The sequence below is a fragment of the Shewanella marisflavi genome (genome assembly GCF_023283925.1).
GTDB lineage: Bacteria > Pseudomonadota > Gammaproteobacteria > Enterobacterales > Shewanellaceae > Shewanella > Shewanella marisflavi.
In genome coordinates, this window is sequence record NZ_JAKIKX010000004.1 from 288,357 (window position 1) to 346,027 (window position 57,671).

General features: G+C 49.2%; 43 protein-coding genes, 3 tRNA genes and 1 other RNA gene (2 of these 47 cut by a window edge). 23 read left to right on the top strand and 24 right to left on the bottom strand.

Annotated elements, in window-relative coordinates; genetic code table 11:
- Positions 1 to 1,146: the 3' portion of an RluA family pseudouridine synthase gene (locus tag L2712_RS10850; protein WP_248977799.1), read on the top strand. The gene continues 534 nt to the left of window position 1, outside the view; the window shows 1,146 of its 1,680 coding nt (coding positions 535–1,680); its start codon lies off the left edge, out of view; its stop codon occupies positions 1,144 to 1,146.
- Positions 1,147 to 1,152: 6 nt separating this feature from the next.
- Here the strand turns inward: L2712_RS10850 and L2712_RS10855 are convergent, their stop codons facing one another.
- The 10 genes from L2712_RS10855 to L2712_RS10900 all read right to left on the bottom strand — a co-directional run bounded on the left by L2712_RS10855 (position 1,153) and on the right by L2712_RS10900 (position 20,640).
- Positions 1,153 to 2,316 carry a sugar diacid recognition domain-containing protein gene (locus tag L2712_RS10855; protein WP_033537648.1) on the bottom strand — a complete coding sequence of 388 codons (1,164 nt, stop codon included), beginning with the start codon at positions 2,314 to 2,316 and terminating at the stop codon, positions 1,153 to 1,155.
- Positions 2,317 to 2,453: 137 nt separating this feature from the next.
- Positions 2,454 to 4,553 (bottom strand): MtrB/PioB family decaheme-associated outer membrane protein, encoded by a 2,100-nt coding sequence (locus tag L2712_RS10860; protein ID WP_248977800.1) that lies wholly within the window; start codon positions 4,551 to 4,553, stop codon positions 2,454 to 2,456.
- 12 nt (positions 4,554 to 4,565) lie between these two features.
- Positions 4,566 to 5,552: a DmsE family decaheme c-type cytochrome gene (locus tag L2712_RS10865; RefSeq protein WP_033537650.1), complete on the bottom strand. Its 987-nt coding sequence runs from the start codon at positions 5,550 to 5,552 to the stop codon at positions 4,566 to 4,568.
- 81 nt (positions 5,553 to 5,633) lie between these two features.
- Positions 5,634 to 7,634 (bottom strand): OmcA/MtrC family decaheme c-type cytochrome, encoded by a 2,001-nt coding sequence (locus L2712_RS10870; RefSeq protein ID WP_033537651.1) that lies wholly within the window; start codon positions 7,632 to 7,634, stop codon positions 5,634 to 5,636.
- Between the two features lie 373 nt (positions 7,635 to 8,007).
- On the bottom strand, positions 8,008 to 10,176 hold the full coding sequence (locus L2712_RS10875) for an OmcA/MtrC family decaheme c-type cytochrome (RefSeq protein WP_033537652.1): 2,169 nt from the start codon (positions 10,174 to 10,176) through the stop codon (positions 8,008 to 8,010).
- 461 nt (positions 10,177 to 10,637) lie between these two features.
- Positions 10,638 to 12,908 (bottom strand): multiheme c-type cytochrome, encoded by a 2,271-nt coding sequence (locus tag L2712_RS10880; protein ID WP_248977801.1) that lies wholly within the window; start codon positions 12,906 to 12,908, stop codon positions 10,638 to 10,640.
- Between the two features lie 468 nt (positions 12,909 to 13,376).
- Positions 13,377 to 15,524, bottom strand: a complete 2,148-nt coding sequence (locus L2712_RS10885) for an OmcA/MtrC family decaheme c-type cytochrome (RefSeq protein ID WP_052125458.1) — start codon at positions 15,522 to 15,524, stop codon at positions 13,377 to 13,379.
- 75 nt (positions 15,525 to 15,599) lie between these two features.
- On the bottom strand, positions 15,600 to 17,519 hold the full coding sequence (locus L2712_RS10890) for an OmcA/MtrC family decaheme c-type cytochrome (protein ID WP_248977802.1): 1,920 nt from the start codon (positions 17,517 to 17,519) through the stop codon (positions 15,600 to 15,602).
- Positions 17,520 to 17,550: 31 nt separating this feature from the next.
- Positions 17,551 to 19,662: an MtrB/PioB family decaheme-associated outer membrane protein gene (locus L2712_RS10895; protein WP_033537654.1), complete on the bottom strand. Its 2,112-nt coding sequence runs from the start codon at positions 19,660 to 19,662 to the stop codon at positions 17,551 to 17,553.
- A gap of 15 nt (positions 19,663 to 19,677) precedes the next feature.
- Positions 19,678 to 20,640, bottom strand: coding sequence for a DmsE family decaheme c-type cytochrome (locus tag L2712_RS10900; RefSeq protein ID WP_428848617.1), 963 nt, complete (start codon positions 20,638 to 20,640; stop codon positions 19,678 to 19,680).
- Positions 20,641 to 21,041: 401 nt separating this feature from the next.
- Here L2712_RS10900 and L2712_RS10905 point away from each other — a divergent pair, with 401 nt between their 5' ends.
- From L2712_RS10905 to glnS, 3 genes are all read left to right on the top strand, one after another.
- On the top strand, positions 21,042 to 21,281 hold the full coding sequence (locus L2712_RS10905; RefSeq protein ID WP_011866315.1) for a FeoA family protein: 240 nt from the start codon (positions 21,042 to 21,044) through the stop codon (positions 21,279 to 21,281).
- Positions 21,274 to 23,568 carry a Fe(2+) transporter permease subunit FeoB gene (gene feoB / locus L2712_RS10910; protein ID WP_033537655.1) on the top strand — a complete coding sequence of 765 codons (2,295 nt, stop codon included), beginning with the start codon at positions 21,274 to 21,276 and terminating at the stop codon, positions 23,566 to 23,568. The genes L2712_RS10905 and feoB overlap by 8 nt, the downstream gene beginning before the upstream one ends.
- A 204-nt stretch (positions 23,569 to 23,772) precedes the next feature.
- The gene (glnS, locus tag L2712_RS10915) at positions 23,773 to 25,443 is read left to right on the top strand and encodes a glutamine--tRNA ligase (protein ID WP_248977804.1); all 1,671 of its coding nucleotides are present in this window, start codon (positions 23,773 to 23,775) and stop codon (positions 25,441 to 25,443) included.
- Between the two features lie 120 nt (positions 25,444 to 25,563).
- Here glnS and L2712_RS10920 read toward each other — a convergent pair whose 3' ends face one another.
- Positions 25,564 to 26,160 carry a Yip1 family protein gene (locus tag L2712_RS10920; protein ID WP_248977805.1) on the bottom strand — a complete coding sequence of 199 codons (597 nt, stop codon included), beginning with the start codon at positions 26,158 to 26,160 and terminating at the stop codon, positions 25,564 to 25,566.
- A 253-nt stretch (positions 26,161 to 26,413) separates the two neighbouring features.
- On the opposite strand from L2712_RS10920, the gene miaE reads away from it, so the two are divergent.
- Positions 26,414 to 27,178 carry a tRNA isopentenyl-2-thiomethyl-A-37 hydroxylase MiaE gene (miaE, locus tag L2712_RS10925; RefSeq protein WP_248977806.1) on the top strand — a complete coding sequence of 255 codons (765 nt, stop codon included), beginning with the start codon at positions 26,414 to 26,416 and terminating at the stop codon, positions 27,176 to 27,178.
- 33 nt (positions 27,179 to 27,211) lie between these two features.
- Here miaE and L2712_RS10930 read toward each other — a convergent pair whose 3' ends face one another.
- Entirely contained in the window at positions 27,212 to 27,934 is a 723-nt protein-coding gene (locus L2712_RS10930; protein WP_248977807.1) for a UDP-2,3-diacylglucosamine diphosphatase, read from the bottom strand.
- Between the two features lie 18 nt (positions 27,935 to 27,952).
- Positions 27,953 to 28,447: a peptidylprolyl isomerase gene (locus tag L2712_RS10935; RefSeq protein ID WP_033537660.1), complete on the bottom strand. Its 495-nt coding sequence runs from the start codon at positions 28,445 to 28,447 to the stop codon at positions 27,953 to 27,955.
- A gap of 254 nt (positions 28,448 to 28,701) precedes the next feature.
- Between L2712_RS10935 and cysS the strand changes: the two genes are divergently transcribed.
- Positions 28,702 to 30,081, top strand: coding sequence for a cysteine--tRNA ligase (cysS, locus tag L2712_RS10940; RefSeq protein WP_033537661.1), 1,380 nt, complete (start codon positions 28,702 to 28,704; stop codon positions 30,079 to 30,081).
- Positions 30,082 to 30,226: 145 nt separating this feature from the next.
- Here the strand turns inward: cysS and folD are convergent, their stop codons facing one another.
- The gene (gene folD / locus L2712_RS10945) at positions 30,227 to 31,081 is read right to left on the bottom strand and encodes a bifunctional methylenetetrahydrofolate dehydrogenase/methenyltetrahydrofolate cyclohydrolase FolD (RefSeq protein WP_033537662.1); all 855 of its coding nucleotides are present in this window, start codon (positions 31,079 to 31,081) and stop codon (positions 30,227 to 30,229) included.
- Between the two features lie 347 nt (positions 31,082 to 31,428).
- Here folD and L2712_RS10950 point away from each other — a divergent pair.
- The 9 genes from L2712_RS10950 (at position 31,429) to ppiD (ending at position 40,462) form a co-directional block, all read left to right on the top strand.
- Positions 31,429 to 31,505: transfer RNA gene (locus L2712_RS10950), tRNA-Pro, on the top strand.
- Positions 31,506 to 31,569: 64 nt separating this feature from the next.
- A tRNA-Arg gene (locus tag L2712_RS10955) sits at positions 31,570 to 31,646 on the top strand.
- 8 nt (positions 31,647 to 31,654) lie between these two features.
- Positions 31,655 to 31,730: transfer RNA gene (locus tag L2712_RS10960), tRNA-His, on the top strand.
- A 252-nt stretch (positions 31,731 to 31,982) separates the two neighbouring features.
- Positions 31,983 to 33,287 carry a trigger factor gene (gene tig, locus L2712_RS10965; protein WP_033537663.1) on the top strand — a complete coding sequence of 435 codons (1,305 nt, stop codon included), beginning with the start codon at positions 31,983 to 31,985 and terminating at the stop codon, positions 33,285 to 33,287.
- A gap of 89 nt (positions 33,288 to 33,376) precedes the next feature.
- Positions 33,377 to 33,988 (top strand): ATP-dependent Clp endopeptidase proteolytic subunit ClpP, encoded by a 612-nt coding sequence (gene clpP, locus L2712_RS10970; RefSeq protein WP_033537664.1) that lies wholly within the window; start codon positions 33,377 to 33,379, stop codon positions 33,986 to 33,988.
- A gap of 84 nt (positions 33,989 to 34,072) precedes the next feature.
- Complete coding sequence (gene clpX / locus L2712_RS10975; protein ID WP_033537665.1) at positions 34,073 to 35,353, top strand: ATP-dependent protease ATP-binding subunit ClpX; 1,281 nt, start codon at positions 34,073 to 34,075, stop codon at positions 35,351 to 35,353.
- A 126-nt stretch (positions 35,354 to 35,479) separates the two neighbouring features.
- Positions 35,480 to 37,837, top strand: a complete 2,358-nt coding sequence (gene lon, locus L2712_RS10980) for an endopeptidase La (protein ID WP_033537666.1) — start codon at positions 35,480 to 35,482, stop codon at positions 37,835 to 37,837.
- A 259-nt stretch (positions 37,838 to 38,096) separates the two neighbouring features.
- On the top strand, positions 38,097 to 38,369 hold the full coding sequence (locus L2712_RS10985; RefSeq protein WP_011866302.1) for an HU family DNA-binding protein: 273 nt from the start codon (positions 38,097 to 38,099) through the stop codon (positions 38,367 to 38,369).
- A 227-nt stretch (positions 38,370 to 38,596) separates the two neighbouring features.
- On the top strand, positions 38,597 to 40,462 hold the full coding sequence (ppiD, locus tag L2712_RS10990; RefSeq protein WP_248977808.1) for a peptidylprolyl isomerase: 1,866 nt from the start codon (positions 38,597 to 38,599) through the stop codon (positions 40,460 to 40,462).
- Between the two features lie 314 nt (positions 40,463 to 40,776).
- Here the strand turns inward: ppiD and fabV are convergent, their stop codons facing one another.
- The 7 genes from fabV to pspF form a co-directional block, all read right to left on the bottom strand.
- Complete coding sequence (fabV, locus tag L2712_RS10995) at positions 40,777 to 41,979, bottom strand: enoyl-ACP reductase FabV (RefSeq protein ID WP_033537668.1); 1,203 nt, start codon at positions 41,977 to 41,979, stop codon at positions 40,777 to 40,779.
- 104 nt (positions 41,980 to 42,083) lie between these two features.
- Positions 42,084 to 42,869: a peptide ABC transporter ATP-binding protein gene (locus tag L2712_RS11000; protein ID WP_088904300.1), complete on the bottom strand. Its 786-nt coding sequence runs from the start codon at positions 42,867 to 42,869 to the stop codon at positions 42,084 to 42,086.
- Complete coding sequence (locus L2712_RS11005) at positions 42,844 to 43,857, bottom strand: peptide ABC transporter ATP-binding protein (protein WP_088904301.1); 1,014 nt, start codon at positions 43,855 to 43,857, stop codon at positions 42,844 to 42,846. Before L2712_RS11005 ends, L2712_RS11000 begins: the two co-directional genes overlap by 26 nt.
- 12 nt (positions 43,858 to 43,869) lie before the next feature.
- On the bottom strand, positions 43,870 to 44,760 hold the full coding sequence (locus tag L2712_RS11010; RefSeq protein WP_033537671.1) for an ABC transporter permease subunit: 891 nt from the start codon (positions 44,758 to 44,760) through the stop codon (positions 43,870 to 43,872).
- A complete protein-coding gene (locus tag L2712_RS11015) occupies positions 44,747 to 45,778 on the bottom strand; it encodes an ABC transporter permease subunit (protein ID WP_033537672.1) in 1,032 nt (343 codons plus the stop codon). The genes L2712_RS11010 and L2712_RS11015 overlap by 14 nt, the downstream gene beginning before the upstream one ends.
- Positions 45,778 to 47,412, bottom strand: a complete 1,635-nt coding sequence (locus L2712_RS11020) for an ABC transporter substrate-binding protein (RefSeq protein WP_248977809.1) — start codon at positions 47,410 to 47,412, stop codon at positions 45,778 to 45,780. The genes L2712_RS11015 and L2712_RS11020 overlap by 1 nt, the downstream gene beginning before the upstream one ends.
- Positions 47,413 to 47,499: 87 nt before the next feature.
- The gene (gene pspF, locus L2712_RS11025) at positions 47,500 to 48,576 is read right to left on the bottom strand and encodes a phage shock protein operon transcriptional activator (RefSeq protein WP_033537674.1); all 1,077 of its coding nucleotides are present in this window, start codon (positions 48,574 to 48,576) and stop codon (positions 47,500 to 47,502) included.
- Between the two features lie 177 nt (positions 48,577 to 48,753).
- Between pspF and pspA the strand changes: the two genes are divergently transcribed.
- From pspA to L2712_RS11055, 6 genes are all read left to right on the top strand, one after another.
- Positions 48,754 to 49,437, top strand: a complete 684-nt coding sequence (pspA, locus tag L2712_RS11030) for a phage shock protein PspA (protein WP_033537675.1) — start codon at positions 48,754 to 48,756, stop codon at positions 49,435 to 49,437.
- Between the two features lie 20 nt (positions 49,438 to 49,457).
- Complete coding sequence (gene pspB, locus L2712_RS11035; protein ID WP_011866292.1) at positions 49,458 to 49,697, top strand: envelope stress response membrane protein PspB; 240 nt, start codon at positions 49,458 to 49,460, stop codon at positions 49,695 to 49,697.
- Complete coding sequence (gene pspC / locus L2712_RS11040; protein WP_088904305.1) at positions 49,684 to 50,079, top strand: envelope stress response membrane protein PspC; 396 nt, start codon at positions 49,684 to 49,686, stop codon at positions 50,077 to 50,079. Before pspB ends, pspC begins: the two co-directional genes overlap by 14 nt.
- A 51-nt stretch (positions 50,080 to 50,130) precedes the next feature.
- Positions 50,131 to 51,573, top strand: a complete 1,443-nt coding sequence (locus tag L2712_RS11045) for a YcjX family GTP-binding protein (RefSeq protein WP_248977810.1) — start codon at positions 50,131 to 50,133, stop codon at positions 51,571 to 51,573.
- Between the two features lie 33 nt (positions 51,574 to 51,606).
- Positions 51,607 to 52,683: a TIGR01620 family protein gene (locus tag L2712_RS11050; protein WP_248977811.1), complete on the top strand. Its 1,077-nt coding sequence runs from the start codon at positions 51,607 to 51,609 to the stop codon at positions 52,681 to 52,683.
- Positions 52,684 to 52,794: 111 nt separating this feature from the next.
- Positions 52,795 to 53,964 (top strand): trans-sulfuration enzyme family protein, encoded by a 1,170-nt coding sequence (locus L2712_RS11055; RefSeq protein WP_248977812.1) that lies wholly within the window; start codon positions 52,795 to 52,797, stop codon positions 53,962 to 53,964.
- A gap of 99 nt (positions 53,965 to 54,063) precedes the next feature.
- Here L2712_RS11055 and L2712_RS11060 read toward each other — a convergent pair whose 3' ends face one another.
- Positions 54,064 to 55,455, bottom strand: a complete 1,392-nt coding sequence (locus tag L2712_RS11060; RefSeq protein ID WP_033537680.1) for an SLC13 family permease — start codon at positions 55,453 to 55,455, stop codon at positions 54,064 to 54,066.
- A 390-nt stretch (positions 55,456 to 55,845) separates the two neighbouring features.
- Here L2712_RS11060 and L2712_RS11065 point away from each other — a divergent pair, with 390 nt between their 5' ends.
- Together L2712_RS11065 and ffs are read left to right on the top strand one after the other, a co-directional pair.
- Complete coding sequence (locus L2712_RS11065) at positions 55,846 to 56,145, top strand: ComEA family DNA-binding protein (protein WP_088904310.1); 300 nt, start codon at positions 55,846 to 55,848, stop codon at positions 56,143 to 56,145.
- A 171-nt stretch (positions 56,146 to 56,316) separates the two neighbouring features.
- Positions 56,317 to 56,413: signal recognition particle sRNA small type (gene ffs, locus L2712_RS11070), an RNA gene on the top strand.
- Positions 56,414 to 56,550: 137 nt separating this feature from the next.
- Here ffs and L2712_RS11075 read toward each other — a convergent pair.
- Both L2712_RS11075 and L2712_RS11080 read right to left on the bottom strand, forming a co-directional pair.
- Positions 56,551 to 56,829 carry a late competence development ComFB family protein gene (locus tag L2712_RS11075; protein WP_033537682.1) on the bottom strand — a complete coding sequence of 93 codons (279 nt, stop codon included), beginning with the start codon at positions 56,827 to 56,829 and terminating at the stop codon, positions 56,551 to 56,553.
- 51 nt (positions 56,830 to 56,880) lie between these two features.
- Positions 56,881 to 57,671, bottom strand: the 3' portion of a protein-coding gene (locus L2712_RS11080) for a histone deacetylase family protein (protein ID WP_248977813.1). The gene runs 112 nt beyond the window's last position; the window shows 791 of its 903 coding nt (coding positions 113–903); its start codon lies off the right edge, out of view; it ends in the stop codon at positions 56,881 to 56,883.

The window sequence follows — 57,671 nt, forward strand, 5'->3', positions numbered from 1 at the left end:
GAGCAGCTTGATGCCGCGGCCTTTGAGGCATTACAGCAACAGCTTGGTCGCGAGAGCGTGGCCGAGAAGCACAGGCTCAGGCTGTTAAATGAGCAGTGGGACAGTCAGATTGAGGTGCGCGCCACCCAACTTGCCAGCTTGAATGCTGATCTTGACGCCTTAAAACAGCGACGCGCCATGCAGTCCAGTGCCTTGCAGCTAAAGTTGTTTGCCCAGTACCGCTTTTTAAATCAGGCGGGCGAGGTTAAGGATCTTAACAGCCTGTTTAGTCACCTGCCTAATGGATTACCGCCGGCCGGGGCGGGGGAGTGCGCCGCGCCTAAGTTGCTGCAATTTGCCTTTGAACATCACTTTAAACCTATTGCGATGGCAGAGTTCTGGTGGGGGGCATCGCCCAAGTCCGAGGTGAAGCAACATAGGCATTTCTATGGTGCCTGTCAGGGCAAGTGCGAACCCATTTTAGGTCATATGCTTGCCGGTATCGAGCTGGATGATAATCCGCTGCTGAGCAACCCTGCCGAGGGCAAAGCGCTCCCCATTCTCTATCAGGATGAGGCGATAGCCGTGATCAACAAGCCGGCAGAGTTTCTCTCAGTGCCAGGCAAGAACATCAGTGATAGCGTTTATAGTCGCATGAAGCTGGCCTTTCCGAGGGCCAGTGGACCGCTGATAGTGCACCGCCTGGATATGTCCACCTCGGGTTTGATGGTGATCGCACTGAGCAGCGAGGCCAATAAGGCGTTGGTACAACAGTTCATCGGCCGCACCGTGGAGAAGCGCTATCTTGCCAAGGTGGCTGGAGAAGTAAAGGGCGAGGAGGGGGAGATCAAGTTGCCTCTGAGAGTGGACCTTGATGACAGACCGCGCCAGCTGGTCTGTTTTGAACATGGTAAACATGCTCATACCTATTGGCAGGTAAAGGCCAGGGAAGCGGGCACGACCTTGTTGTCACTGTTTCCGAAAACAGGCCGAACCCATCAGCTCAGGGTGCACTGCGCTCATCAAGATGGCTTAGGGCTGCCGATTATCGGTGACGATCTCTATGGCGCTAAGGCCAACCGATTGCATCTACATGCCCAGTATCTGGCCTTTAACCATCCGCTAAGCGGCGAGCGGGTGAGTTTTAGCTGTGAGCCCGATTTCTAGACCTTTTTATTGCTCATCCTGGGTGCGGCTTAGTAACACCTGCCCCAGATAGAGCTGCAACAGGCCGTCGAGCTTATGAATATCTATCTTAGTGATTTGGGCTATCTTATCCAAGCGATACCTTAGGGTGTTACGGTGAATAAACAGCGACTTGGCACAGGCTTGCTGATCGCCAAAGTGTCCCAAATAACTTGCTAGCGTCTTGCGTAGCAGGGCGTTCTTGTCTTTGTCTATCAGGCGCTGAAATGGCGTCAATAACTGTTTGCCGCGCCAGTCATCCTTAAGGCCTGAGAGCATCACCAAGAGGGCATGGTCTTCATAGAGGTATTTGCTCTGCTCAGGTTGTAACTGTTGACCAAAATTGAGGGTTTCCAGCGCCGTCTGATAGGAGCGGTTGATCTCCATGGTATCGGGGAAGTAGTGGCCAAGAGCGATTTTGAGGCGTGTGTTTAACTCGTTTGGCAGACGTTTAAGTAGGCGGTCTATGCGCAGGCTCTCAGCTTCGGCGCTCCAAGACTTGCCATCGAGAAAAGCGGGTTTGAGGATCACCAACTCTGTCATCGAGGTCATGGCGATTAGGTTGCCCCTTGAAGGCGTTTCCAGCAGGTGCAACACAGTCTTGAGCAGAGAGTTAGCACGCTCGTCGCTGGTATCGTCATTGATTCGAATGACGGCGGCGACTCTGGGCATCTCAAGATCAATATCGAGTCGTTTAGCCCAGATCCTGAGATGATCGAGATCCCGTCCCTCAGGTTTTATCAGCTGCAGGATAAACTCCTCCTGCTGACGAGCACGCCATTGCGCCACATCCAGCGAGTTAGCCTGTTCAACAATCATCTCGGCGGTCATTTTCAGCAGCTGGCCAAAGGCCCTGAGGTGTTCAGGCTCGCCCGTGATACCGATAACGCCGATGATCTCGCCCTGATAGTGCAGCGGCAGGTTGATGCCCGCCTTGACCCCATGCAGGCTACCTGTGCTGGCGTTGTTGAGCTCAACGGTGCGATTCTGACTGATGGCCAGCAGGGCACCTTCGTGGGTGGAGCCGATTCGGTGTGGGTCGCCAGAGCCCAGGATCACGCCTTGGCTGTTCATCACATTGATATTGTGGCCGATGATCGCCATGGTGCGATCGACTATTTGTTGGGCAAGTTGTGTGTCGAGAAAGAACAAGTCGATGTTAACGGCTTAGGGATTGAACCTTGAGCTTAAGGCAAAAATTTACCAGACACTAGACTTGCTGGACGCTTTTGCGAGATGGCAATAAAAAACCCGCGACAGGCGCGGGTTTTTTTGTAGGCTTTAGCTTATTACAGCTTGTAGCTCATGCTAAGCATGATCAGGTGGGCATTGTAGTCGTGGTTGTTGTAACCAAATCCGACGACGTTCCAAATACCATCTGGCGCTATGCTGTTACCTGGGTCATTGTCCTGGTATTTTTCCATCTTGTAGTCAAGACGAACAGCCATCTTATCGGTGGCCTGGTATTGACCATAGAAATTGACGTTGTGGACTCTGGCATAGTAATCGCCATAGTCACCAGTGATACCCTGTTGTACCTGAGTGTTGCTGCTTGAATCTGAGAAGGTGTAGTCTACGCCAAGACGTAGTTTCTTCTCTAACAGATTGTTGTAGCTAAACCCAGCGCCAACCACATCGACCTGATCTTCAACTAAACCAAACCAGTTTGGCGCGCCAAAGTTGGTGCTGCCAGCCTGCTCTGAATCAATGTTTTGACGATTGTAGAAGGCGTTAACCATCATATCGTCGTTGAGCAGGTAGCTGAGGTTGATGTCATAGCTGACATCTTTTGACTCAGTGAGACCGATTTGGGTTTCGTTGTAGTCATCCAGTGCGTAACGACCACCAAAGTCAATGGTCAGCGCATCGATTGGCGTGTGGCTAACACGAGCCTCGACCATGGTGCGCTTGCGGTCGGCAAGGTTGTACTTGCGCAGCAGGCTGTTTGACTCATTCGAGGTCCACTCTGAGGCTTGGTATTGCGAACCATCACGCTCGCCATAGCTACCCTTGATCCACATATCCCACTTGTCAAATGCGCTTAGGTGGTACTTAGCCCACAGCGTGTTCTCATCAGTGGTTTCGCGATCTTGGTAGCTACGCTCGTCGCGACGGTAGTCGTAACCCACATCAAGCTTCATGCCACGGCTGATACGCAAATCAACACCCACTTTACCTCTTTGTGTCGTGAAGTCATAAGGGGTGTTGTAGGCCGCTTTGCCTGTGGTGGAGTCGATGCTGATCTGAGTCCATTCTTCCACATTGGTTTTGTTATCGCGGTCGCTATAGTCATAGCTGGCGTTAACACGAACCGTGCGGTTGATGCGAGACACGACCTTTAGGTTAGCGCCAGTCATATCGACCTTAGCATCCACGGCATCTACTGGCGTTTGATAACCATAACCAGAGGTTACCAGCGCCTGATCTTGGCTCATCTGACCGTAATGCACGCGGCCGCTCATGATGGTGCTACCGGCTGTGTATTGGCCCATTAGCGAGACGGTGTGCGCCTCGTTGTCTGGGTCTAACGCCATGGTGCCCTGAGTCTGCGCGCCGAAGGTCGGATTAAAGGCATTGTCAAAGGTCAGCTGGCTGTACTGGTTCTTAAAGCTTGAACCTGAGTAGGCCAGGGCGGTAAACCAGTTGTCGCCTTTGAACTTGACGCCTGCCTCCACGGTATCTGTGGTGTAATCCACAGGCTCAGCCAGCATCATAGACTGATTGAAGAAACTACCTGATGCCTGCTTAAGACCCGTTTTATCTTCACGCTCATAGGTGATGTAAGTGCTCCACAGCTCCTCACCCTGATACTCGAAGCCCAGGCCAGCGCGCTTGCGCTTGAGGGAGAGTTCAAGTGGGTTAAGGCTGTTGTATAGCTCACTCATATCCTGGCTTGAGCCCGCAGTTTGCCAGTTGTCTGGCAGAGTGAGGTGGTCGCCGCCTACGCCTTGATAAGGACTCATCGCCTTGTCAGTCTTGTAGGTGGCAATTTGACGGTAGTTGATGTTCAGCTTGTGCTGTCCTACCTTGCCAGTTTCGAGATCAAGAGAACCGTTTTCCATGCCGAGGTTTTGCGCCTCTACGCTGGCACGGTAACCAGATTCGCTGACGTAACTGACATCGGCATCGACCTTACCGGCAAATTCATTTTCGGCGGCAAATGCGTTGGCAGAGCGTATATCATCGCTGTCGTTGTAACCCACGCCAACACCTACAGTGCCGCTGACGCCAGTTTCAATTTTACAACGCTTACAGTCCCACTTATCGAACTTCACCTTCTCGGTATTGGCGTTTTGAATGCCATAGCCATCGGCCAGTGCCATGCCAGGCATGACGATACCGGCATTAGCGATAAGGGCGAGGGTGACTACATTGAGTTTGAATTTCATCTTCTCGTCTCCTTAGCGCTGGAATAGCTTGCCAGATGGATGGTTTGAACCATGGATCTGGTTGTGACAGTTCAGACAGCTACGACCACCGGTAAAGGCGTTACCACCCACGGTACCTTGGTCGGTGTTGCCCAGGTAAGCATTGCTGGCATGGCCATCGCTAGCGTGGCACTGCTGACAAAGTTGTGGCGCGCGAGTCTTCAACATGCCCTCGTTAACGCTACCGTGCGGGTTGTGGCAGCTAACACAGTTTTCAGTTACGGGAGCATGTTCCCATAGCTTTGGGCCGCGTTTTTCTGCGTGGCACGAGTAGCAGGTCTCGTTAACGCTGGGCTTAACCAGGTCCGAGTCTGACAGGGTACCGTGTGGGTTGTGACAATCGCTACAAACCATCTGCGCCCACTTCATTGGGTGAGCAGAGCGCTTGTTCATGTCAGCTTTTTGCTTAGTGTGGCAGCTGGTACAGATCTCCATCTCGGTGTTCTTAGAGAGCACGGGATCTTTATCTGTGTGAACTGAGTGACAAGAAGCACAGGCAACATCGGCATTATCGTGGTGACCGCCGTTCCAGGCCATACGCTTGTCATCTTTGTGACAGCTCATACAGACGCTGTTTTGCTTCTCAGCAGACAAGCTTGAGTCGGGACCGAAGGCGATCATCGGCTCGTTACCGCCGCGGTTATGCTTACCCATAGGGCCGTGGCAGGCTTCACACTGCAGACCGGCCATCGGGCTTTTGCTCGAGTCGGCGGCGCCGTGTACGCCTTTAAACAGATCCATGACCTTTTCTGATTTGCCGTGACACATAAGGCAAGAGTCGGCACCTTTAGGCGAGTATTGGCCTTCGGCAAACTTCTTGTCTAGCGTGGCTTCCACCTCGTCAGGGGTCATCTTAGCGTCCCACTTAGAGGCAACGGCGCCTTGGCTTATGCCAAGCGACAGCACAGCTGCTGCCATCACCGCCGGAATCAGGCTTTTGAATTGATTTATGATTTTCATAATAGGCATCCTAATTTGCACAAAATAGTCGTGAAAAGTGGGGGAGGTGACTCCCCCGGATTTCAATTTGAGATGTGCAAATTACATCTTCACCGCAGTGTGATCTTCGATAACAGGTGCGTGGCAGTAGAAACAAGTTTCCAGTTGCGCTGCCTCGGTAACCGCTTGCTTATCGGTGCCATTAACAATAGCGCCTTGACCTTCAGCATGTGCTGCAAATTTAGCTTCTGATTCAGGGCTATATACGTGGCAAGACATACAGGTTGCTGCGATAGGCGTTGTGTATGTTCCGCCTGCTGTCGCTAGCGCGCCCTTGTTCTTAAATGCATCAAGGTTGAAGTCGTTATGACATTGCTCACAGGTCATGCCAGCGATAACAGCGTAATCACCAGAGCTATGAACTTTATGAAGTTTCAGCTCAAGAGCGCCCATGTTTGCACCGCCGGCATAAGTGCCATCTGGCGTGTGACAAGCCACACAAGCATCGACACCTATGATAGGCATATCGTTGGCGTCTTTGGTGTGAGACAGCTGCTCAGACATCACGAAACCAGCATGGTGGCTACCCTTGTGCACTTCAAACTCTTTGGTGTGACAAGATGCACAGGCAGTGAAGTTAACTGAGTCGACATGACGCATGCTTGGTGCTTGACCCGATAGCGTGGCAAAGACCAAATCGGCTTTCATACCAGTGTACTTATCAGTATCACTACCGTCGAAAGCTGGATCGTCACAGGTAACGAACTCACCCTTGTCTGAACACATTGCCCAACCGACGAAGGTAAAGGCGGTTTCGTTGTCGGCACCTTCTTCACCTAGCTTAAGATCTTTGCTTGTGGTGTAAACCAGCTTGCCATCTTCGATCTTAGCAGCTGCATCCAGTACGCCATTTTTCACAGCATTGATTAAGTCTTTACCATAGTAGCCAAGAGTGACATTGTTTGGCCCTACGTTAGTGACGATCTCGAAGCGCTGTACCATAGGCAGAATAGTGTTGATATCAACGGCTGCGCCACTTGAATCGACAACCTCAATACTGATGGTTGCAGCTTTGGTTTCTGCGTTGATAACAGATTCAACATTTAGGCCGTATTGGTCGATAAGGGCTTTCTTGTCGTTGCCCGCTTGTGTATGGAGCTCGGCAGTCCAGCTCGCGTTATGACAGGCAACACAGTTGCTGTTGTCATTTTGCTGAGAGTGACCTTTACCCGCTTTGAAGTCTACGTTGACGTGGCAGCTAGTACAGGTTTCCATGGTTGGAACGCGTGACCAGTTACCCCACTCGGTTAGCTCTTCTGACTGCACGTGACAGGTTTGGCAGTTGTCTTGCACTATGTGATGAGCGGTTTCGGCGCTCTTATCCATGTTACGACCGTACATCTTAGCGTCGTTGTGCACGTTGTGGATCAGATGGCCGAAGGCAACTTGTTGCTTACCTTTGTCATCTGCCATCTCTTGAGTATGACAAGACACACAGCTCTCTACCTCAGTGTAGCTGTGATAGATCTTCTTACCTTCTGCGTGACAGCTGTTACAGCTAGCGGTATCAACCACATTTTTGGTGTAAAGGGCTTCATAGCCTTCACCTGAGAAATCTTCTGCGATCTCAGTACGTGGTACGGCAGTTACACCGTCAAGCAGTGTCGATGCACTGGCGATAACGTTGTAGCGTTGAGTTAGTTCTGAGTTGTAACCTTCCACGTCGATAGTAAAAGTGTAGTTACCATCTTTATGATCGGTAAAGGCTTTTTGTGAGCCAATGAATTGCCATTCGGCGGCATTACCGGCACCGGTTGCACCTTGTGGCAGCAGTTGAACCACTTTTTTCACTTCAAGATCTTTTAGACCGATAACTGGAAGATCTTCTTCGTTGGTCGCAAAGACTGTGATAGTTGGAATGCCGTTGTCATAGTCCACCTTGGTGACATCAAGGTGAAGCACTTCAATGGCGTCGGCTGCTGGGCCACCTGGGTTGCCCGGATTACCATCTTTACCATCGCTACCACCACAACCGGTAAGAGCCATGGAGACGGCACCTGCTGCGATAAGCAGCTTAAATTTATTGTGTTGTACGTTCATCATTTTTTTCCCTGCATAGGTTTGGCATCGTCTTAAGTGCATGGCCTGTTAACAGCGCCGATTCTCGTTTATAAGTTGTGCGACCTAAGTCAATGCTGGAAATAGAAATCCCCAAGGAAATGCTAACGTAACAGACGGCTAAAATCTGCCTGACTGAGTCTAATGTGTGACCCAGATCTTTCTATTTCTAAAGGGGTAGGTTTGAGGGCTGGTAAAGGCGAAGTTTGATGAAAAAAATGTTGCAAAATGAAACGGTTTTGCGATTTTTGTTTTTATTTTAGCATTAGCTGTTCTTTATTAAAAACAAAGGGAGGCAATGCCTCCCTTTGGGTATCAGAATTTCCCCAGATGAGCCATCAGGGGAAAGGCTAAGTCACTAGTGACTGCTGCCCCAGTTAGCGTGAGCTTCCAGGATCTGACTGTCTTTATGACAAGTAGAGCAAGTTTCAGCCGGGTTGAGGCTATCATAATCGCTAGCAGGTACACCTAAGGTGGTGAGTGGAGCACCGTCTTGCTTTAGCAAGCCACCATTGGTCTGAATGTGTGCTGCAGTGGCTTCACTTAGACCATAAGGCGCTTGGTGACAGCTGACACATGCTGCGGCTTGTGGTGATACCACTAGCTGCTCGTTAGCGTCACTTAAACGGTTACCATCAGTTGTACCAAAGGCAACAGGTGCGGCTTTCGGATCTATCTTAGAAAGTGAGAATCCGTTGTCACCGTGACATGCCTGACACTCAGTCTTCTTGAAGAACATGTCGCCTTCAGGGGTATAGACATAGTGCTTGCTGTGAACAATATAAGCTAGGTTAGAAGAACCTGCGCCTTTCTTGTCACGTGTGCCATTGTGGCAGCTTGCACAGCCATCCATATCGTTACTGAAACGATGCTTGATCGCAGTAGTGTGACACTGCTGACAAGCTGTCATGTCTGCATGTTGTACGCGTGGAGACTGGTCAACCTTGGTACCATCGGCAGCGAAGTAGGCTGTGTCAGAAGGCACATAAGGGCCAGCATTTGTTGCAACGCCTTCTGTGACTGTACAGTCGGCTAATGCGCCTTTGCCGTCAAAGCAGATGTGCAGTTGGCTGCTTAGCGCAACAGTCACTTCAGGGGTTTCCATCACCTGGGCAACCTTGTATGCACCATCAGCGATAGTGACATTGATAGACCCATCTTCGCCAGCAGTGAAGTAGCGGTAACCTATCTTTTGGTAGTTCACGAGGAAGTCATCATCGACTACACCGTTGAATACAATGGCACTGGTGTCACCACCATATTTGTATGGCGTAGGATCGATTTGTGCCAACGTCACCTTAGTATCACCTAAGCTCACAGTCATGTTAGCCGTTACTGTCTTAGTATCAGCATCATAGCTCATGCTGTTAAAGGTCACTTTTGCAGCTGCTGATTGTGCATTGTCATTTTTCAGGTAGTGGCCCGATTCTGCACCGCGTACACCACCGTTTGGATCGTTATGACAGCTCACACAGTTTTGCTTGCTTTCATCAATCTGGTTGTTGTCACTATCCCAGTGCCAGCTTGGTACTGCATATGGGCTGTTATGACAGTTCATACAGGTTGCAGTATCCAAGTCAGCCTTCCAGGCGTCAGCCATCATCAGGCTTTCATCTGCCTGGTGACAGGTTTGGCAGTTACCCGCGCTTTGTGGGTAGATACCGTTGTAGGTCGAGTGGCTATGGATAGCGTGTGCCATACCTTTGATTGAGCCATCAAACTCATAGCTACGTACCACGTTGCCAGCGTCATCTTTCTCGTCTTTCATGTACGTGTTGTAGTCGGTATGACAGAAGGTACAAGACTCAAGTGTGACATGTTTGCCGCCATGCATGGCAAGAGCGCCATCTTGACCAGGACGGTGACAGCTCTGACAAGTATCATTTGCAATCAAAGCTTTAGGCTTATCTTGAACTGTGTCAGAACTTGGTTGCCAATAGAAGAAGCTGTTATCAACCATTGACGAACCGGCAAAATTGCTCGCCTTAACGCCGAGGTAGATGCCGTTAGTGACGTCTGCCTTATAGTCGTACTTGCCTAAGGTGTCGATAGGTTTATCCAGCACTAGCGTATAGCTACCGTCACCATTATCGGTTAAGCAAGTTTCACACTCTGAACCTTTGAAGTAGGAAGAGCCAGTGTAGTGGTCATCGCCTTTATCTTTATTAAAGTAGCTTAACCAGATATCACGTGGGTTGCCTTCGAGATCTGTGCTGCCCACTTCATCTTCGTTGCCGACACGACCAAAAGAAACTGCACCAATATCTGCTGGTGTGAGACCGAATACCGCAACGCCGTTAGCGTCAGATAGATTGAAGTTGATGGTGAGGATACCTGCGTCATCTACGCTGGCCGATTGAATAGTCGATTTTAGGTGTGAAACCTCGCCAATGGGGTTAGCGATAGGACCTGGCTTGCCATCTTCGCCATCTTTACCGTCGCTGCCGCAACCAGATAAAGCGAGAGAGAGAAGTCCGGCACCTAATACAGCTTTTGTCGCTGCATTAACATTGAACTTTTTCATCATGATTATTCCCTGCAATAGTTTTAATCATCACTAATTGATTGTTCTTCAATAAAAACAAGTACTGAAACAGAGTGCTGTAATTGTTTTCTACGTTGAAAACACTCGCTTAGTGTGTGGAATTAATTTCCACCTCTAAGGCTATCGAAATGGCAGCTTTTTAGCAGGTGTTTCAGTCAGCTTATGTGATTGAGATCTGACTATTTCTTTAGAGGTAGGTAAAAAAATGCATTTTAAGTGAAATTTTCATTTTCACTTAAGAAAGTCAGCCAGTTAAAAGGACTTTTTGTTAAATTTTTGTGGCAAGGTGAGCCGGGTTTGTCACGGCGTGTTAGCCTGTTTAGGTATGTGTGGGAAGTTGTGGGAAAGTCACTCGCTGAAGTTAAAGGGATGTGTGGTAAACAAAAAAAGAGTGGAAAGCTTGGCTTTCCACTCTTGTCATGATTTAGAACAGACTTTGCTTTTTAGTCTTGCTTATGCAACTCGGCAACCTTTTCTGCACTATGGCAGGTTAGGCACGACTCGCTGTTGAGCATAGCTTCTTCGTAGCTACCCGCAACGACACCACCCATGCTTTCGATGTGTGATTTAGCCGCTTCTTTTCCTCCGCCGATCTCATAGCTTGATGAGACGTGGCATGAGGCACAAACACCCGCTTGTGGACTAGAGAAACTGGCATCGCCCTTGTTCCAACGCATTGGGGTTGAACGCGCATTTTCTAGACCGAAGTTCATATCACTATGACAAGCAGAACAGTTGGCACTGCTCACTAGAGACTGAACATCTTCGCGGCCGTGTGCCTTACCGAAAGTGCCGTGTACACGAACGATTAGGCTGTTGTAATCGCCAGCTTCGTGACACTGCGCACAAGTGTGCACGTCTGCATTGCGGTAGTGCGTATCGCCTTTGCGGGCAACCATGTCGTTGTTGTGACAGCTTGCACAGTTTTCATAGTCAACGGCGCTGGCGCGTTCAGGAGCTTGTTCACCACTTAGCGTCAAAAATGCGGTTTTTGCAGCATTAGTGCTGAGGGCACCTGAACAGTTACCTTCACTATCAAGAGCTGTCAATGTCGAGCTCTTGTTTGCAAAACAGGTGTTAAAGCTTGGAGTGATGGCAATGTTCGCCCCAGCCTTGATAGCATCAGCCAGAGATGGAAGGCCATAACCTGGGTTAGCAGCATTAACCGTTACACCGTAACTACCATCTATATTCGCGATGACTGAACCACTGGTGCGTCCGGCTAGGAAAGCATCAGGCTTTGTCGCGTCAACGGCGTTTACATAGAGACGCATGCCAGTGGTATAGTCAGCAGTTACTATCTCTTCACCCTTAGTTAAGTGCATGGTAAAGCTTAAGGTATTTGAAGCCTCATCCCAGTTGATTTGACTGTAGCTGGCATCAATTAGAGTACCCGCCTGTGATGCTGCTTCGCGGCTGTCTTGCTCATGGGCAGCGAAATGACGGAAGGCGCCGCCACGGGTGTTACCGTCGTGGCTACTGTGACAGGCGACACAGCCTACCAGCTGGGTTTCTTCTCCAACAAGCTCAGTGCGGTTACCGTAATGGTAATCACCGTGGCAAGTTTGACAGGCAACGGCATCCTTATCAGCAAACCATGCCATTGCATGAGGAGTAAGTCCTTCTGGCAGTGTCTCTTCAGTTGTGGTGTAGCTAATGTGACAGCTTTGGCAGTTGGCTGTTGAGGCTGGGAAGTTAAGCTCGGCTTTAGGCTGACCTTCGCTATCGAGCGCCGCACCATCAAACTTGTATGCAAATGCTGGGTTTTTGCTTGCGTTAGCAATAACAGTATTGAATTTTGCCAGTTCACGGCGATCACCTTCAGTGATACCTGTGTGAACCGCATGCACTAGGCCTTTGATTGAGCCATCAAAATTAAATTCAACCGTATTACCTTCTCCGTCAACACCAGAGCCGCTGTATTGGGTGTAATCGGTATGACAGAAGCCACAGCCATCGGCGGTGTTACCATAGTTGCCATGACGAATATGATCCTGGCCTACGTGACAGTTAGTACAGGTTTCCATCTCTAACACCTTCTTAGGTGAGGCGACAGACTGCTCTGTTAATGGATCCCAGTAGTAGGCTTCGACATTCTTAAGCTTGTTCTGACCCACGCCATAGGTGATCAGGTAGATACCATTGATGCGATTGGCGTCATAGCCATAATCCAGACCATTAGTGTCGATGATCTCCGGCGCAGTAACCTGATATCTTCCCTGGCCAAGATAAGCCAGACAGGTCACACCTTCCTGACAGTCACGGGTCGGGCGCCAGTTGTTAGAACCTGTCATAGGTACGCCATTTTTGCTGGCATTACGGTAAGAAAGCCAGATCTCCTCATCGCCATCGCCTCTGGCGGTGACTTCTGTACCGTCTTCTAAGCTGAAGGGAGTGAAGGCTTCGCTGCGTGTGCCCATACGACCAAAGGCGATACGTAGTGGATCGGTAAGTGTCTCTAATCCAGTAACGGCAACACCGTTAGGATTGGTTAGACTGAATTCGAAGGTTAAGGTTTTTGACGTCTCATCAAAGCTTGCCTTTTCTATTTGGGTCTGTACGGCGGTTGCACTGTTGATATCGATTGCGATTTCACCTGGTTTGCCGTCTTCACCATCTTTACCATCGCTGCCGCCACAACCGGCAAGCGCTAGGGACAAGGCCCCAACACTGAAAGCTGTTTTGACAGCGGTACTGATTGAATACCGTTTCATCATTTTTCCCCTGCATGAGAATGAGAGTGATCTCAATTTTATTTTTGGTATGAACAAGGTGAGCCAGAGTTATTGCTATTGCCTCAATGACTTGGCGACACCTTGGGCGCATATTACTCAAAAGGGGGTAGATGGAGAGCGTGCGTCTGCCCAAACGTGAAGCGGATCTATTAACAGTGTTACAAAATGATAGTTGTGTTAAAGTACAATAATTACAGTGGGTTATATTTTAGCTCGGTTTCAAAATTAAGCAATGCTGTGAAAAGTCGGCCGCTATCTTAAGTGAAGCTTAATAAGTGGGCGTTTTATTAGCTTATGTATTGATCTAAGACAAACTCATTGGTGGAGGCTGATGACCGATTGCGCTTCGTTTGGTCACAATCTGTATTTGTGGGGTTGTCTGAATGTTGTCTAAAGGTTGGTGGGGTGAAGAAAAGGAGGCTAAAGCCTCCTTTTCTGAGCTGAGGGTTAAGGGTTATGAATACCCAGTAGTTGAGTTGGTGTGTGGCAGGTTGAGCAGCTCTCTGCAGAGCGGCTGCGAACGTCATCAGCACTCATACCATCTAAGATACCGCCGTTAGTCTGGATATGGGCCGCTCCAGAGTCCTTAAGGTATTTCTGGTGACAGCTGAGGCAGGCACCAGCATCGGATGAGACCCAGATATCGACGCCTGTGGTGGTATCGCCATAGCGCCAGACGCGGTCTTTGGCTCGGCCAAGTTCAAAACCACCATCGGTATGACAGGTGAGACAGTCTGTTTTCAGTACTGTGCCCGACTGCACGCCTGCGTATTTCAGGTAATGGCCTTCGGCTTCGTGCGCCTTAAAGGCGAAGCTGGTTGGTTTACGACCGCCTGGGTAACCTTCATCTCCTCGTGTGGTTTTATCAGAGGTGTGACAAGTCTGACAGTTGTAGCCATTATTGTAGTGGTGGTTTTCCTGGTTGTGGCAAGTTTGACATTTTGCCGTATCGACAATGGCACGGCGCATGGCGGTTTGCCCGTTCTGGTCAACACCAGTACCAGACCAGACGAATTGGTAAGGTGCCTCTTTTACCGCTACCGAACGGGTGTTATCGCTACAGGCGGTCATCACCACCTCAGCTACACCATAGCCACCATTGTTGAAGCAGACCTCAATGGCCGACCAGAGTTCAAATGTCTTACCTGTGGCATCTAGTGGCATATCGAAGGTGTTAGCCACAATGGTAAAGGTCTTGCTGGTATCGTCATAGGTGCCTTGAGACAATCTGAAACGGCGGTTGCTATAGGAAGCGTCGCTATAGGCTGGATAGTCTTTATCGACATCCCAAGCGACGACCACTCGGGTTCCCAGTTCAATATAGTCTGCGCCAACTGCATTACCTGAAGCATCGGTAACTTGCACATCAAACTTCAGTTTACCATCGGCGTCTAAGCCTATGTTGCTAAAGTTAACGCCCATGGCCTGTGCTAGCGTATAAGCCTTGAGGACATCGCCATGACGCTTCTCGGCGTTACCTGTGCCTGAGTAGGTATCCGTCGCGTTATGACAGGCAACACAGTTGGTGCTGGAGTGATTTTGCGACGGTTTTTCGGTGTGACAGCCAATACAGGCAAGGTTTGACTTATCGGCCTTAAACAGCGCGGCATCGCTAGGGGCATCGTCGCCCTCGACATGGCAGGCTGCGCAATTGGCTGCCGGCTTTTGCGGGAACATCACCTTGCCATAGTCGTGCAGGCTGCCACCAAAACCCACTATCTTATAAGGCGCGGGTACATAGCCTTCAGGGGTGCTGGTGACTCTGTTCTGGCCCTTATGGATGGCATGTATCATGTGAGCAAATGCAACGCTGTTGCCACTTTCTGGATCGCCAGAGGTTGTGGTGTGGCAACTGGCGCAGTTTTCCAGATCGATACGACGACCGCCGTGGAGCGCCAGACTCTCCTCTTGGTGGCAGTTCATGCAGGTTTCTTTGCTGACCACATTGCGGGTTTGAATCCCGTCGGTAGCGCCTGTTGATGGTTGCCAGTCATGGTGAGCATTGGCGGTTGCCTGAGGCAGTTTCAGCTCCAGTGTCACCCTGTGAGTGTTGTCGCCGTTATAGGTGATCGCCAGTGGTTCGGCCACATTGGCGATATTTTGCTGAAATTTATAGGTGTAGCTACCGTCAAGATTATCCATGAAACAGTCTTCACAGCTGCTTGCGGCCTCAACGTTTGCTTGGTACTGAGGGGAGGGGTTAAGCCCTGAGGTATCCTCAGGTAAAGAGCCTGGCTGTCTTAGTCTATTGATGTAGGCTTGCCACTGGTAGCCGCGATCAAACTCCTGACCATCTATAGTTTCGACGACATTAGCGAGTTGGGCGACCCCAAAGCGTAAATCATAATCTTTGGTGAGGCCGAGTACGGCGACGCCATTGGCATTTTCCAGCTTAAAGGTCACGCTTACCTGTCCATCTTCGACCGAGGCCTCTGTAAATTCGGCCATTACGGTAGGCGTGTCATCGATATTGACACCGATAGGGCCGTCAGCGCCATCTTCACCATCCTTACCGTCACTGCCACAACCTAGCAGGAGCGCGCTGCAACTTAGGGCAATGAGGCTCCATCTATTCACCTTTCTCTTTATATCCATCATAGTGCGTTCCATTTTAATCTATCTATCAATGCTTGTTAGGATAGGCGCCAGCGATACTGGCGCCTCCACGGGTTATTTGATTGGGTGTACTTTCAGGACATCGGCTTCTGCGCCCAACCTGTGACAGGTCGCGCAGCTTTCAGTACCTGCGGTAGCATCTGACAGGGTGCCCATAAACACGGCGCCTTGCTGGATCATGTGATTCTTGTTGGTCTCGCTGCTATGACAGTCGCTACAGATTGCCGCAGTTGGGCTGGTGTAGCTACCGTCACTAATGGCCAGAGGTTTAACTCCTGGGTCGAGTGGCAGCGCTGGCGAGAGTACACCGTCATTATTGCTATGACACTGGGCACAATTGCCTATGTCACCAGGATAGTTGATGGCTTCATAACCGGCTCGCTGGCCGCTATGAATGGCGTGGATCAGGTGCTTAAAGTCGGCAGTGGTCGTCGAAGGATTCTCGCTGGCTTCGGCTACCATATTAGGGTTATGACACAGCTGACATTGGCCTTCGAGATCATTTCGCGAACCATGGAAGTTCAGTTGTTGATCCCCATGACAACTGCCACAGGTGTCATTAGTCACTACCACGCGACGTCCGCTATCACTGAGCGCCTCGCTGCTAAAGAAGCTGTGGCTGGATTTGATGACGATTTGGCTGTTGGCTTCGTTATCGCAGCTACCCAATACGCCATCGGCCGCGCAGATGCGTCCCTGTATCGCTAAGGTGCCCTTATCCATCTCGCTACCCGCTGGCACGCTAAGCCCAGTGACTTGATAGTCGAAGGCACCATTACTGCCGGCGAGAGGCGTTATTTCATGCAGACGAATCGAGCGTGCCGAACGAGTGGCATAGTCGAAGCTTGTGCCCCAGTTCGCGTAGACTCGGAGGTCTGATATAAAGTCGAGTTGGTCGGCACTGGAGGTATACCGCTCACCACTACTCGGGTTTTCAAGTGCAAGGGTAAAGGAGACGGTATCACCGCTTCGCATCGCCTTAGTGATCACTGGCTTAAATTGTGCCAGTGCCTGCTCGTTACCACCGTCATTGTGTACGCTGGCTGTCCAGTCGGCATTATGGCAGGCGACACAGTTGGCATTGTTAAGTTGAGCGGGGTGGCCTTCCCCAGCCTTAAAGTCGATATAGGTATGACAAGAGCCACAGGCCTCCATCGTTGGCACTCGAGCCCAGTTCATCTGTTCGCTCAGGCTTTCATCTTGGGCGTGACAGGTTTGGCAGTTAGCCAGCGAACCTGGGAAGCCGGTTAAATGTTTGCCGTGGATCATCTGGGTGAAGATGTTATCTGGATTGCTGACACGATCGGCATTATGACAGGTCACACAGGTCTCAATCTGGTTGTAGTTACCTCTGTGGAAGGCGAGATCGTTGTGACAGCTGTTACAGGTATCTATCTTAATCAGATTGCGGCTGTAAGCGGGATCGCTACTCGTTCCGTCTGTCTCCGCCTGCCAGTCAAAGTGCTGATTGGTAATGGGAAGGGAAGTCCCATCGGCAAGTGTATCGCCGCCCATCTTCACTACAATACGTTGAGTAGCGCCAGCCTGATAGCTTATGTCGTTCATGCCATCAAAGGCTGCACTGAAGGTGTAGCTGTAGTTACCATTTTTATGGTCGACATAGCTCCCTGGGCAGCTGGCATTGCAGTTCTCAGAGGTAAAATATTGCCACTGTGAGCTGTTACCCGCATTGGTATAGCCTTGAGGTAACAGCTGGGCGGCAATAAAGGTGGCAGTGGGCACCCCCACCACAGGCTCATCGTTTTGGTTGGTGACACGATAGTTGACCGTGGCGACGCCTCCCTCCATATCAACCTGATCGAAGGTGATATGGAGATCATCTATCACCATGGCTGGTGGGCCGCCGGGTTCACCTGGGTTGCCGGGTTTACCATCATCGCCACCACAGGCTGATAATAGGGTCATTAGCCCGAAGAGGGCTACATAACAAATGGGGTTGTTCATCTTCATCATCGCTTCCTTGGCATACGGGGTGGTACCTGAGTTACAGACGGTAACTCAGGGTCACTCCAAAGTAGTGGGCGCTGTAATCGTGGCTTAAGTCACCGAAACTCAACACGTTGGGGATGCTGTCTGGCATGAGCTGGTCATTGGCCCAGTCAGCATCTTGGTACTGCTCGAAGATCCAATCGAACCTCAGACCTAAGCCATTGCTCAGGCTAAAGTCTGCGAAGGCATTGATGTTATGTTTGGTGGCGTAATAGTCGCCATAGGGATTGTGTAGCCCTTGGCTCACTTCGGTGTCGCTCTGACCATCACTGAAGCTATAGTCAAGTCCTATCCTAAGGCGTTTTTCAAGCAGGTTGCTATAGTCAATGCCTGCCCCTATGAGGGTGGCCTCGTCCTCAGTGTTTGCAAACCAATTGGCTCCGGCGTAGTTATTGCTGCCAGCCTGATCGCTGTCGCGCCAGTCCTGGTTGACAAAGGCGTTGAAGTTTAGGTTTTCACTGATAGCGTATTGCGCTGACAGATCATAGCCTTGGCTGTCTACCTGTGTCAGGCCTATCTGGGTGTCAGTATAATCATCTTGGCGGGTATGCAAATTTAATGTGACATTATAGGCTCCGCCGTTGTAGCTGGCATAAAGTCCATAACCTTGGTGCTCGCGATCGGCGAGGTAGCTGCGTCTCAGCAGAGGGTTATTGGGCCTGTTGCTGGCGGTCATGCCATGATATTCACTGCCGTTGCGATCGCGATATTCGGCCTTTAACCAAGCTTGCCAATGGGGAGAAAGCCTGTAGTGGAGCTTGGCTTCAATATCGGACTCCTGCAGAGTGTCTCTATCAAGGCCGTTGTAATTGTTGTGTTCATATTGATATTGCAGGTCAAGATAGAGGCTGCGGGTGAATCTGTACTTGGCGCCTAGATTGGCCTGCTGACGTGTGCGGTCGTAGTCTGGATTGAGCCGATCGCCACTGTAGTAGCTGTCGGTGACAATTTGTGGATAGCTGAAGATTGGCGTCTTGTTGTCACGGTCTCGATAATCATACCCCGCTCTGAGGCTAAAGGCTGGTGTCAGCCTGCCGTGATACTTTAGTTTCATCTCTATCAGATCTACTTGGCCTGCTAGGTCCGTCGCTGGTAACGTAGGCGAGGGGCCATTGATGGTGGCAGGTAAGAACGCCTGATCTTGTGTCATACGAGTAAAGCCCAGATGCATAATGACCTGTTGGCCCTCAGCGGAAAATTGGCTATGACCAGCGACGCGATAAGCTTTGTTGTCAGGAGCCACGGCATTTTGGCCATAATAGGCGGCACCGAAGGTGGGGCTGAAGGCCGATTGCCAGTGCAGAGCACTCAAGTCGTTTTGATATTGGCTGACTTCGGCGTCTATGCCCGTGAGCCAGTGATCGCCACGAAAGTAGAGTTTGGCATTGACGCGATCGTTTTTATCTTCGATACGCTCGGCCAATAAGGTGCTATTGGTAAGCAGATTAACACTGGCGCGGCGATTGCCCTGACGCTCTTCATGTTGATAGCCAAGAGCAACTTCATAGAAGTCACCTGTATAGTTAGCATCGATACGATAGCGGTCCCGGGTGATCTTAAGCTCTGCAGGGCTGAGGCTGGATGACAGGCTTGTCATCTGATCTGTGGTTGCAGCGCTTTGCCACTCACTAGGCAATTGCCATGTCTGGCCATCGCGGCGGTAAGGGGTTAGGGCGCTATTATTGTCGTAACGGGCAAAGCCTCGATAGGCTGCTTGTATTTCATATTGGCCTTTGCGCCCCGTGGTTAAAGAGGCTGAGCCGGCATCATAGCCTAAACGATTGGCTTCGAAGCGAGTTTGATAGCTCGAATCTGTCTTGTGAGCAAGATCCGCTTCAAGGCTTGCTACGGCGCCATCTTGGTCTGTCCCTGTTGTATTGCCGAAACGGCTATCACCGCCATCATTGTAGGCAATTCCTGCCCCTATCATTCCCGTTGTACCCTTAGGGACTTCACAACGTTTACATTCCCAGGCATCAAGTTTGACTTTGTCACGGTTGGCCGAGGCAAGCCCATATCCTTGTGCGCCGGCATAGCTGCTGATCACAGCTAAGGCCAACAGGCTTAAACGCCATGGGAGTCTTTGAGATCCATCTTGTTTAATCATCGCTATGCTCCCTCATTAACGTTGCAGAAGTTTGCCAGACGGGTGGTTAGAACCATGTACCTGGCCATGACAGTTCATGCAGCTTTGTCCCGCATTAAAGGCGTTTGGACTGTTGGCAAATACGGGATTAGCCGCATGGCCATCGCTGGCATGACACTGTTGACAAAGTTGCGGCGGCTTGGCGATTAACATCGCCTCGTTGACTGCGCCGTGGGGGTTATGACAGTTAGCGCAGTTATCGCTCACCGGTGCGTGCTCCCATAGCTTAGGACCACGTTTTTCGGTGTGGCAGGCATAACAGTTCTCGTTAACGCTCATCTGTTTTAAGCCTGCATCACCCAATCCACCATGGGGATTGTGGCAGTCGCTACAGACCATCTGCTGCCATTTGAGTGGGTGGCTGCTGCGCTTGTGTAAGTCGGCCTTCTGTTGGGTATGACAGCTGGTGCAGACGGCAACTTCCTGGGCCTTATCGCTAATAGGGTCATGACCTATATGTACCTGATGACAATCACTACAGGCCACATCGGCGTTATCATGATGGTTACCGTTCCAAGCCATACGCTTGTCGTCGTTATGGCAACTCATACAGACGCTATTTTGTTTTGCAGCGGGCACAGGAGATTGGGTACCAAAGGTAATCATGGGCTCTTTGCCGCCACGGTTATGTTTGCCCATAGGGCCGTGACAGGCTTCACATTGGAGATCTGCCATGGGAGAGCCTTTTACTTGAGGATCGCCATGTACGCCATCGAAAAGGGCCATTACCTCTTGGCTTTTTCTGTGGCACATAAGGCAGCTATCGGCGCCTTTGGGAGAGTATTGTCCCTCGGCAAACTTAGTGTCGAGGATTTGCTCAACCTCTTCGGCGGGCATTTTGTCCCAAGGGGTTGCCTGAATCGACACACTGAGGAGTGGGTATAGTACGATTAGAGCCGCTAGCTTGAACGCAAGCAGCCAGTTAGATTCCTTTTTCATCATCATCCATCCAAGCACAGAAAAGTTTTTAGTTGTTATCTTTAAAGATTGCTAATTTACCAATTCTAAATAATAGGTGTGATTTGTGACGAATGTGTAACTTTTGTATCGATAATTGTTCTGTAAAAGTGATGTTTTAGAACGAATTGGCATTATATGTGATCTTGATCACGTTGTTGGAGTGAGGTAGGGACGTAGAATGCCCTTGTTGGTGAAAATGATTCTCATTTAATTATCTCGTTTTCTCATTGAGATATCTGTCACATAATATAAAATACAATTGAAAATTATTATCGTTTCCAATCATAAATATTGATCTAGATAAAGTTATTGGAAGCCTTGCTCCGTTAGAATCTGGTGTAGTTCAGATTTATCGAGACCTGAAAAGGTAGAGTTGCAATATGAAATTAAGCGAATTAAAGCCTGGCGACAGTGCAGTGATCTCCGAGGTTGGCCAAATTAGCCTGCCTGCGGTGGTGAAACGCAAGCTTTTATCTATGGGGATCACCCCCAACACCTCTTTGACATTATTACGACGTGCCCCACTTGGCTCGGGATTAGAGTTGGCCATTCGTGGCAGTAAGTTATGCATGCGTAAGGACTTGGCAGAGGTAATAGAGGTGGAGCTGGCTCATGGCTAAACAATTTCATTGTGTGACTGTTGGCAACCCAAATGCGGGTAAATCAACACTATTTAATGCCCTAACCGGAGCTAACCAACAGGTGGGTAACTGGTCAGGGGTGACGGTTGAGAAAAAGACTGGCCAATTTACGTTAAATGACACTGAGGTGTTGTTGACGGATCTTCCCGGTATTTACGATCTCTTGCCAGCAGGCAGCAGCTGCGATTGCTCTCTCGATGAGCAAATTGCCCAGCAGTATCTGGCTGAGGCGCAGATGGATGGCATCATCAACTTAGTGGATGCGACCAACATTGAGCGTCACCTATACCTGACGGTGCAGCTGCGTGAACTTGGTATCCCTATGGTGGTGGTGATCAACAAGATAGATGCAGCTAAGGCTCAGGGGATCGAGGTCGATGTTACCAAGATGACCAAAGAGTTAGGCTGTCCGGTGATCGCCGTCTGTTCTCGTGATGTCAATGATATTAAGCAGGTTCAGGCCCAGGTGGTGGATCTGCTAGACGGCAAGGTCTCAGAGGCGCCATTGGTACTGGATTACGATGTTGAGATTGAGGCGGGAATTAAAGCGCTGTTTGAGCGAGACAGCCAACTGAGTCGTGGCCGAGCCTTGGCAATGATGGGCAATGGCTTAGGCTGTGGTCAGTGTAAAAATGGCCAGATGCTTTCAGAGGTTTCTCAGTGCTCTGAGAAACTTGCGGCTCAGGGCAAAGATATCGAGATCATGGTAGCGACTACTCGTTTTGATTTCGTGCAGAAAGTATTTAACGAGTCGGTAAAAGCCGCCGATGTACAAACCATCAGTGATCGCTTAGACAAGCTGGTATTGCATCCGATAGCCGGGGTCCCAGTATTTCTGTTCGTGATGTATCTGATGTTCATGTTCAGTATTAATGTGGGCAGTGCTTTCATCGACTTCTTCGATATCACGGCCGGTGCCTTGTTTGTTGACCATCTCGGCGCCTTTATGAGTAACGTGGGCGTGCCTGCTTGGTTAGTCACTATTGTTGCTGGTGGCGTGGGACAAGGTATTCAAACCGTTGCGACCTTTATTCCGGTGATCGCCGCGCTCTTTTTGGCACTGTCTGTCTTAGAAGGCTCGGGTTATATGGCTCGCGCAGCTTTTGTGGTGGACGGATTGATGCGTCGCATCGGTTTGCCGGGTAAGGCGTTTGTGCCTATGATTGTCGGCTTTGGTTGTTCAGTGCCTGCAATTATGGCGACCCGTACCTTAGGCAGTGAGCGTGAGCGTATCGTGACGGGTATGATGGCACCCTTTATGTCTTGTGGTGCACGTCTGCCTGTTTACGCCCTATTTGCAGCGGCCTTCTTCCCTGAATCGGGCCAGAACCTAGTGTTTTTGCTTTATATCATAGGTGTATTCGCGGCTATCGGTACAGGCTTACTGCTAAGGTCGACCTTACTACCCGGCAGCAGCAGCGCCGTAGTGATGGAACTGCCTAACTATGAAAAGCCTAAGTTTAAGGCGGTGATGGCCAGAACCGGTAAGCGCACCAAGAGCTTTATTCTAGGAGCGGGTAAAACCATTGTGATTGTGGTTACTCTGCTTCACTTTGTTAACTCTATCGGTGTCGATGGCAGCTTCGGACATGAAGACAGCTCTGAATCTGTGCTGAGTGTGGCGAGTCAAAAGGTGACTCCTTTCTTCTCACCAATGGGGATAGAGAAAGACAACTGGCCAGCCACAGTCGGTATCATCACTGGTATCTTTGCTAAAGAGGCGGTAGTTGGCACCTTAAATAGTCTCTATTCCACTTCGGGTGGTGACGAGGAGGCTTTAGCACCATTTTCTGAAAGCTTTAGTGAAGCCTTAGCAACGATTCCTGAGAACTTGTTTGGTATCGCGCCAGAAGATCCGCTATCTATGTCAGTAGGGGATATCGAGAGTATTGAAACTGCCTCAAGCGAGCTGGATGTAGATACCTCGACCTTCAGTGCGCTGCAGAGTGGCTTTACAGGTATTACAGCGGCATTTGCGTACTTGCTCTTCATCTTGCTTTATACGCCATGTGTGGCCGCAATGGGGGCGTTAGTGGGCGAATTTGGCTCTCGCTGGGCGACCTTTGCAGCGACTTGGACATTCGCACTGGCCTATGGCACAGCAACCGTCTTCTATCAGGTGATGACCTTTGCGGCTCACCCATTGCAATCGGGTCTCTGGATAGCCTTCTTTGTGGTGGCCTTGGTGGTCTTTTACCTCTGGCTTAAGCGCAAAGGGCAGCGCGCCCAGACGATCATTCCTGTTATCAATGTGGTAACTGAATAGACAATCGACCCGCGTTAAGTCAGTCGTTAAAAACAGAAAAGCAGCGATTTATCGCTGCTTTTCTGTTTTTGCGCTAAATGATGTCAGTTTTTGCTATTTGGCCGTTGTAACGAAGCGAGATCTGTAGGAATATGCAGGTTTTCCCCAATTAATGTCGAGCGGCGATTGTGCGGCCGATGATTAGAGTTCGCAAAGAGGATTTCCATGAGTCATGTGGACACCGAAGTACGTCCTAGTAACTTCATTCGTAACATCATAGATGAAGATTTAGAAAGCGGTAAGCACACGAGTGTACACACGCGTTTTCCGCCTGAACCAAACGGTTATCTTCATATTGGTCATGCTAAGTCGATCTGCTTGAATTTCGGTTTAGCTAAGGACTATAAGGGGCTATGTAACTTACGTTTTGATGATACCAACCCTGAGAAAGAGGATATCGATTACGTTAACTCTATTCAGGCCGACGTCAAGTGGTTAGGTTTCCAGTGGGATGGTGAAATCCGTTACTCGTCAAACTACTTTGATCAGTTACATCAGTACGCGATTGAGTTGATCAATAAGGGCTTGGCTTATGTATGCTTCCTTAACGGTGAGCAGACCCGTGAATATCGCGGTACCTTAAAAGAGCCGGGTAAGAACAGCCCTTATCGTGACACCTCGGTGGAAGAAAACCTTGAGCTGTTTGCGAAGATGCGTAAGGGCGAATTCAAAGAGGGTGAGTGCGCCCTGCGAGCCAAAATCGATATGGCATCGCCTTTTATGTGCATGCGCGATCCTGTGATCTATCGTATCCGTTTTGCTCACCATCATCAGACAGGTGACAAGTGGTGTATCTACCCTATGTACGATTTCACTCACTGCATCTCTGACGCGATTGAAAATATTACCCATTCGCTCTGTACTCTGGAGTTCCAAGATAACCGTCGCCTATATGACTGGGTATTGGATAACCTGGATGATTTCCAGGCGCCAAACCGCACTCGTCAGTATGAGTTTTCGCGCCTGAATCTGGAATACACCTTGATGTCTAAGCGTAAGCTTAACGATCTTGTGGTTCGCGGTTTAGTGTCAGGTTGGGACGACCCGCGTATGCCGACCATTGCAGGTCTACGCCGCCGTGGTTATACGCCAGCGTCTATTCGCGAGTTTTGTCGTCGTATCGGCGTGACCAAGCAAGACAACATGGTCGAAGTGGGTATGCTAGATGCGTGTATCCGTGAGGAGCTTAACGAGCACGCGCCGCGTGCCATGGCTGTGATCAATCCGGTAAAGGTGATCATCGAAAACTATCCTGAAGGCCAGGTTGAAAAGCTATCTGCACCAGCGCACCCAACTATAGAGACTATGGGGCAGCGTGAGCTGGTCTTTGGTCGTGAGCTTTATATCGATGCCGACGATTTCCGTGAAGAGGCCAACAAGAAATACAAGCGTCTTATTCAGGGCAAGGAAGTGCGTCTGCGTAATGCCTACGTGATTAAGGCTGAGCGCTGCGACAAAGATGAAGCGGGCAATGTGACCACCATCTATTGTACCTATGATGATCAAACCCTAGGTAAGAACCCGGCTGATGGTCGTAAGGTGAAAGGGGTGATCCATTGGGTTGAGGCTTCTAGCTGTGTTCCTGCTGAGTTCCGTCTGTATGACCGACTGTTTAATCAGGCAAATCCAGCTGCGGCCGAGACGGTTGATGAGGTGCTTAACCCTGAATCTCTCGTGGTCAGACATGGCTTTGTAGAGCCTGGTTTGGTGAAGGCCGAAGCCGAAAAGGCTTACCAGTTCGAACGAGAAGGCTACTTCTGCGCCGACAACAAAGACTCATCACCTGAGCATCTGGTCTTTAACCTGACAGTTGCGCTGCGAGACTCTTCTAACTAAGTCTTAGGCTCAGTTTTAGTTGGGTGCTAGCTTGATGTTAACTTAGCACCCACTCGATATTAAAAAAGGCTTTAGGATCACCCTAAAGCCTTTTTTGTATTTAGCGTTAGCCTATCGTTGCTATTGATATATAGGGCCTAATCCGTAGCTCCAAAGGATCACACTCGAGGCCATTAAGGCAACCAGCAATACTAAACCGGCCGTAACGACCGAGCTGGCGTAGATAAAGCCTTTCTCTTCAGGGATGTTCATGATGATGGGAACCCCCGTGTAGAGCAGATAGACAGAGTAACTTAGGCCAACTAACCCAACAATCATCACAAACCACAGAGCGGGGTAGAGTGCTGCCAGACCCACCATAAATAGCGGAGTGGCTGTATAGGCGGCTAGCTCAATGGCTTGGGTATAGGTTGGGTGTGCATCAAAGGTCTTTGCCATCCAAAAGGCTAGGTAGGCTAAGGCAAATACCCCAGCGATTAGACCGAAATACATACTGACTGACATCATCAAGGCGCTTTGCTTGGTGAGGAAGAGTGGATCGGATACCCCGAGGTTCCAGCCTATCATTGTCGATGCAACATAGGTGCAAACAGCCGGTATAAGGGCAATTAACAGGACATGACTGAGACTGCTTTTGAGCGCTTCGTGATTTTGTTCAATTGTGTGCCACTCTTCTTTTGGATGAGTGTATAACCCCATTAAGTGATTCAATATCATTATAGTTATCCTTGTTCAGCTTTCATTACTGTGCTCGCCAAACTTCAGACGAACCCTAAATGCCTGTCGGTCTGCTACCAATAGACCTTAGGCTCCCAAACAGCCGCTTCAATGTGGCTGACATAGTTTATTTATTGAACATAAACTTAGACTAGTCAAGCTAACTTTCATCTGTTAGGCAGATAGGCGTGCCCAAGGATTGATTTTATGAGTAAAATAGGCGCCGTTTGTTTGTTAACCTTCAGAGTGTGTAATGCAAGCCTTATTAGCGCCGATCAAGCAGTTTTTACAATGTGAAACCCCGGATGAGTGGATCGCCGTCGCCAGCCGACCGGAGCAGTTGTCGGCGTTATTAATCGATCATTGTAATTGCGAGCTAAAGGCGGCGCAGACCGCGATGTTTCTTATTCGCAAATATGCGGTAGATAAAGATAGCGGTGAGCAGTTGCTGCAGTGGGCTAAACCCTATGAAGACTTTGTCTATAACAAACAGCGAGATATCGATGTTTTTCTTGCTCGCGACGTTAAGAAGAATGAATTAGTTGGTGAGCTTAGGCCAAAGGACGGTGTCGCCTACGGCGCGGATCTCATTGCCAAGATGGTACGCCTGATTAAAGAGGAGTTTCATCATTTTGAGCAGGTGCTTGAGATCATGCAGGCTAGAGGCATTCCTTATCAAAACCTTACAGCCGGTCGCTATGCTAAAGGTATGATGCGTGCGGTGCGCACCCATGAGCCGGCGACGCTGGTGGATAAGTTGATCGTGGGCGCCTTTATCGAGGCGCGCTCCTGTGAGCGTTTTGCTAAGTTAGCGCCTTATCTTGACGAAGGGCTGCGCAAGTTTTATGTCTCGCTGCTACGCTCTGAAGCCCGTCATTATCAAGATTATCTGGTGTTAGCCCAGGCGATATCATCTGATAATATTGAGCAGCGTGTCGCCGAGTTTGCAGCTCTTGAGGCGGAGCTTATCAGCGCCCCAGACAGCGAGTTTAAGTTTCACTCTGGCAGGCCTTGTTAATCGCTAGCTGTTTAACCGGTTGAGCAACAAAGGTTAGTTGTCGGCGAATGGCAGACGTTGCAGCACCAGCTGCTCGGCACTGACCTTTAGCACACTTCCTTGCTCGTACCAGTCACCGACGACTATGCGTTGGCGATTATTGGTGAGCTGGTGGATGTTGGGTCTGTGGGTGTGACCGTGGATCATTCGCTTAGTGTCAGTCTGCTGCATTAACTGCTCGACCGCACTCTGCTCGACATCCATGATGCTGTAGCTTTTTAATTGATTACTCTGCTTACTCTTATGGCGCAGCTTATGGGCAATGGCTGTACGCTGGGATTTGGGCAGATGATTGTAAATAAACTTGGCCCAGCCGAAATTTCTAAATCGACGAAATCGTTGGTAGGCTTTATCTAAGGTGCATAGGCTGTCACCATGGAGAATAACACTGGGTATGCCGTAAAGGTCTATACAATAGACTTCGGGTAACAGGGTCATTCCAGCGAGTTTTGCATAACGTTTACCGAGCAAGAAATCGCGATTGCCATGGACGAAATAGATAGGTGTGTGCGCCGAGAAGGCTTTTAAACGCTCGGCGAGCTCGAGAGCGAAAGGCTCTGCAATGTCGTCTCCCACCCAGACCTCAAATAGATCGCCCAGAATATAGAGGGCATCACAATGGCTGGCGTCTTGACTGAGAAAACGGTTGAATGCGGCGAGAATATCGGGGCGATCGGCACTAAGATGCAGATCGCCCACAAACAGGGTGTAATTCAAGAATTGTCTGCCCTGTGCTTACTCAGCAACGGTCACGCTTTCGATAACAACAGCTTCTAGCGGTACATCTTGATGCATGCCGCGATTGCCCGTAGCCACTGCCTTGATCTGGTTAACCACATCCATGCCTTCAACCACTTTACCGAACACACAGTAACCCCAGCCTTGTACTGACTCAGATTTAAAGTCGAGGAAGGTGTTGTCGTTGATGTTGATGAAGAACTGTGCCGTGGCCGAGTGAGGATCTGAAGTACGTGCCATGGCAATGGTGCCTACAACATTAGATAGACCATTGTTGGCTTCGTTTTCAATGGCTTCGTTACAACGCTTTTGCGACATATCTTCGGTAAATCCGCCGCCTTGGATCATGAAACCATCGATTACGCGGTGAAAAATGGTGCCGTCATAGAAACCGTCTTTAGCGTACTTAATGAAGTTAGCTGCGGTTACAGGGGCTTTTTCGGCATCAAGTTCAATTTTGATAACACCGTGGTTGGTTTGCATTGTGATCATATGACTGTATCTCATCATGGTTACTTATTCAGATAGCGCCCGATTCTAGCCTATTAACCATGATGCATAAAGGGATGGCACGACTTTTATCATCTTTCCCTGATCCCAGCGCCTGAATATTTACCTCTTGTTAGCTGTAGAATGTGCGGCGTAACAAAAAACGCTTTAGATTCACGCTATCACGCTGGAAGACCCTGTTTTCAGGTGGTAGACTGAGCGACCCAATTGTAGTCAATAATTTGTAGAGAAAATCGATGTTGAAGCTATACAACAGTCTTACCCGCCAAAAAGAGGAATTTAAGCCATTACAGCCAGGTAAAGTCGGCATGTATGTCTGCGGGGTCACCATATATGATTTGTGTCATATTGGTCATGGACGTACGTTTGTTGCTTTCGACATGATCGTCAGATACCTGAGGTATAAAGGTTACGATGTGAACTTTCAGCGTAACATTACCGATGTCGACGATAAGATCATTAAGCGCGCCGCAGAGAATAACGAGAGCTGCGATGCACTGACTGAGCGATTAACCCAAGAGATGTATCGTGATTTCGATGCGCTCAACATGAAGCGTCCTGACTTCGAGCCGCGTGCGACTCAGCATATGCCTGAGATCATTGAGATGGTTGAACGTCTAATTGAGCGCGATCATGCCTATATTGCCGACAATGGCGATGTGCTTTTCAGTGTGGCTTCATTCCCTGAGTATGGTCGTCTATCAGGGCAGAACCTAGATCAGCTGCAGGCGGGTGCCCGCGTTGAAGTCGATGAAAACAAACGTGATCCTATGGATTTCGTGCTTTGGAAGATGTCTAAACCAGGTGAGCCAACATGGGATTCACCTTGGGGACCGGGTCGCCCTGGTTGGCATATCGAATGTTCAGCAATGAACAGTAAGCATTTGGGTGAGCATTTTGATATCCATGGCGGCGGTTCGGATCTGCAGTTTCCGCACCATGAAAATGAGATAGCACAGTCATGCTGCGCCCATGATACGCCTTATGTGAATTATTGGATGCACACCGGCATGGTGATGGTGGATAAGGAGAAGATGTCGAAGTCACTGAACAACTTCTTCACCATTCGTGATGTGCTTGCGCATTATGATGCCTCGACTGTGCGTTACTTTTTGCTGTCGGGTCACTATCGCAGTCAATTGAACTATTCAGAAGATAACCTTAAGCAGGCTAAGGCGGCGCTTGAGCGACTCTATACGGCGTTAAAAGGCTTGGAACTTAGCGTCGAGGCGGCGCCAGCGACCGAGTATGTGGCTAAGTTCACTGCGGCCATGGACGATGACTTTAATACTCCTGAGGCCTACTCTGTGCTGTTTGATATGGCGCGCGAGATCAACCGCCTTAAGGTGGACGATTTGGCTGCAGCTTCTGCTCTGGGTGTAAGCCTTAAGCAGCTAGGTGATGTGCTAGGCATTTTAGATCAAGATGTGGATGCCTTCTTTAAAGGTCAGGGCAGTGACGATGAGGTTGCTCAAATTGAAGCCCTAATCGCCGAGCGTAACCGTGCCCGCGCTGAAAAAGATTGGCCTGCGGCAGATGTGGCCCGTGATGGTCTGAATGCTCTTGGGGTGATCTTAGAAGATGGCCCAGAAGGCACAACATGGCGTAAAAAATAAGCTATCGGTTAGCCAGTGAGATTGCTTTAGCTGTCTTGTTGTAAAAACCACTTAATAAAAAAGCCTGCATTAACTGTGCAGGCTTTTTTGTGGGCATTGATTGCTGGAGGTGTTACCACCCGGACCACAATCAGATTTACTGCGCTTAGTCGTGATAGTTCTCGGCCGCAAACAGGGTATTTTCCAGTAGGCTGGCAATTGTCATAGGACCTACGCCACCAGGTACTGGTGTGATATGACTAGCGTGCTCAGCGGCCACATCATATTGCACATCACCAACCAGTTGGCCGTTTTCCAAACGGTTGATCCCGACATCGATAACGATGGCACCGGGTTTAATCCACTCACCTGGAATAAAGTGTGGTTTACCCACAGCAACCACGACCAGATCGGCGCGGCGGACTTTATCTTCAAGGTCACGGGTAAAACGGTGACAGGTCGTCGTGGTGCAGCCGGCCAATAGCAGCTCTAATGTCATTGGGCGACCAACAATATTCGATGCGCCAACGACAACTGCATCTAGGCCGTAGGTGTCTACGCCTGTTGATTTAATTAAGGTCATGATCCCCATAGGTGTGCATGAGCGCAGCACAGGAATGCGCTGCGCCAGACGACCGACATTATAAGGATGGAAACCGTCGACATCTTTATCGGGCTGAATGCGCTCGATCACCTTCGATTCTTCGATATGATCAGGTAACGGCAGTTGCACCAAGATGCCGTCAATCGCAGGATCTTGGTTGCACTTGTCGATCAGGGCCAATAGATCGGCCTCAGATGTTTCGATTGGCAGGTCAAAAGATTGTGATAGGAAGCCAACTTCTTCACAGGCGCGGCGCTTGCTGCCGACATAAACCTGAGAAGCCGGATCGGCGCCGACTAAAATAACGGCTAGTCCCGGTACACGCTTTCCAGCCTCTTTGCGGGCGGTTACTTTGGCACTTAGTTGCTTTCGAATGGATTGAGCAATCGCTTTGCCATCGATTATTTGTGCTGTCATGGGGGGTGGATTTCCTTAATATGGCGCGATAATAAAAAATCGGCGACATTTTAACAGGGGGGGCGGAAACTGTCATTGACTTAGGACGATAATAGACAGTTCTAATATATGGATAATGCCAGCTAAGGCGCCTATTATCATTGCATTGTTAAAAAGGCCAAGCTGAAGTGTGGAAACGGGTTATTCGCGCAGATATTTGCCCGGATTGTTTAATAAAGTTTCGGATAGCTGTTTAAATAGTCATGTGCGTCGTCATTGCAAAAAAATCGTTGACGCTAACCATGTGAGGGGATAATATGCGCTCCGTTCTCAGCGACACCCAGTGAGTGTTGAGAGTGTTAGACTTTCGGTGATTAGCGCAGCCCGGTAGCGCATCTGGTTTGGGACCAGAGGGTCAGAGGTTCGAATCCTCTATCACCGACCAAATTTTTAAATAGTGTGGATACGCTATTTTGCCCTGTTAGGATATGAACCAAGTTCATAACGACGCGCCCGTAGCTCAGTTGGATAGAGCATCCGCCTTCTAAGCGGATGGCCGCAGGTTCGAATCCTGCCGGGCGTACCAAATCAGTGGTGATTGTAGCTCAGTTGGTAGAGCCCCGGATTGTGATTCCGGTTGTCGTGGGTTCAAGTCCCATCAGTCACCCCACTTCTTTTGAAGAAAATAAAAAAAGCGACCTAAGGTCGCTTTTTTTACGTCTGTAATTCGAGCTTTGAGGCTCGACTATGCAGAAAACCGTGGCTATAATGTCGCGTCTTGATAAATTTCAACTATGTGCGACGACTGCCAAACCCAGTTACCAAGGCATTTTAGTCGTTTTTTTAGATCAAGAAACGAATACCTTAATAGTTGATGATTCGGCTATTACAAAAGACGTTTGACATATTTCGAGGTAAAACAATGCAAGTTTCTGTAGAAACAACACAAGGTTTAGAGCGCCGCCTAACTATCTCTGTTCCAGCTGAGCAGATTGAAAAAGCCGTTTCTGATAGTTTGAAAAATGAAGCTAAGCGTGCACGTATTCCTGGTTTCCGTCCAGGCAAGGTACCTGTAAGCGTGATCAACAAGCGTTACGGTAAAGCGATTCGTCAAGAGATCACTGGTGAAGTGATGCAACGTAATTTCGTTGAAGCCATCATCGCAGAAAAATTGAACCCAGCGGGTGCACCAACTTTTGTTCCTGGTGAGACCGATGCCGAAAACTTCCAGTTTGTTGCAACCTTCGAAATCTACCCAGAAGTAGAACTAAAAGGTCTAGATGCAATTGAAGTTGAACAACCAACTGCTGAAGTAACCGATGCTGATGTAGATGCGATGATCGAAACTCTGCGTAAGCAACACGCAACGTTCGAAGTGGTTGAGCGTGAAGCGGCTGAAGGCGATAAAGCGAAGATCGATTTCGTGGGTTCTATCGACGGTGAAGAGTTTGAAGGCGGCAAGGCTGAAGATTTCGAACTACAACTGGGTAGTGGCCGCATGATTCCAGGCTTCGAGTCTGGCGTTGAAGGTCATAAAGCGGGTGAAACATTCGATATCGAAGTGACTTTCCCAGAAGATTACCACGCAGAAAACCTGAAGGGTAAAGTGGCTAAGTTCGCTATCACTTTGAAAGAAGTACAAGCGGCTAACCTGCCTGAAGTTAACGACGAGTTCGCTAAGTTGTTCGGTGTCGCTGAAGGTGGCCTAGAAGCCCTTAAAGTTGAGATCAGCAAGAACATGAGCCGTGAGCTTGAGCAAGCGCTTAAGGCTAACGTTAAAGATCAAGTACTAAACGGTCTGCTAGCGCAAAACGAGATCGATCTGCCTAAGGCACTGATCGACGGTGAAGTTAACGTACTTCGTCAACAAGCAATGCAGCGTTTTGGTAACCAAGCCGCTAACATGCCTGAGCTACCAGCTGATCTGTTCACAGAGCAAGCTGAGCGCCGCGTAAAAGTCGGTCTGCTACTTGGTGAAGTGATCAAGACTAACGAGCTGAAAGCGGATGATGAGCGTGTACAAGCACTGATCGCTTCTATGGCGTCTGCCTACGAAGATCCAAAGGAAGTTATTGAATATTACAATAACAACCAAGAGATGATGCAGAACATGCGCAACGTTGCGCTAGAAGAGCAAGCGGTTGAAGCTCTGCTGAAAACGGCTAAAGTGACAGAGAAAGCAGTTCAATTCGAAGAATTTATGAACAAGGCTACTGGTCGCGCGTAACCTATGCTTGACTTAAATGGCTGTTAGCCATTTATAATGGCTCGTATGAGGCTCCTCATGCGAGCCGTTTTTATTTAGGGAAGTTAATAATGCAAAATGCGCCAGAATCAGTACTGAATGCACTTGTGCCTATGGTTGTTGAACAAACGGCCAAAGGAGAACGTTCATATGATATTTATTCTCGTCTGCTAAAAGAGCGAGTGATCTTCCTCGTCGGTCAGGTCGAGGAGCATATGGCAAACCTAATCGTTGCTCAGCTACTGTTCCTTGAGTCTGAGAGCCCAGATAAAGATATCTATCTTTATATTAATTCTCCGGGTGGTTCGGTGACGGCAGGTATGGCGATTTATGATACGATGCAGTTTATTAAGCCTAACGTCAGCACAGTTTGTATTGGCCAGGCTGCCAGCATGGGCGCGTTTCTGTTAGCCGGTGGTGCTAAGGGTAAGCGTCATTGTCTACCTAACTCGCGTGTGATGATCCATCAGCCTTTGGGCGGTTTCCAAGGCCAAGCCTCTGACATTGCGATTCATGCGCAAGAGATCTTAGGTATCAAGAATAAGTTGAATCAGATGCTTGCCGATCATACTGGCCAGCCGCTGGAGGTTATCGAGCGCGATACCGATCGTGATAACTTTATGAGTGCAACCGAGGCCGAGGCCTATGGTTTAGTGGACTCAGTGCTCGATAAACGAAGCTGATATTTGTCGCTTGCTGAGCTATGATCAGTAAAAGGCTATAGAGATGAATTGTGCAGTGAGTGAAACTGCAAAAGAGGTAAACTAATGGGCGACAACAAAAGCAACGGTGATAGCGGGAAACTGCTGTACTGCTCTTTTTGTGGAAAGAGTCAGCATGAGGTTCGTAAGCTCATCGCCGGCCCTTCTGTGTATGTATGTGACGAGTGTGTAGAGCTTTGTAATGATATCATCCGTGAAGAAATTCGTGAGATATCGCCTAAGCAAGATCAAGACAGATTACCTACGCCACATGAGCTCAGAGCACATCTTGACGACTATGTGATTGGTCAGGAGAAGGCTAAGAAAGTCTTATCTGTTGCTGTATATAATCACTATAAGCGTTTAAAGAATTCCACGCCTAAAGATGGTGTCGAGTTGGGTAAGAGTAATATCTTGCTGATCGGCCCAACAGGTAGTGGTAAAACATTGCTGGCCGAGACTTTGGCTCGCTTCTTAAACGTGCCTTTTACTATGGCCGATGCCACCACCTTAACCGAAGCCGGTTATGTGGGTGAAGATGTTGAGAACATCATTCAGAAGCTATTACAAAAGTGTGATTACGATGTCGAGAAGGCACAGCGCGGTATCGTCTATATCGATGAGATCGATAAGATCAGTCGTAAGTCAGATAATCCGTCTATCACCCGTGACGTGTCCGGTGAAGGTGTACAGCAGGCATTGCTTAAACTGATTGAAGGTACTGTAGCAGCTGTGCCACCTCAAGGCGGACGTAAGCATCCTCAGCAGGAGTTCTTGCAGGTTGATACCTCTAAGATTCTGTTCATCTGTGGCGGTGCGTTCGCAGGGCTGGAGAAGGTGATTGAGCAGCGTTCTCATGTGGGAACCGGTATTGGCTTTGGCGCCGAGGTGAAGGGGGAGGCCGATAAGGCAACCATTTCCGATGTACTGATGCAGGTTGAGCCTGAAGATCTGGTTAAATACGGTCTGATCCCTGAGTTTATCGGTCGTCTGCCTGTTTTGGCGACACTGGCAGAGTTAGATGATGCGGCCCTAATTCAGATTCTGTCTGAGCCGAAGAACGCGTTGACTAAGCAGTTTGCAGCCTTGTTCGAAATGGAAGGGGTAGAGCTCGAGTTTAGAGAAGATGCCCTTAAGGCGATCGCTTTGAAGGCGATGGACCGCAAAACCGGTGCTCGTGGCCTGCGTTCAATTGTTGAAGGTATACTGCTTGATATCATGTATGACTTACCTTCGTCAGAAAATGTGGCCAAGGTGGTTATCGATGAATCCGTGGTCAAGGGGGAGTCAGATCCTATCTTGATTTACGAAACCAACGAGTCGCAAGCTGCCGTTGCTGAACAATAATTCGGCTAACACTCAGCTAAGCTATCATTAAGGAGTCCACTGGACTCCTTTTTTTATTTTTGCCATTGAAACCCACTAAAACACCCCAATATACTGATTAATATTGTTACCAAACGGAATCGAGCTATGACCTTAGAGCGTGAAGCGCGAATCGAACTCCCGGTACTGCCATTGAGAGATGTGGTGGTCTACCCGCACATGGTTATCCCCCTGTTTGTTGGGCGGGAGAAATCTATCCGCTGCCTGGAAGCGGCGATGGAGCAAGACAAGCAGATTATATTAGTGGCTCAGCGCGATGCTGAATTAGATGAACCGACCAGCGATGATATTTTTGACGTCGGTACCGTCGCCTCTATCCTGCAACTGCTGAAACTGCCTGATGGCACGGTGAAGGTGCTGGTAGAAGGCGGCCAACGTGCGCGCATCGACAAGTACACTCAAGAAACCGAGTATTTTATTGCCACGGCGCAATACCTTGAATCGGAAGAGCTTGCCGACAAGGAAGAGGAAGTGCTGGTGCGCTCGGCCATCGGCCAGTTCGAAGGTTATATTAAGCTGAACAAGAAGATCCCGCCTGAGGTATTGACCTCGCTCTCGGGTATCGATGAGGCCGCACGTTTAGCAGATACCATGGCGGCACATATGCCGCTCAAGCTGGAAGATAAACAGGCTGTGCTTGAGATGGTCAACGTCTCTGAGCGCCTCGAATATCTGATGGCCATGATGGAATCTGAAATCGATCTGCTGCAGGTGGAGAAGCGCATTCGCTCTCGCGTCAAGAAGCAGATGGAGAAGAGCCAGCGTGAGTACTATCTGAATGAGCAGATGAAGGCGATTCAGAAAGAGCTTGGTGATATAGACGAGTCTCATGACGAGTTCGAGACCCTGACACGTAAGATTGAAGAAGCGGGTATGCCGAGCGAGGCCAAAGAGAAGGCTACCGCTGAGCTGAATAAGCTGAAGATGATGTCACCCATGTCAGCTGAAGCTACCGTGGTTCGCAGTTATGTGGACTGGATGATCTCTGTGCCTTGGAAGCAGCGCTCTAAGATCAAGCGTGATCTGGCAAAAGCTCAAGATGTTCTGGATACAGACCATTATGGTCTGGAGAAAGTCAAAGAGCGCATCTTAGAATATCTTGCAGTGCAGAGCCGTGTTAAGCAGCTAAAAGGGCCTATCTTATGCCTTGTGGGTCCACCAGGGGTAGGTAAAACCTCTCTGGGTCAATCTATCGCTAAGGCAACGGGCCGTAAGTACGTCCGTGTTGCGCTCGGCGGCGTGCGTGATGAAGCGGAGATCCGTGGTCACCGTCGTACCTATATCGGCTCAATGCCAGGTAAGGTGATTCAGAAGATGTCTAAAGTGGGTGTCAAGAACCCGCTGTTCCTGCTCGATGAGATAGACAAGATGAGCAGTGATATGCGTGGTGATCCAGCGTCAGCGCTGCTTGAGGTGTTAGATCCTGAGCAGAACGCGACCTTTAGCGATCACTACCTTGAGGTGGACTACGATCTCTCTGATGTGATGTTTGTCGCCACTTCCAACTCGATGAATATTCCTGGTCCATTGCTTGATCGTATGGAAGTGATTCGTCTGTCGGGTTACACCGAAGATGAGAAGCTTAACATTGCCAAACAACACCTGCTGCCAAAGCAGATTGAGCGCAATGGTCTGAAAGCCAACGAGGTGACTGTTGATGAGAGTGCCATCATAGGCATTATTCGTTATTACACCCGTGAAGCCGGTGTGCGTGCACTTGAGCGTGAGCTGTCTAAGATTTGCCGCAAGGTTGTGAAGCAAATCCTGCTTGATAAGTCGGTTAAGCATGTGGACGTCAATCAAGACAATCTCAAGTCTTACCTGGGTGTTCAGCGCTATGACTATGGCAAGGCGGAATCGAACAACCAGATTGGCCAAGTCACAGGCCTTGCCTGGACTGAAGTGGGTGGCGACCTGCTCACCATCGAAGCCACCTCTGTGCCGGGTAAGGGCAAGCTGACTTATACCGGTTCTCTGGGTGATGTGATGCAGGAATCGATTCAGGCGGCGATGACAGTGGTGCGAGCCCGTGCAGAGCAGCTTGGCATTAACCCAGACTTCTACGAGAAGCGTGATATCCATGTGCACGTGCCAGAAGGGGCGACGCCTAAGGATGGCCCATCAGCCGGCGCGGCGATGTGTACGGCTTTAGTTTCGAGCCTCACGGGTAACCCGGTACGTGCCGATGTCGCCATGACCGGCGAGATCACCTTGCGCGGCGAAGTATTGCCCATTGGTGGCCTAAAAGAGAAACTGCTCGCGGCCCACCGCGGCGGTACTAAGCTGGTGTTAATCCCTAAAGAAAACGAGCGAGATCTTGAGGAAATTCCGGCTAATGTGGTGGCCGATCTGGAGATTAGACCGGTACGTTGGGTCGATGAAGTTCTTAAGTTGGCGTTAGAACGACCAATCGAAGGCTTTGAAGTTGTTAAAAATTTGGTCTAACGCAAGAAAATGCCTATTTGCATTAAAAAAAATGCAAAAAGGGGCTTTTTAAAATCTAAACCTGTGGTAGCCTAGGTCTGTGGATAGCTTTCTAGCTGCAGCCCTTGGCGCTGCTGGTTTTTAGGCTTATTCCGATTTTATTTCTTAGGTTTTCCTATTTGGCTTGAACTTTAGTTTCAAGCTTGTTATAAAAAGCCTCCGCAGACCGCTCTAGAGAAGGATTTGGTTGCGGCGCAAAAATTAAATTCAAGGGGATGACATGAACAAATCTGAACTAATCGAGAAAATCGCTTCTGGTGCTGATATCTCTAAAGCGGCCGCTGGTCGTGCTCTAGATTCTTTTATTTCTGCTGTGACTGATGGCTTAAAAGATGGCGATAAAATCTCTCTAGTTGGTTTTGGTACTTTTGAAGTGCGTCAGCGTGCAGAGCGTACTGGTCGCAACCCACAGACGGGTAAAGAGATCAAGATTGCAGCAGCAAACATTCCAGCATTCAAGGCCGGTAAAGCACTTAAAGACGCTGTAAACTAAGAGATTCTTAGTTAAGGTGGCCTTTGTAAACCTTACGAGTAGTTTGATAAGCACTGTTTAGACAGTGCTTTTTACGAGTAAGGGTTTTGATAATGTCAATTCACATTATCAAGCCGTTGGCCTAACATTACGCACTGTGTAAACTAGGTCTACAAATTACAAAAATGGCGCATCCTCCATATAGGTGATGCGCCATTTTATTTTCAATGCAACGAGCGAGAAATCTGATGTTAGAAAAGATTCGCGAAGGCTCACAAGGCGTGATTGCTAAAGGCATTCTCGTTCTTGTGATATTGTCCTTTGCATTTACTGGTGTAAGTAGTTACCTCGGGTCATCCTCGGAGCCGTCAGCGGCTACGGTTAATGGTGAAGAGATCAGTAAATCTGCACTGGAGCAAGCCTATCAAAGCGAGCGTGCTCGATTAGAGCAGCAACTGGGTGAGATGTACGATGCATTGGCCAGTAACGAGAGTTACCTGGCTAGCGTGAAGCAGAGTGTTTTAGATCGTTTGATCGCCGATAAACTGGTTGATCAAGCTGCTGCCGAACTGGGACTGACTGTGTCAGATCAGCAGATCAAGACAGCCATCATGAACGAACCTGCGTTTCAAACCGATGGTCAATTCGACAACGATCGTTACCTGGCACTTATTCGTCAACTGGGTTATCAAGCCAACAGTTTTCGCGACATGATGCGCGCCGACATGACTCGCCGTCAGTTGGTGGTTTCTGTGGTAGGGTCTGAGTTTGTGTTACCTGGCGAGGCCGAGTATCTGGCTAAGCTGCAAGGGCAGACTCGCGATATCCGTTATCAGGTTGTCGATGCTGAGCCCCTGTTAGCGGGTGTGACGGTTAGCGATGAAGAAGCTAATACCTACTATCAGCAAAATCAGATGCAATTTGTGCGTCCTGAGACGATTTCGTTAGATTATATCGAGCTAAGTGCCGATATGTTGGCATCGTCTGTTCAGATCACGGATGAAGAAGCTAAGACTTACTACGATGAAAACAAGGCGCAGTATCTGCAGCCAGAGAAGCGTTTAGCTGGTCATATTTTAATTAGCCTTGGCGATGATGATGACGCGGCCGAAGCGAAGGCTGAGGCGGTATTAGCCAAACTTAAGGCTGGTGAAGACTTTGCAGAACTGGCTAAGAGCGATTCAGACGACAGCTTTAGCGGTGAGCAAGGTGGACAGCTGGATTGGTTCGAGCAGGGTGTGATGGAAGCACCATTTGATGAGACGCTGTTTGGTCTAGAAAAAGGTCAGTATTCAGATGTGGTTAAAACCAGCTTTGGTTACCATATCATTAAGCTGTTAGACCTACAGCCAGCATCGACCTCTGCTTATGAGGATGTGAAAGATAAGATCATCGCTCAACTTCAGCAAGATAAGGCGGTTAACGAGTACTATTCGCTGCAGCAGCGCTTGTCTGATGTGAGCTATGAAGTGCCTGATACCCTATCTGAGGCGGCTAAAGAAGTTGGCGTTGCGGTGAAGACAAGCCCTGTGTTCACTCGTGACAATGCACCAGAGCCTCTTAACTCCCCTGATGTGCTCAAAGCGGCGTTCTCTAACACTGTATTGCTAGATGGCATGAACAGTGACGTAATTGAGCTGGGTAATAACCATGTGGTTGTGGTACGTGTTAAAACACATACCGAGGCCGGTACCATGGAGTTTGCCGATGTTAAAGCAAACATCCTTGAGCGTCTGAAACAGGATAAGGCGAACGATCTTGCTCGTGATAAAGCTCAAGAGATCATGGCGGCCATTAAAGGCGGCGATATCTCAGAAGAGATGATCACTCGTACCCAGTTAAGTCGTGGTGAGCAAGGTATAGATACTTCGATTGTCAGTAAGGCATTTGAAATGGCTCAACCTTCAGGTGACCTAGTGGTTGATACTGCTGCACTGGCTGATGGTTATGCCGTGGTGATTCTAGACAAGGTTAATCAGCCTGAGCAAGTCGATGCAAATCTGGTGACAGCGTTGAAACAAAGATTGAATTCGCAGTACAGTGAAAACGATTACCGCTCGCTTATTGCCGCACTGAAGTCAGAAGCTGAAGTGGTTTACTCGCCAGCTGAATAAAGCTATCGGGTATCCTTAAAAAGCCAGTCCAAGTGACTGGCTTTTTTATTATCTGTCATTTAACGAGCTAAGTTGGCTTGCTGGCTATGGGTTTTAAGATCACAGTTTGAGGGTGCAATCAGAGTATCAGATTGTCAGAGTTCAGCTAAGAGCGGATAACTCATTAAACCAGTGTATTGGGTAGTCGATAAGGAGATTAGGCTATAGAGGCGGGCAGAGGCGTTTTGATAAACATTATCAGGCGCAAGGGGAGACAAATATAAAAAAGCCACGGATAGACCCGTGGCTTTCTTCATGACACAGCCAGGTAAAGTTTAGAGCTGCTCTACGTCAAAATTCACTTCAGGGTTAACATCGGCTTCATAGTCAACTGAGGCGATGCCGAAACCAAACAGCTTAAGGAACTCCTCTTTGTACTCTCGATAATCGGTGAGTTCACTGAGGTTTTCTGTGGTGACGCTAGGCCACAGATCGCGGCAATGCTGCTGAATATCTTCACGTAGCTCCCAATCATCTAAGCGCAGACGGTTGGCCTCATCGACCTCTGGTGCTGCACCATCGGCGCGGTAGAGGCGCTCGTGGAACATACGGTTGATCTGCTCCTGACAGCCTTCGTGAAGGCCCTCTTCGCGCATCTTCTTAAACACCATAGCAATGTATAGCGGCATTACAGGGATCGCCGAGCTGGCCTGAGTTACCACGCTTTTTAGTACAGCGACATTCGCGCTACCGCCAGTGGCTGACAGCTTATCGTTCAGTGCGTGTGCCGCGCGGTCTAGATCCATCTTGGCTTTGCCCAGCGCACCGTGCCAGTAGATAGGCCAGGTCAACTCTGTACCTATGTAGCTGTAGGCAACGGTTTTGCATTGTGGGGCTAAGACACCGGCTTCAGAGAGGGCGTTCATCCACAATTCCCAATCTTGGCCGCCCATGACGGTAATTGTGTCTTGGATCTCTTGCTCAGTAGCAGGCTCGACACTTGTCTCTATGATAAGGTCTTTGTTGGTGTCCACAGCCGTTGCCGTGTACGTTTCACCAATGGGCTTAAGTGATGAACGTACCAGCTCTCCGGAGTCTGGCAGCTTTCTTACTGGTGAGGCCAGGGAATAAACCACCATGTCTACTTGACCCAGATCTTGTTTGATCAGCTCGATTGCCTTTTGCTTAGCTTCATGGCTGAAGGCATCGCAGTTTAGGCTTTTCGAGTATAGGCCATCTTGCTTTGCAAACTTGTCGAAGGCGGCAGAGTTATACCAGCCAGCCGTACCAGGTTTAGTTTCGGTACCTGGTTTTTCAAAAAAGACGCCGAGGGTTGCTGCGCCGCTGCCGAAGGCCGCTGCGATGCGTGAAGATAGACCATAGCCACTTGAAGAGCCGATCACCAATACTTTTTTGGGGCCGTTTGCGACCGGACCTTTTGCCTTAGTGATGTTAATTTGCTCTAGTACATTTGCTTCACAGCCAACCGGATGAGTGGTGGTACAAATAAAGCCACGTGTTTTTGGTTTGATTATCATGTTTCTGCTTCTCTTGAAAAAGTGCCATAAGGATAAATAAACCAAGAAGAAATGGCACATGTTTTTTAGTAATAAGACGTTAATGCTCCAGTGGTTGGAGCAGTTTAACGCTTGTAGGAAAACATCGTCTGTTCTTGGATCAGTCGCTGGGTGTATTCGTGTTGTGGCGCACTAAACAGTTTTTCAGTCGTGGCCTTTTCTACCATTTTGCCCTGATGCAATACCATGATCTTGTCGCTAAAGTGGCGGATGATATTCATGTTGTGGGAGACGAAAATATAGGAGAGCCCCATCTCCTGCTGCAGCTTGAGTAGCAGGTTAAGGATCTGTGAGCGTACCGAGAGATCCAATGCCGTTAATGCCTCATCGGCTATGATGATTTTGGGGTTTAGCATTAAGGCTCTGGCCACGGCTACCCGTTGTTTCATCCCCTCTGAGATCATATGGGGGTAAAAGTCGGCGTGCTCGGGCAGTAAGCCGACCTTTCTTAAGGTGTCGACCACTTGGGCAAAACGCGCTTGTTTGTCCAGATCCGTATTAAACCTCAGGGGTTCATCCAAGAGCTCACCTACAGTAAGACGCGGGTTGAGTGAGGTGTTTGGGTCTTGGAAGATCATGCGGATTAGGCGGCAGCGTTGTTTGAGGTTACGGCTCTCTAATGCTTCGCCCTCAAATAAAATTTCACCATCTGTGCGTTGCTCCGCGCCGACCAAAATGCGCGCCAAGGTACTCTTGCCTGAGCCGGTTTCACCAACAATCGCCAGGGTCTCGCCACGATTGAGCTCGAAAGAGATAGGTTCGAGCGCGTGATGATACTGACGCTTAAAGCCTTTATAGCCAGCGAAAAAGGTTTTACTCAGTCGATCAACTTTTAGTAAGGGGCTCTTCATGGCATGGCTCATTGTGATAAGGAAAATGACAGGCAAAATAACGGTCTTTCTGATGACACAGGCTAGGCTGATTGACACATAGTTTCTGTGCCTGGGGACAACGCGGACCGAGTCGGCAACCTATTGGAAGATGTTGCAGCGCAGGCGCGGAGCCAGGTAGTGTCTGCATCATGGTCTTGTGATGTTCAGGATTTGAATAGTCAGGAATATTGTCCAATAGCGCCTTAGTGTAGGGGTGATAGGGATTAGCGATCACATCGCTTGTCGCTCCCGACTCCATCACTTGACCGCTATACATTACTGTTAGGCGGTCGCTCCATTGGGATAAGGTTTCTAACTCGTGACTAATTAATAGGATAGAGACGTTTTGCAGCTGGTTTAGCTTACTCAATAGACGAAATATTTGCGCCTGGGTGCGCACTTCCATCGAGTTGGTTGGCTCATCGGCGATCAACAATCTGGGTTGGTTGGCCACGGCGATGGCGATCATCACCTTTTGGCATTCGCCGTCTGATAACTCCCAGGCATAGCTGGACATGATCTTCTGTGTCTCTTTGATGCCGACCTTGTGTAACCATTGCTGTGCTTTTTTACGTTTGTCACTGCCACGTTTCCACCAAGGGAGATCTTTGTTTTCCGGCATCGCCTCAATGATCTGAGTGCCGACAGCGATGGCCGGATCCAGGCTACTGATAGGGTCTTGAAAAATCATTGCCATTTCGCTGCCCATGAGCGCGCGGCGCTCGCTGGGTGACATATCCATCAGATTTTGGCCATCCCACATCATGCGGTCGGCTTGTATGGTCCAGTTGTGACCTGGAATGCCTAAGATAGCTTTGGCAAGCAGTGTACGACCCGAGCCTGATTCTCCCACCAAGCCGTGCACTTCTCCTGGATTAAGGGTCAGACTCACCCGCTCCAGCGCCTTCACTCGGCCATGAGGCGTATCCAGTTCTATGGTGAGGTTTCTAATGTCCAGTAGTGGCATAGGTTTGTCTCATTAGGAGCGAATAGGGGAGAGGGCAGATCGCAGCCCGTCGCCCACAAGGTTAATGGCCAGTACGCTGCACAAGATAGCCACGCCGGGGATGGTCACAGTCCAAGGGGCGGTGAGTAGGTTGTCCATGCCTTGAGATACCATGGCGCCCCATTCCGGGCTAGGTGCCTGCGCCCCGAGATTGAGAAAACCCAGTGCGGCAATATCCAAGATAGCCGCGGAGATCCCTAGAGTGGTTTGAATAATCATGGTATCCATTACGTTTGGCAAAATCACATACCAGAAGATCTGTAGGCTGTTGGCACCATCGAGTCTGGCGGCGGTAACATATTCTTTTTGCCGTTCTTCATGTACCGCCTGGTGAATGGCGCGCACAAATTGTGGCGTTAAGGCGATGCCCACCGCCCAGAATACGTTACCAAGCCCAGGGCCTGTCACGGCAACCACTAAGATCGCCATCAAGAGCGAAGGAATAGAGAGCAGGGCATCTAATAGATGGCTGAGAATGCTGGATTTAAGCCCTGTCATCATGCCTGAGATAGAGCCGATAACAAAGCCTACCAAGAGGGCGGTAATTACGATGGCAAGGGCCATGCCAAAGGTCAGGTGAGCGCCATGAAGTAATCGACTGAAGATATCCCGGCCCAGATCGTCAGTACCGAGAAAATGTTCTACTGTGCCAGAGGGTTCCCATGAAGGCGCTAGCAAGAGCGCCAGGGGATCTTGATGCTCCGGGCTATAAGGTGCGATCAGTGGACCAAATAGTGCCAAGAGCAACAGACAACAGACGGCCCAGAGTCCCGCGAAGGCAAAGGGGTTGTCGGTAAAGGCTGACCAGATCCGGCTCAGGGGAGAGGGAATATGATCTTCCTGATAGATTTTAATTTGCGGCATAAAGCTCTTTCCTGCTGAGGGGATTCATTGCCGTATGGATCACTTCGATAAGAATGCTCAAGAAGATGATAATTAGGGCAACGGCTAAAATCCCACCCTGAATCACAGTATAATCACGTTGATAAATCCCCGAGACTAACCAAGCGCCTACGCCCGGCCAGCTAAAGATCACTTCTACCACCATAGCATAGCTGGCAAAGGCGCCTAACATCAGGCCAAGGTTTTTCAATACAGGGACAAAGGCGTTCGGTAGGGCATGGCGCAGCACTATGGTACTGGTGCGCAATCCGCGTGCCTCGGCCGCCTTGATATAGGTCTGATCCATGATGGTTATCATGGCTGAGCGTGTGATACGCACCACTACGGTAAAAGGCAGTACCGCAAGTGTTACTGCTGGTAAGATGATATGCAGCAGGGCGTCAATAAAGGCCGATGTCGCGTATTGTGAATCGGACAGCAGGGTATCGATAAGCAAAAAGCCGCTAACAGGTTTGATGTCGTACAGCAGGTTGATCTGGCCCGAAATGGGCAGCCATCCCAGTTGCACGCCAAACCAGAGCGAGAGTGACAGGCCTAACCAGAATACTGGGATAGAGTAGCCTGTCAGGGTGATCGCCATAATGGTGTGCTGTGTGATCTTGTGTTTGCTCAAAGAAGCCAAGACGCCTAAGGGAAGACCGAGGATAAGGGCGATAAGGCCTGCAACGATGCCTAACTCGAAACTGGCGGGTAACACGGCTGAAAGCTCATCGATAACCGGGTTTTGAGAGGTCGCGGAAATGCCTAAATTACCTGTCAGTCGCTGGTGCAGATAGGCGATAAACTGATGCACTTGAGAACTGTCGAGTTGATAGTCTTGCTCTATCTGCATCAGTTCTTCACTGGTTGGTGATTGTAAGCCAGTTAGCGCGAAGGTATGTTCTACCGGAAATTTTCCCGTGGCGATAAACATCACCAAAAAGAGCACAAAGGAGGTTGCCAGGAACAAATTGAGTCTACGGATCAGGTATCTGGCCATTAGTTACTCTCCTTTGCAGCAGGCTGGGACGCCGAGGTGTTGGTAAAGGAGATACCGCCAAAAGGCGTTAATTTAGATTCGGTGACCGATTTTTGTTTGACCACCAGGCGGGTGGCGTGAGCAAAAGGCAACAATGGCATCTGCTGGGCAATATAGTGTTCCGCCTCCTGATAGAGTTTGGCGCGTTTTCCTCTGTCAGCGGTCGATTTCGCCGCATTGAGAATCTGATCAAATGCTGGGTCGCACCAACGAGAGCGGTTGCTGTTAGAACCCACCGAGGCGCAGCTTAAGATCGGCGTAAAAAAGTTATCCGGGTCGCTGTTGTCGGCGTTCCAGCCAATAAGCACTGAGTCATAGCCGTGCTGGCTCAGTTTCTGATTGAATACACTCCAGTCGTAGTTAACGATATTGACCTTGACGCCAATGTTGGCCATATCTGCCTGAATCAGCTCTGCTGTTTTATGGGCGTTAGGGTTATAGATACGCGCAACAGGCATGGCCCAAATATCTATGGTGAGATCGTGAACCCCAGCCTCGCTAAGCAATTGACGGGCTTTCTCGGGGTTATAATCGATCAGACTTTCGTTGGCGGAGTAGGCCCAAGAGAGGGGCGGCAACAGGCCTACAGCCTCTTCTGCGGTCTTATGGTAAACGGCTCTGAGAATGTTTTCTTTGTCTACAGCGTGAGCCAGCGCGCGCCGAACCCTGACATCATTGAGGGGAATACGCTCTGTGTTGAAGGCCCAGAAGGCGACATTAAATCCTGGCAGTGAATCGACCTCAAGATCGTCTTTATCGATGACAACTGGCAGTTCGCCCGCTTTTGGTAAGGCTGAGATGTTACAGTCACCCGTGATGAGCTTTGCTAAGCGAGTGGTGCTTTTTGGCGTTATATCAAACACAAGCTGGTCGACTTCAGGGGTGAGACGCCAGTAGTCAGGGTTACGGTAGTAACGGATAAAGTCATTTTTTACATAGTCGATTAGACGAAACGGTCCAGTGCCTATGGCTTGTTTATCCAGTAACTCAGCTTGGCCAGATTGCAATAGCTGATCGGCGTACTCTTTGGAGAGAATAATTGCAAACCCGGTCGCCAGATTCGACAAGAAAGAAGCATCTTTATGCTTGAGATGGAAGGCGACATGGTAGTCATCAATCTTCTCAATAGCGTCGATCAGTTCGGCAAAGCCAATACTCTGGAAAAAGGGGTAACCTGTCTTGGAGACAAAGTGGTAAGGATGGTTAGTGTCGATAATGCGATTGAAAGAGAAGAGCACATCGTCGGCATTAAAATTACGGCTCGGGGTAAAACTGTCTGACTGATGAAATTGTACGCCCTGGCGTAACTCAAAGGTGTAGACCTTCTCATCCTCGCTTAAGTGCCAAGAGGTGGCCAGTGATGGGGTCATCTCTCCCGATTTGGCGTCATAATCGACCAATCCATCATAGAGCTGCTGTGAGGTAGCATCGACCGTAGTGCCTGAGGTAACCAACTGGGGATTAAAAGATTCTGGATTGCCTTCAGAGCAGTAGACCAAGCCTGAGGGCACGCGTGTTGGCCCACAGGCTGACAACAGTGGCACAATACAACAAAACGCCGAACCTAACGTGAGACGTTTGAGCAGCTCTTTCATCAGTAGATGTAATAGTTGTTTGAATGAAGAGGTTTATTTTAACAGTGGGATGGAGTTAGGGGCAAACATCATCTGCCCCTGAATGCGTTATTTATCCAGTAAGTTGTACTTTTTCAAGATACCTCTGAGCTGGTGATAGCTGAGCCCGAGCAGTTCGGCGGTTTTCTTCTGATTATATTGACCTGTCTCTAAGGCTTTTTTGAGCAGTGAGATCTCTTGATGTTCGCAGTGCTCTTTAAAGTCGATGGGGAAACAGATTTCATCGCCAGTCGAGACAGTGCTTTGCGCCTTAGGCTCTGGCTTGTCCGTGTCGCTCTCGCTCTGGCGCGGCGTATCGACCTGGGCTTGACGAGATTTGGTCTTGACACGATTCGTTGGGCGATAGGGAGAGGCGAAGGGATCGATCACTATGCTGTCTATGGCCTCATCTTGCTCCGTATTGCGATAGACGGAGCGCTCAACTACGTTCTTTAACTCACGAATATTGCCCGGCCAGCTATATTCCATTAACTGTTCTATTGCATTTGGGCTAAAGCCATCAAATTGTAGCTGCTTTAATTGGCGCGCCATGCCGATGGCAAAGTATTCTGCAAGCGGCATGATATCTTCCTTACGATGACGCAGTGGTGGCAGCGTGATCACATCGAAGGCTAGGCGGTCGAGCAGGTCGGCCCGAAATTCGCCAGCTTCGGCGAGTGAGGGGAGATCTTCGTTGGCGGCACACACTAATCGCACATCGGTCTGCACGGTTTTACTGCCGCCCACGCGTTCAAACTCACCATATTCGATGACCCGCAGTAACTTCTCTTGTATGAGTCCAGAGGTGTTGGCCAACTCATCTAAAAACAGTGTGCCGCCATCGGCACGTTCGAAACGCCCCTCATGTTTCTTATTCGCGCCGGTAAAGGCGCCGGCATCATGGCCAAAGAGTTCACTTTCAAGCAAATTTTCACTGAGTGATGAACAGTTTAGCTTGATAAAGCTTTGATCCCAGCGTTTAGAGAGATAATGTAAGCGCTCGGCGATCAGTTCTTTACCTGTGCCGCGCTCGCCAATAATTAAGACAGGCTTTGATAGCGGAGCAATTTTTGATACATGCTCTAGGACTTCCAAGAGGGCGTTTGACTGACCTATAAGGTTGTCTTGTTGAAATTGATTGGCCACTTTATTTTTTAGTCTTTCACGCTAATTATTGGTGAAAATAATAATATGTGTCTAGTGAATTAAAATAAAGAAAAAGTTATAAATATGTTTAACCAATTGTTTTTTATGGGTATAGTTAAGTTGGCACACTTAATGTATTAATCTAAGCGAAACCAACATAAATTTGAGGACAGTATTATGGGAATTTTCTCTCGCTTTGCAGATATTATTAACTCTAATATCAGTGCATTACTCGATAAAGCAGAAGATCCAGAAAAAATGGTTCGCCTGATCATCCAAGAGATGGAAGATACATTAGTTGAAGTGCGTTCGACCTCTGCCAAAGTCTTGGCTGAGAAGAAAGAGATCATTCGTCGCATCGCTAAGGTACAAGAGCAGGTGCAGGATTGGCAGGACAAAGCAGAATTGGCCTTGTCGAAAGACCGTGAAGATCTTGCCAAAGCCGCTTTGCTTGAAAAGCAAAAGGCCAGTGAGTTGGCGGCCACTCTGGAGCAGGAACTGGTTGTTGTTGAAGAGCAGATCAGCCGTTTGAAAGAGGAAGTGAACCTGCTGCAAGAGAAGTTGGCCGATGCCAAGGCGCGTCAGAAGACTATCATTATGCGTAAGCAGACTGCGTCTTCTCGCTTAGAAGTGAAGCGTCAGCTGGATTCGAGCAAGATTGATAATGCCATGAGCCGTTTTGAACAGTATGAGCGTCGCGTTGAAGGTCTTGAGTCTCAGGTGGAAGCCTATGATCTGGGTAACCAGAAGACACTTAACGACGAGTTTGCTGCGCTGGAAGCTGATGATGCCGTGAATGCGGAACTAGAAGCCCTTAAGGCTAAGGTCAAATCAGCTAAAGCTAAGAAACAGACTAAATAACAACAATTCTGAGGTGAGTTATGGATTTGGATTTATTAATAGCCCCCATTATTATCTTTATGGTTGTGGTGGCGCCCATCTGGCTAATTCTGCATTATCGTAGTAAACGCCAAGTGAGCCAGGGACTCACTGAAGAAGAGTATGCTCAGCTTAATGAGTTGATTGGTAAAGCAGACAAGATGGCCCAACGCATCGAAACATTGGAAGCAATTTTAGATAGCGAGGCCCCGCAGTGGAGGAATCGAGATGAGCGAATCTAGTGGACGCCCCTTATATCGAATTCCCGAGTCAGGCAAGATAGCTGGAGTATGCGCAGGGATTGCGGATTACTTTAACTTCGAAACCTGGTTGGTGAGGGTAGTAGCAGCATCGATATTTTTGCTTGGGGGATCGGGAGTTGTCATTATCATCTACGTATTACTCTGGATGATCTTGGATATCAAACCCGGCAGCGCAAAGAACAAGCAACAACATAAAGAGATCGAGGTGAAGAAAAAGGTTTGGCAGGCAGGGGAGCCAGCCAAGGCAGCCTTAAGAGACGTCAACAACCAGTTTCGTGATTTAGAACTCAGGTTGCAGAATCTCGAAAGACATGTCACCTCAGATAGCTTCGAGCTAAAACAACAGATCAATAATCTTTAAATTCTTTCAATGGGCGGTGTATACCGCCCTTAGCCGTATTAAGATTAGGTGATGAACTCAATTAATCGCTCACTTCGTAAACTTACTCACCATTCTAAGTCTTTGGTTAAACGGACGACGGATAACCATGTCAGATTGGCTGTCACGGGTCTGTCTGGGGCGGGAAAAACCGCATTTATCACCGGGTTGGTTAACCAGTTGCTGCATGCGGGCATCGGCGAGCGTCACAATGCTCTGTCTTTGCTTGAAGTGTCGCGAGAAGAGCGGCTTTACGGGGTTAAACGTACGTTACAGCCCGATCTTACTATTGCCAGTTTCGATTATGAAGGTGCCATGGCGGCGTTATGTGGCGAACCCGCCGCCTGGCCGCAATCGACGCGTACTATTAGCGAGTTACGCCTGGCCATCCGTTATCAGCCTGCTGCCGGCCTTAGGGCGAAATTTACCGACAGCGCGACGCTTTTCTTAGATATCGTTGATTACCCGGGCGAGTGGTTGCTCGACCTGCCCATGCTAAGACTCAGCTTTATGCAGTGGTGTCAGGCGCAGTCTCGGCGTAAAGCAGTACTGTCGCTTAGCCCTCTCTATGAGAGCCTGATGTCTCTCTGTTGCGAACTGGATCTAAACGCACCAGCCGATGAGCTCAAGCTCAAAGAGATTGCCAATGCTTATCAAGCGCTCTTGGTTGATCTCGTTCAGCAGCAGGGGTTTTATTATGCACAGCCTGGACGCATGTTGCTGCCTGGAGAATTGGCCGATACGCCGATTCTGGCGTTTTTCCCGCTATTGCATCTGCGAGAGAGTGAGTTGCTGGAGCATGAAAAAAGCGCTAAAGGTTCATACTATCATGTGCTTAAGCAAAGGTATCAGAGCTATGTTAGCCAGGTGGTGAAGCCTTTCTACCGAGACTATTTCGCTAAATTTGATCGCCAGCTTGTGTTGGTCGATTGTTTAACACCCCTTAATCGTGGCAAGGCGCAGTTTGATGACATGGCCAGTGCAATCGACGGCATCATGGAGAGCTTTCATTTTGGTCAGTCTAATCTGCTTAGACGCCTGTTTGCGCCCCGTATCGATAAGTTACTGTTTGCTGCCAGTAAAGTGGACCATATGAGTCGTGATCAGCAGGGCAATGTACTGTCTCTCCTATCACATCTGGTTAAGCGTAGTCAGCAGCATGCCCAGTTCGAGGGCTGTGAGGTCGAGACCATGGCGATCAGTGCTATCAAGGCTACCCAGCACGGTATGGTCCAGAGCCAAGGTAAAGAGGTTGAGGTGGTTCAGGGCCGAGAGCTAAGCTCTGGTGACCTGGTTACCTTGTACCCAGGCGAAGTCCCTACTCACTTACCTAGCGCCGATTTCTGGGCCCGTCAGGGATTCGATTTTGTTAATTTTGCCCCGCCAAAGGCTAAGCAATCCGGTCATGAGGTGCATTTTGAGCATATACGCCTGGATCATCTTTTGCAGTTCTTACTCGGCGATAAATTGCGCTAACAGGTCGCAGATAAACATCATGTTGAAGGTGTTATGAATAAACCCGATTTACAGATAGAGAAGAAGCAGGTCTTCGATGAGCCTCAGCTTACCGGGGAGACAGAGCTTAAGGCTGCGCGGCGTTTTGATGGTGAGGTGACTCTTGACGATCAAGAGTCCGAGCAGACCTTGAATGCACTGGTTCCTGAGCTCGATGGGATAGCGCCTCAGGCACACTCACGCAAAAAGTCCTGGTCTTGGTTAGCTAAGGGGTCAATCTTGGGGATTGGCCTTGTCTTTGTCGTTGAGCTTTTGCTGACACTGCGACAGGCCTGGTTTGAGAGCCCTTTGCTATTTGCCCTCTACGGCACGGTGACCTCGGTTGTGGGATTATGGGCATGTGTGATTGCTATCAAAGAGTGGCGTCAGCTTAAGCGACTGCGCTCGGTGGAAGAGGCACAGGCGGTAAGTGAGCGCTTATCTGTTAGCATGCAAAGAGGTGAAGCTGATAAGTTTATTGATAAGATCATCTCGGCGTTACCTGGAGAGATAGATACTCAAAGGTACTATCGATTGGTACGAGAGGAGCACAACGATGCCGAGCGGTTACTCCTGTTCGAAACAAGTGTCTTGCCACAGCTCGATGCCAAGGCCAAGAAACTGGTGCATCGTTATGCCAGCGAATCAGCGTTACTGCTTGCGGCGAGTCCTATTGCCGTGCTCGATATGGCGATCATATTGTGGCGCAATCAGAAGATGATCGCACAGCTTGCCAGTTGTTATGGCATAGAGCTAGGTTATTGGAGTCGCATCAAGCTTATCAGGTCGGTGATCACTAACATTATCTACGCAGGTACCAGCGAAGTGGTCACTGACATTGGGACTCAGCTATTTTCACTCGAGGTATCGGGGAAAGTATCGGCCCGGTTGGCGCAGGGACTAGGCGGTGGTTTACTCACTGCGCGTTTGGGATATCAAACTATGCGTCTGTGTCGTCCGGTTGTCTTTACGCCGGAGACCAAACCAAAACTCAGCAAGATTCATACGGCTCTGCTGGGTGAGTTGAAAGACTTCTCACTTTCGGTTCTGGGTAAAACAACCGTTCGTAACAAAGATTTTACATCGAAGTAGGGCTTAATTTTTCGCTGCAGGTTTACTCCTAGCCCCTAAACTGGGCAAGTTAGTGCATCGCTCTCATTCAAACCTAACAATAATAGTGAGCGAGTATTATGGAGAAAGTGTATGCAAGAGAAATGGAAGCTTGCCACTCAGGTTATTCATGCTGGGCACGAGTCAAACCAGCATGGCGCCTTGGTGTCCCCGCTAGTGCAGAGCGCGACCTTTACCTTTGATAGTGTCGAGCAAGGTGGCGATTGTTTTGCCGGTGAGCAACAAGGCTATATCTATACCCGTTTGGGAAACCCCACCACCGCAGAACTGGAACGCAAGATGGCAGCCCTTGAGGGAAGCCAATCGGCTGCGGCTACGGCTTCAGGAATGGCTGCAGTCTCTGCAGCCCTGCTGACCCATTTAAGCCAGGGCGATCACTTGCTCGCCTCACGGGCCGTCTATGGTTGTACTTTTTCCCTAATGACCGAGCAGTTTAAGCGCTTCGGTATTGAGGTGACCTTGGTCGATTTTGCCGAGCTTGCCAACATCGAACAAGCTATCAGGCCTAACACTAAGGCGCTCTTTTGCGAAACTCCCGTGAATCCTCATCTTGATGTTTATGATTTACAAGCGATAGCCGCCATCGCGAAGCGTCACAATCTGGTCAGCATAGTGGATAACACCTTCATGACGCCACTATTGCAACGTCCATTGGCGCTGGGAATAGATGTTGTGATCCACAGCGCCACTAAATACCTCAACGGCCATGGCGATGTGATTGCCGGTATTGTGTGTGGCACTGAGGAGATGATCACTAAGCTGAAACTCGAGGTGCTAAAGGATATTGGTGGAGTGATCTCTCCCCATGATGCCTGGTTGATCCTTCGAGGGCTAAAAACCTTAGATGTACGTCTGGGAAGGCATTGTGACAACGCTGAGCGGGTGGCGGCCTACCTTGAGCAACATCCGCAAGTCGCCAGAGTCTACTATCCGGGGTTAAAGGGGCATTCTGGCTATGGATTACTCGGACAGCAGATGCGCCGCGCTGGTGGTGTCGTTGCCTTTGAACTTAAGGGTAGCTTTGAGACCGCTAAGGCATTTGTGAACAGACTGAAGCTATTTAAGATCGCGGTGAGCCTGGGGGATGCGGAATCGCTTATCCAACATCCTGCTTCTATGACTCACTCTCCCTATTCGCCAGAGGCGAGGATGGAAGCGGGGATAGGTGATACGCTGCTAAGGATCTCTTTGGGTCTCGAGGACAGCGATGACATCATTGCCGATTTGGCGCAGGCCTTCTAATCATGATCGTTAACTGAAATAGGTTAAGTGAAGTACTTTTAGTGAAATTTACAGGTGATAAAAAAGGCCCGCATCAGCAGGCCTTTTTTGTTACTGGTGTTAGATAGTCCAGAATAGGTGGGCTATCACATAGAGCGCCAGCATGCTGATGAAGTTGATAATCACCCCGGCGCGCATCATTTCAGATTGTTTAATGTAACCTGAGCCGTAGACGATAGCGTTAGGCGGTGTGGCGACGGGCAGCATAAAGGCGCAAGAGGCCGCAATACCGATAAGCACCGACAACATGACTGGAGACAGGCCAAGTGCCTCGGCGATGGCGGCAAACACAGGCACCAAGAGTGCTGCACTGGCCGTGTTACTAGCAAACTCGGTCAGCATTACCACGAAGAAGATCACCGCAAAGGTAAACAGGGCCATGTGAGTGTTGCCAAAGATATCGGTTACCCAGTGAGCGAGGAAAACGCTGGTGCCTGTGGCCTTGAGAATGGCGCTGAGAGTGAGGCCGCCACCAAAGAGGATCAGTACGCCCCAATCTGTGGTTTTCTCAATCTTCTTCCAATCGACTAAGCCTAAGCCTGCCAACATAACCACTGCGCCGAGTGCCACTATAGTATCGAACTGAGGGATCCCTCCTAGGGCTGCCGAGATAGGCTTACTGAAGATCCAGCAGCAGACGGTAGTGAGGAAGATCAGTAAGGTAAGTTTGCCGGGTAAAGCAAGTTGCTCGTTGCTCTTGGGAAGCTCACATACCACATTGAGGTTGGGTTTCAGATAGAGATAGAGAGCGATCAGCATACTAGGCAGCATGAGAGCCACGGTAATAAGGCCAAATTCTAGCCAGTCGGCAAAACTTAAACCGACCTGAGCCGCTGCAATCGCATTGGGAGGGCTGCCAACTAAAGTGCCTATGCCGCCAATGTTTGCCGAATAGGCGATACCCAGTAGCATAAACAGATAGGTGCTTTTGTGCTCCTTAAAGTCCAATTGTCTTAATATTCCCAAGGCTAGCGGCAACATCATGGCCGCGGTGGCAGTGTTGCTTATCCACATCGACAGTAATGCAGTAATACCGAAGAGGAGCATACAGGCAATGCTGAGTTTACCTTTCGATGCCGTTAGCACCTGATATGCAATGCGCTTATCAATGCCCTGATGATTTAGCGCTGCTGCCAGCACAAAACCACCAAAAAACAGATAGATAATTGGGTTGGCGAAGTTGCTCATGGCGGCCTTGGTTTCAAATACCCCAAGTAATACCCCCATGATAGGGATTAAGATGGCTGTGACACTAATATGTATCGCTTCTGTTAGCCATAGAATTGCGGCGAAGATCAATATGGAGATCCCCGTATTGACGCCTTGTTCAAAGGGCAAGAAATTGTAGAGCAGTGCAAAAAGTACGATATCGGCAAATAGGATCACCAGCTTGCTTTGCGAAGCCGATTTTGGCGGGGCAGCGAGTGCCTCTTGTGTTGTGTCGAGGGACATTGAGCTTCCTGATTTATTATTGTTTGGCGCTACACACTAGCCTAGCGGCGGCGGTACGCAACTGAAATTTTTTTGTGGCAAAACTACAGAGTGGTGACGGCCCGATGTGATCCGCGTCTCTGAAGTGGGTGCAATTGTGCTTTATATCACTCAGGCATGATAGGGGACGATCAAATTTTTTTTCAGTCGCTAGTTAAAGGCTCAGTAATTAATAAGGCGCTGAAATAAATTAATATAATTTATTTTGTGATCCGTATCGCATTGGTTGTGCTGCTGCAGCTTTGCTGGTCACGAATTGGCAAAATTTTTGAACCTGTTCTATGTTTTCGAGGTGGCCGAGGAAAAAGGATTGTTGGCCATGTATACCACAAGGACACAAGGAGACACCCTATGAAACATCTGCTTTTTGCGGCACTCGTTGCAGCGTCATTTTCCCTTCTACCCGTCATGGCCGCCGATCAGGTGGTTGTTCCTGTTGAGACCGCTCAGGCGAGTCTGACACAGGTCAATATTAATACTGCCAGTGTGCAGGAACTGACTCAGCTCAAAGGCATTGGCGAAGCCAAAGCCATGGCAATAGTCGAATATCGCGATACACATGGTCAATTTTCGAGTGTTGAGGAGTTGACCAAGGTAAAAGGTATTGGGCCTAAGGTGTTGGAGCAAAATAAAGCGATGTTATCGCTTTAACCTAATGGTTAGTATTGTTGTTTTAGCCCGCAGTCGCGGGCTTTTGTTTATAGATTCGTCAGTTAGGGCTATTCTGGCGATAACTCTTGGTTATTCACTTGATTGCTGGGCTGCCTTAGTGGATAATGCAGGCCGTCTTAGAGCATTCTAGCTCAAGAAACTATGGTGACCCTAGGGTCCCCCCGCAATGATAACTTGTGAACTCGGCCAGGCCCGGAAGGGAGCAACCGCAGCAGGCGACTCATGTGCCGGGGTGTGGCTCTAGGGGAACCTCCAATTCTCACTATTATCAACGAGTTAACTCAGAAATACCTCAGGTGATACACTTGGTGGTACACTCGATGATAAATAGTCTATCCCCAACACTAAACCTAAGATAATCAGTTTAGCTATCACTCTGACTTGTCAGATATCTTCTTGTTGCTCTTCTGTGAGCTTTGATTTTAAGAAGGCCCTGGATTTCTCAAGCGCGGCTTGTATCTCTTCTTTCATCTGTTTGAGTTCGTTATAGTCTTCGAAGAAATAGGTATCGACCAGATGGCGGATATAGCGCACTGGTAGTTGATTTAAGGTGACGCAGCAGAGATCGGCAAGATAGTCTTCGGGGAGTTCGTCGAATAACCCTTCGTCAGACAGTAACTCCATCAAGAGTACTTCGTAATAATTGCGAATTTCCAGTTGCATAGGTTTTTCCCTCAAGTTCCATTGCGGTTTATCTAAGCATAATCTAGTTTGCTACCATATGGCATGAGCGGCAATAAAAACTTGTGCATGGCGCTCACTAAGCTCTTGTATGTCATGACTATAGCCTCCACCAACCACGCATGCTATGGGGATTCCGGCCTTTTTTGCCGTTTCGAGCACCAGATGATCTCGCTGGTAGATCCCTAGAGCCGAGATGTTAAGGTGTCCTAACCTATCATCTTGATGCACATCAACACCGGCATCATACAAGATGAGGTCTGGCTGATAGAGACGAATCGCAAGTGCTAAGGTTTGCGTCACAGTCTCAAGATAGTCAGCGTCTTGGGTACCGCGCGCTAACTCAATATCGAGATCTGAATGCTGCTTTCGGGCCGGAAAATTCTCTTGGCAATGGATAGAGCAGGTGTAGATATTGTCATATTTTTGCCCCATGGCGGCGGTGCCATCTCCTTGATGCACGTCACAATCGAAGATCAATACAGTATCGACGCCATCGAGGCGTTGGGCGTGCAAGGCTGCGGAGATCAGATCATTAAACACACAGTAGCCACTTCCAAAGTCATAATGGGCATGGTGATAGCCGCCGCTAAGTTGTAACGCGACGCCATGGGTTAATGCCAATTCGCAGGCCAGATGGGTGCCGCCGATGGAGTAAAGCGTGCGTTGTGTCAGCCTGTCGCTTAAGGGAAATCCCAGGCGGCGAATGGCCTTGTCGGCGAGACTTTGCTGGATAAATTGGGCCACATAATCCGGGCAGTGGATCTGGCTTAGCCATTGAGGCGTGACGGCTTGGGGGAGGTGAAAGGCCTCTGGCGGCGCTA

Coding starts and splice junctions, on each gene's coding strand:
- ppiD (WP_248977808.1), top strand. CDS start 38,597: ATGTTAGAAAAGATTCGCGAAGGCTCACAAGGCGTGATTGCTAAAGGC.
- L2712_RS11020 (WP_248977809.1), bottom strand. CDS start 47,412: ATGAAAGAGCTGCTCAAACGTCTCACGTTAGGTTCGGCGTTTTGTTGT.
- L2712_RS11000 (WP_088904300.1), bottom strand. CDS start 42,869: ATGAAGAGCCCCTTACTAAAAGTTGATCGACTGAGTAAAACCTTTTTC.
- glnS (WP_248977804.1), top strand. CDS start 23,773: ATGAGTCATGTGGACACCGAAGTACGTCCTAGTAACTTCATTCGTAAC.
- pspC (WP_088904305.1), top strand. CDS start 49,684: ATGAGCGAATCTAGTGGACGCCCCTTATATCGAATTCCCGAGTCAGGC.
- L2712_RS10935 (WP_033537660.1), bottom strand. CDS start 28,447: ATGATCACAATGCAAACCAACCACGGTGTTATCAAAATTGAACTTGAT.
- L2712_RS10875 (WP_033537652.1), bottom strand. CDS start 10,176: ATGATGAAAAAGTTCAATGTTAATGCAGCGACAAAAGCTGTATTAGGT.
- cysS (WP_033537661.1), top strand. CDS start 28,702: ATGTTGAAGCTATACAACAGTCTTACCCGCCAAAAAGAGGAATTTAAG.
- L2712_RS10905 (WP_011866315.1), top strand. CDS start 21,042: ATGAAATTAAGCGAATTAAAGCCTGGCGACAGTGCAGTGATCTCCGAG.
- L2712_RS10890 (WP_248977802.1), bottom strand. CDS start 17,519: ATGATGAAGATGAACAACCCCATTTGTTATGTAGCCCTCTTCGGGCTA.
- L2712_RS11055 (WP_248977812.1), top strand. CDS start 52,795: ATGCAAGAGAAATGGAAGCTTGCCACTCAGGTTATTCATGCTGGGCAC.
- L2712_RS10885 (WP_052125458.1), bottom strand. CDS start 15,524: ATGGATATAAAGAGAAAGGTGAATAGATGGAGCCTCATTGCCCTAAGT.
- tig (WP_033537663.1), top strand. CDS start 31,983: ATGCAAGTTTCTGTAGAAACAACACAAGGTTTAGAGCGCCGCCTAACT.
- L2712_RS10900 (WP_428848617.1), bottom strand. CDS start 20,640: ATGAAAAAGGAATCTAACTGGCTGCTTGCGTTCAAGCTAGCGGCTCTA.
- L2712_RS11065 (WP_088904310.1), top strand. CDS start 55,846: ATGAAACATCTGCTTTTTGCGGCACTCGTTGCAGCGTCATTTTCCCTT.
- L2712_RS10985 (WP_011866302.1), top strand. CDS start 38,097: ATGAACAAATCTGAACTAATCGAGAAAATCGCTTCTGGTGCTGATATC.
- miaE (WP_248977806.1), top strand. CDS start 26,414: ATGCAAGCCTTATTAGCGCCGATCAAGCAGTTTTTACAATGTGAAACC.
- pspA (WP_033537675.1), top strand. CDS start 48,754: ATGGGAATTTTCTCTCGCTTTGCAGATATTATTAACTCTAATATCAGT.
- clpP (WP_033537664.1), top strand. CDS start 33,377: ATGCAAAATGCGCCAGAATCAGTACTGAATGCACTTGTGCCTATGGTT.
- clpX (WP_033537665.1), top strand. CDS start 34,073: ATGGGCGACAACAAAAGCAACGGTGATAGCGGGAAACTGCTGTACTGC.
- L2712_RS10870 (WP_033537651.1), bottom strand. CDS start 7,634: ATGATGAACGTACAACACAATAAATTTAAGCTGCTTATCGCAGCAGGT.
- L2712_RS10920 (WP_248977805.1), bottom strand. CDS start 26,160: ATGATATTGAATCACTTAATGGGGTTATACACTCATCCAAAAGAAGAG.
- L2712_RS11050 (WP_248977811.1), top strand. CDS start 51,607: ATGAATAAACCCGATTTACAGATAGAGAAGAAGCAGGTCTTCGATGAG.
- L2712_RS10860 (WP_248977800.1), bottom strand. CDS start 4,553: ATGAAATTCAAACTCAATGTAGTCACCCTCGCCCTTATCGCTAATGCC.
- L2712_RS11015 (WP_033537672.1), bottom strand. CDS start 45,778: ATGGCCAGATACCTGATCCGTAGACTCAATTTGTTCCTGGCAACCTCC.
- L2712_RS11060 (WP_033537680.1), bottom strand. CDS start 55,455: ATGTCCCTCGACACAACACAAGAGGCACTCGCTGCCCCGCCAAAATCG.
- L2712_RS11075 (WP_033537682.1), bottom strand. CDS start 56,829: ATGCAACTGGAAATTCGCAATTATTACGAAGTACTCTTGATGGAGTTA.
- L2712_RS10865 (WP_033537650.1), bottom strand. CDS start 5,552: ATGAAAATCATAAATCAATTCAAAAGCCTGATTCCGGCGGTGATGGCA.
- fabV (WP_033537668.1), bottom strand. CDS start 41,979: ATGATAATCAAACCAAAAACACGTGGCTTTATTTGTACCACCACTCAT.
- lon (WP_033537666.1), top strand. CDS start 35,480: ATGACCTTAGAGCGTGAAGCGCGAATCGAACTCCCGGTACTGCCATTG.
- L2712_RS10880 (WP_248977801.1), bottom strand. CDS start 12,908: ATGAAACGGTATTCAATCAGTACCGCTGTCAAAACAGCTTTCAGTGTT.
- L2712_RS10895 (WP_033537654.1), bottom strand. CDS start 19,662: ATGATTAAACAAGATGGATCTCAAAGACTCCCATGGCGTTTAAGCCTG.
- folD (WP_033537662.1), bottom strand. CDS start 31,081: ATGACAGCACAAATAATCGATGGCAAAGCGATTGCTCAATCCATTCGA.
- L2712_RS11010 (WP_033537671.1), bottom strand. CDS start 44,760: ATGCCGCAAATTAAAATCTATCAGGAAGATCATATTCCCTCTCCCCTG.
- L2712_RS11005 (WP_088904301.1), bottom strand. CDS start 43,857: ATGCCACTACTGGACATTAGAAACCTCACCATAGAACTGGATACGCCT.
- L2712_RS11045 (WP_248977810.1), top strand. CDS start 50,131: ATGAACTCAATTAATCGCTCACTTCGTAAACTTACTCACCATTCTAAG.
- pspB (WP_011866292.1), top strand. CDS start 49,458: ATGGATTTGGATTTATTAATAGCCCCCATTATTATCTTTATGGTTGTG.
- feoB (WP_033537655.1), top strand. CDS start 21,274: ATGGCTAAACAATTTCATTGTGTGACTGTTGGCAACCCAAATGCGGGT.